This is a genomic window from Desulfurella multipotens (assembly GCF_900101285.1).
Taxonomy (GTDB): Bacteria; Campylobacterota_A; Desulfurellia; order Desulfurellales; family Desulfurellaceae; genus Desulfurella; species Desulfurella acetivorans.
The window spans coordinates 1-57,671 of sequence record NZ_FMYU01000005.1 but is presented as its reverse complement, the minus strand read 5'-3'; the positions used below and the strand labels follow the sequence as shown (position 1 = coordinate 57,671).

The window sequence follows — 57,671 nt, the reverse complement described above, 5'->3', positions numbered from 1 at the left end:
GTCTGCTTTGGCCACTTTACCTGGTTGTGTTATAACTACATTACCAATACATACAATCTTTGACACATCGCCAGTATTTTTGTCTTTATAAACATCCATCTTGTCTGCATAAAGCGTTGCATCTTTTCTTTTAGCTACAACATTGCCGATAAATGTATACAAACCAATATTTTCTTGAGCTATCAATTTATCAGCCGTTATGTTTATTGGTACCTTTTCTTTTTTAGCGTTGTCGATAGAATTTTGTGCAAACGATAAATTTGTTAAAATAAAAAAACCAATAACAAAAATTAATATCTTTTTCATTTTAAAATTTCCATAATCTTTTTTCTTATTTGTTCAAGTGCTTTTTTTCTATGAGAAATCTTATTTTTAATATCGCTTCCAAGTTCTGCTAATGTTTGATTAAATCCAGAAGGTATAAAAATTGGATCGTAGCCAAAACCATTTTCGCCTTTTGGTTCGAATGCAATAGTACCTTCAAGTATACCTTCTGCACTAATTATTTTTTTATTAACAATTGCTACCATACAGCAAACAAAGCGTGCTTTCCTGTTTGCATGATGTTTTAGCTCTTCAAGAAGTTTTTGATTGTTTTGATAATCATTTCCACCAGAGTAGCGTGCAGAGTATATGCCAGGCAAACCTAATAATGCCTGCACCTCAATACCAGAATCATCAGCTAGCACAATCTCACCTAAATGTTCAATACTTTTTGCTTTTATTAAAGCATTTTCACAAAATGTGTGTCCTGTTTCTTCTGGAGCTATATAATCTTTTGACATTCCAGCAACATTAAAATCGTTAAAAATTTCTTTTATTTCCTTTAATTTATGTTCATTTGATGTTGCAACGATTATTTTAGGTGCTAAAGGCATTTGCCCAATCCTTCATAAATTTTTTTATACCAACATCTGTCAAAGGATGTCCAAACATTAATTCAAGAACTTCTGGTGGGATGGTTGCAATATCTGCTCCAATTTCAGCTGCTTCAACTACATGTTTGGGACTTCGCACGCTTGCAACTATGATTTCAGTTTTAAAATTGTAATTATCAAAAATAGTTTTTATTTGCTCAATTAACTCAATGCCTTCAAAAGAGATATCATCAAGTCTTCCGATAAACGGACTTACATAACTTGCACCAGATTTGGCAGCAATTAGTGCTTGTGATGCACTAAAAATCAAAGTCATATTAACTTTAATGTTTTCTTTGCTTAAAATTTGTGTTGCTTTGATACCTTCTTTTGTAAATGGTATTTTGACAACTACATTTTTAGCTAACTTAGAAAACTCTCTTGCTTCTTTAATCATTTCAATAGAGCTGGAACCTATGGCTTCCACACTAACCGGACCACTTACAATTTTTAAAATTTCTTTAATTGTTGGTAAAAATTCTTTACCTTCTTTTGCAATCAAAGATGGGTTTGTGGTAACACCGTCTACTAATCCTAAACTTGTAAAATAAACAATTTTGTCTAAATTTGCTGTGTCCAAAAAAAATTTCATTTTTTACCTCCCTACCTTATCTTCATATTGTTTTTTACACTTTTTAGAGCAAAAAAACAAATTTTTGTAACGAATTGCTTTCTTTTTTGAAAAGTATATGCCACAATTCTCACATTTTACCAGTTCATCCAGTTGTGAACCAGCTGTATTTTGCTTTATTTTTCTTTTCTTTCTTATAACATAGTAAATATAAATACCAAATAAAATAAGCAAAAATAATTTAAGCATTTCTTATTAGCACCTTTTTAATATTCTTATTATCTCGAGATTTAACTTCAAAAACAAAGTTATTATGAATAATTTTTTCACCTTTCTGAGGAATGTAGCCAAATTTATAAAGCAAAAAACCACCTAATGTTTCATATTCGGGTATCTTTTCAATATTTATAGGCAAAATTTCATTTATTTTTTCAATTTCAATGTCTGCATCAACTAAAAATCCACCTTTTGTATTTATAATCTTGTGTTCTGCTATATCGTATTCATCTTCAATTTCTCCAAAAATTTCTTCCAGACAATCTTCAATGGTTATAATACCACTACAACTACCATACTCATCAACTATAACTACCATTCTCAAGCCATCTTTCTTCATTTTTAAAAATATGTTTTCAACTAATGTATGCTCGGGAAAATATACTGGCTCTTGTGCATATTTCTTTAGTGGCTCATCTAGTTTTGCATCAACTAAATCATACACATTTACAATACCAACAATATTATCAACTCTTTCTCTAAATATTGGTATTCGCGTATAGTCATTATCTTTGTTAGCTAAAGCCAAATCACTAATAGTTTGATTTTCTTCAAGCATGAAAACTTTTTTTAAAGGAATCATTATTTCTTGAGCTTTTTTTTCTTTAAATGCCACAATCTGATTAATCATTTGGGCTTCTAAATCGGAAATGTTGCGTTTAAAATACTTACTTTTTACAATCATTTTAATTTCATCACGTGTGGGTGTACTTTGCTTTGATTTATCAGAAAAACTTTTTTGCAAAACATTGGATAAATAAAACATCAAAGTAATGATGGGATAAAATATTAAATTAAAAATATACACTACAAGAATGGTTTTTCTTGTTAAAAAAATCGGGTAATTACGGTATAGTATCTTAGGTAAAATCTGACCAAAAATAACCGCTACAGGCCATAAAAAAATTATAGCAATAAATGAATTATTAAAAATTTTTTCACTTAAATAAGCTCCAATGTAAGAAGATAGTACTAAAGCAACATTTGTACCTACCAATGCCGCAGATAATAATTTTTGTGGATTTTTTGTGTAATTTAATATTATAGAAGAAATTTTTGATTTCGAATCTATATGTTCTGGGTTTAAAGATAAAATTCCGATCTCAGCTCCATCAAATATAGCTTCAAGTAAAGTAAGTGCAATAATGCTAATCAAAAGAATAGAAATCATTAGCTAATCAAACCGTTTACAATTATATTAACTGCTTCTTCCTCATCTAATCCTTTTGACATCAAAATATCAAGCTGGTCTTGCCTTATGCGTCCAACACTTGCTTCGTGCGTCAATTCAGATTTTTCATTTACCACTTTTAAAATAGGCACTGTTGATACAAGAACATTAGAGCCTTTTACAACCTCATTGCATTCAATGTGGCCTTTAGAATAAGCACCGTTGCCGTAGGCTTCATTTATTACATTTGCTTCAGTAGAATCCGTTGCAAATATGGATGATTTTGCAATACCTGATGAGTACTGTCCATTTAATCTTAAAATCTCCTGGATATCTATTTTATCATCTTTTTTGCCATAAATTTTGCTTTCTAAATCAGCTTTGGCATAATCATCCAAGTCGAAATCCATAACCACGTTAATCCTGCCAATGCGTGTTTTTGTAGCATAAAATTTGCTTTGAAAAAATGCATTTTTATCCAGCTTTGCATATGTTATAGTCTCTACAAATATTCCTCCATTTTCATCATGAAAATGCTCATCTTCGTATGTAACAAATGAGTTTTTGCCAATATACATTTGCGATATCATTTTATGGTGTAATTTTTCGATTTTAGTTAAAATACAGTGTGATTTAAACCTGACTTTAACATTGGCTCCAATATTATAATTAAACTGCAACAATTGTTCTCCCTTTTTTTCAAGAAAACCTGTGCATAGATGAACTGGTATTGGAATAACTGTATTATCCTGAATATCTACATCAATTATTACAACACCATCACCACGCGTTTTAGATTTTACATCTATTCCTTTAAGCGTATTTAAGCCAACAACTTTATTTCCACTAACAATTATAGATGCTACACCTTTGTTTTTTAAAGAATTATCGTTTGTATTTTTCTCATATAACTCAACTAACTGATTAAATTCATCTTCATATGCTTTTACTATATCAATCATATTAGGTTCTCCTTTGGTGCATTGACATTATCACATAGATCACATGTACTTCTATAATAATCAATAATATCACTACATACACCACTTTTTAGAACTTTGCCATCACAAATTAGATAAGAATAATCACTATGAGTTGCAATCTCTTCTCTGTGAGTTATAACTATAACACCTGTGCCATTATCTTTCAAATACTTCATAATATCAACTATCATATCAAGGCTCATTAAATCTATACCAGAATCTGGTTCGTCCATAATTAAAAACTTTGGTTTTAACAAAATACAGCTTGCAATTTCAACCCGTTTTCTCTCGCCCCCAGATAGCTTTTTATCTACATAACGACTCAGATAAACATCTGGATTCAATCTTACAAGGTTTAATGCATCTTTTATAACATCAAGTTTTATTTTTCCACCCAGGCTCAAATAATCTTTTACAGTTAAACCTTCAAATCTGGCAGGTTCCTGCCACAGCAAACTTATACCCAACCTGGCTCGCTCAGTAATACTGAAATTTGTTATATCTTTATCATCTAAATAAATTTTGCCATCATTTGGCTTATAATCCGACAAACCCATTATAATATAAGCAAGTGTAGATTTTCCTACACCGTTGCTTCCTATAATAGATGTAATCTTATTATCTTCAAAATTTATAGTAACACCCTTTATTATTTCTTTCGAATTGCGAGAATATTTGATATTTTCTAATCTAAGCATAATACCTCCTGGTTTTAATTGTATCCTAAACCAACTCCATGTCAAGTTTCTTTAATCTTTCAATCTCGTTTCTATACTCAATTGCCTTTTCGAATTCCATTTTCTGGGATGCTTCTTTCATCTGTCTATAAAGTTTGCTGATAATTTTTGGTATATCTTTCTTTTTTACATTGTCAATTTGAGGATTTTCTAAATAATCTAAATCACACATCTCTAAAACTTTGCTATTTTTATTTTTTATTATTGTGGTTGGAGTTATATTATTTTTAATATTATAGTCTTCTTGAATCTTTCTTCTTCTTAATGTTTCATTTATAGCTTCTTGCATAGATTTTGTTATATTGTTAGCATAAAAAATTACTTTGGATGTAGCGTTTCTGGCTGCTCTTCCTGCTGTTTGTATAAGACTTGTTTTGCTTCTTAAAAAACCTTCTTTATCTGCATCCAATATAGCTACTAAATTCACTTCTGGTATATCAAGGCCTTCCCTTAGCAAGTTAACACCTACCAAACAATCAAATTTATTGTTTCTTAAATCCCATATAATTTTAGCGCGCTCTATGGCATCGATTTCTGAATGCATATATTTTACCCTAAGACCTAAATTGTTGTAATACTCGCTTACATCTTCTGCCATTTTTTTTGTAAGTGTGGTAACCAGCACTTTGTAGCCTGCTTTTGTACTATTTTTAATTTCAGAAAATAAATCGTCTATGGCATTATCCATTGGCTTTACAATAATTTCTGGATCCATAAGACCAGTTGGGCGTATAATTTGCTCTATAATGTACGGCCTTGAAAGCTCAAGTTCAAAATCAGAAGGCGTAGCAGAAACAAATATTACCTGGTCTATCTTTTGCATAAATTCATCAAACTTAAGCGGTCTATTATCTAATGCACTAGGAAGTCTAAAACCATAATCAACAAGTGTTTTTTTTCTAGAATAATCGCCTTCATACATACCTTTTATCTGAGGTATTGTAACATGAGACTCATCTATTATGAGTAAAAAGTTTTTATTAAAATAATCAATTAATGATATAGGAGGCTCACCTGGTAGTCTATTTGAAAAATGGATAGAGTAATTTTCAATACCACTGCATGTACCTGTTTGTTCAATCATTTCAAGATCAAAATTAACCCTTTCTTCTATACGCTGAGCTTCCAAAAGTTTATTTTGAGATTTAAAGTACTGAATGCGCTCTCTTAGCTCTTCCCTGATTCTGTGAATGGCTATATCTCGTTTTTGCTTTGTTGATACATAATGGCTAGCTGGAAAAATCACAACAGAATCTTTTTTTTCAATTAGTTTAGCTGTTAAAGGGTCAAAAATTGATATTTTTTCAATTGTATCGTCAAAAAACTCAACTCTCAGCGCCATATTTTTAAAGTATGACAAGTAAACATCAACAATATCTCCTCTTACGCGAAAATTACCCCTTTCAAAATCAATATCGTTTCTTTTATACAAAAGTTCAACTAAAATTTCCAAAAATTTTCTTATGTTTAGTTTATCTCCTACATTAATTTTAAAACACATACCTTCATAGTCTTCTTTTTCGCCTATACCGTAAATACAAGAAACACTTGCAACAACAATAACATCTTTTCTTGTAAGTAAACTCATTGTAGCTTTTTGCCTTAGTCTATCTATTTCGTCGTTTATGGATGAGTCTTTGGCTATATATGTGTCTGTTCTTGGTACATATGCTTCTGGCTGATAATAATCGTAATAGCTGATAAAGTATTCAACTGCATTTTCTGGAAAAAAATTTGCAAATTCTGTATAAAGCTGACTTGCAAGAGTTTTATTGTGTGAAATAACAAGTACAGGTTTATCAATATTTTTAATCACATTTGCTATCGTAAAAGTTTTACCACTTCCCGTTACACCAATTAATGTTTGAAATTTAATGCCTTTTTTTATATTTTCGCTTAAATTTTTTATTGCATGTGGCTGATCGCCTGTGGGTTTATAGTCTGAGTGAAGCTTATATATCATTTTACAACCTCTTGATTAATTGGTTTGAAGATACAATTTTATCTAAAAACAATATACCATCTAAATGATCTACCTCATGTTGAATAACAACTGCTTCAAACCTTTTTGCTTCCAAAACCTGTCTTTTTCCGTTTAAATCTACATATTCCACAGTTATTTTCTTTGGCCTTGCAACATATCCCAAATAATCTGGCACGCTAAGACAACCTTCTTTTGTAACTATTTCATCTGTGCTTTTTTCTATAACAACAGGATTTATCATAATAAGTCTACCATGGTTTTTATTTTTTGTCTTTGATACATCAACAGCAACAATTCTTACCAAATGGCCAATTTGAACAGCAGCAATGCCAACACAATGATTGTAAAAATCAAGGACAAATGTGAGCTTATCTATAATAGAAAGCACTTCACTATTAATTGTATCTACATAAAGCGATTGTTTTTTTAAAAGTTTATCTGGAAACTTTACGATTTCTATCATTCATATATTGTAAGACTCAACAGGTCTGATTGAAAAGTCAACACCCATTTCTTTTACAATGTCATCTAAAATCTCGTTTACTTTGCCTATATTTACTTTTGGTGGCACTTCAACTTCCAAGATCATTATGTATATATCTTTTTTTGCTCCAGAAACCCTTGTTTTTAAATCAACAATATTTATATCTAAATCACTTAAAGCCTTTGTGGTTTTATAAACAATACCTTTTTTGTCACTACCATATATCGAAATCATATAATGTTTGGTTTGTGGCTTTTGTTCATCTAAAACTTCGATTTTTCGAACAGATATACTTAGTTGTAAGTCTTTTCTTGCTTTTGCAAAAGCTTTTTTAAGGTCAATTAAACCCACTTCTTTTTCTGTTGACACAATGAGTATCATAGAAAACTGATCCCTCAAAAGCGTTGACGAAGAATCCTCTATATTAAAATCCCACTCGTATAAAACCTTTGCCACACTGCTTACAATACCTGGTTTATCTTTACCAATAACGGTTAAAGCGTAATAATGCTTCATGTTAAATAATTATAAGTATTTTTTTGAAAAAAACAAATTAAACTTTTCCATACCTAAAGGATATAACTATAGCACTCATAATGAACAAAATGCCAATTGATTGCCACAAATCAATTGTTTGCTGAAAAAAAATATAGGCCAGCACCGTAGAGCCAATAATTTCACCTAAAGTTGTAATTGCTACAGCAGTGGCTTTTAAATACTTTAATGCCCAGTTAAATGCCGTATGTCCAATGAGCTGCGGCACAATAGCAAGTAAAAAAATAAAAGAAAAATCTCTGCTTGAGTAATGTATGATATCCTCATTTGCAAATATAGCCAATATAGTTATAAAAATTGCAGCAAAAGTATATACTAAAGTAACGTATCTGTTTGTATCCATATTTTTCCTTAGTTTGGAGCCAATAATAAAGTAAAAACTTACGCTAAAAGCACCAATAATTGCTAAAATATCTCCAAATAAAGATGTTTTGTCAATTTTTTCACTTAAAAGATTGCCATCGCTTGCTGTTATAATAACTGTACCAACAAAAGATGCGATTAATGCAATTACTACCTTTGGCGAAATTTTTTCTTTCATTAGAATTAAAGACAATACTACAACAAAAAATGGGTTTGTACTAACAAGCACAACAGAACTTGCAATAGATGTATATTTCAATGAAGCAATCCAAAAATAAAAATGCAAAGCCAAAAAAACACCGCTTGCAAAACCCAATAAAAGTTCTTTTCTAGATAAAGGAAATAATTTGTTCTTGTTTATAAAATTCATTAAAAGCAATATAAAAGCTGCAATATCAAGTCTGTACATTGATAAAACAATACTTGGGACATTTGCACATTCTTTTATAAAAATAGATGCAAAACTTACGCCTATTATACCAATTAAACTTGCTAAAACTATTTTATTCTTATTTAAAACTATGCTCTGTCCTTGCTATGATTTCATTTTGCAACTGTTCATTTAAATGGCAAAAATAATCACTGTATCCTGCTACCCTTACTATCAAATCAGAGTAATCTTGAGGTTTTTTTTGGGCTTGCCTTAGAGTATGCGCATCAACAACATTAAATTGCACATGATGACCATCTAGCTTAAAGTAAGCTCTAATTAAACTAACTAATGCATCTGTACCTTTTTTGTCTTTCAACAAATCTGGCGTAAATTTCATATTAAGCAGTGTTCCGCCAGTTTTTATGTGATCCATCTTTGATGCAGATTTTATAACAGCAGTTGGTCCTTTTCTATCTGCACCCTGCACTGGTGATATACCTTCAGAAATCGGTTCATATGCTAGTCTACCATCAGGTGTTGCAAGCATTTTTGATCCAAAATAAACATGTACAGTTGTGGGAAGCATATTTATTCTAAATGTCCCGCCTTTGTATGTTGCTTTACCATCAATATTATTAAAAAATTCTTCAAATACTTCTTGCATAATAGTATCTGCATAATCATCATCATTTCCATATTTTGGCACTTTATTGAGCATAATTTGCCTTTGAACTTCAAAACCTTCAAAATTGGATTTTAGCATTGAAAGTAAATCTTGTGGCTTTATTGTTTTTTTCTCAAATACAAGATACTTTATACTTGAAAGACTATCAGTAATTGTACCAATGCCTGTACCCTGTATATAACAGGTATTGTACCTTGCGCCGCCTGCATTAAAGTCTTTGCCATTTTTTACGCAATCATCAATTAAAATTGATAAAAACGGGGCAGGGCAGTATTTTGCATATATCTGCTCAATAACAAGGTTACCTTTAATTTTCACATCTATAAAGTATTTTAGTTGTTTTTTAAAAGCATCAAATAATTCATTGAATGTTTCAAAATCTTTAAAATCACCTGTTTTTAAACCTATTTGTTTGTTTGTTAAGGGATCTATACCATTATTTAATGTAATTTCCAAAACTTTTGGAAGACTAAAATAACCTGTTAAAGTATAACTTTCTTTTCCAAAAGCACCTGATTCCACACAACCGCTTGTACCACCAAGCCTTGCATCTTCTATAGATTTACCTTGCCTTAGCAATTCTTGAACAACAGCATCAGCATTAAAAATAGCAGGTTGTCCAAAACCGGTTTTTATTATATCTATGGCTCTTTTGATAAATTCATCTGGCGTTTTTTTACTTACATGGATTGATGGATTTGGTTGTACAAGTCGCATTTCTTCAATTACATCCAGTATTAAATAAGACAACTCATTAACGCTGGGGTTGCCTTTTTCATCTAATCCCCCTAAATTTATTTGAGCAAAATCAGTGTATGTTGCGCTTTCCTGTGCTGTTACTCCAACTTTTGCTACAGCCGGATGATTATAGAATTTTATCCATAAACACTCTAACAACTCTCTTGCTTTTTCTTTTGTTAGATTACCATTTTCTATATCTTTTTTATAAAATGGATACAAATGCATATCTAATTTACCAGGACTAAACGAATCCCAACCGTTAAGCTCAATTACAACACCCAGATGGACAAACCAGTAATATTGAAGGGCTTCATAAAAACTATCTGGTTTATAGGCTGGAACCTTATTACAAATTCTTGCAATTTCTAATAACTCTTCTTTTCTTTTTTGGTCATGCTCGGTTTTTGAAAGCTCCAAAGCTTGTTCAGCATACCTGCGGGCAAATTTGATTATTGCTTTTGCAGCAATTTTCATTGCTTGGAGTTCTTCAATTTTACTTAAGCTATCTGAATCGTTTTTTAAATCAACTATTGTCTGATCTATCTGATCAATTATATCCAGCATACCAAATTTATATATCCTATCACCTAAAACTGTGTGTCCAGGCGCTCTTTGTTCCATAAATTCTGTAAAAATACCAGCTTCAAATGTGTTCAACCATGCTTTATCCATGTTTGAAAATATTTTTTCTCTTATGGTTTTACCACTCCAATATGGAATTATTACATCTTTGTATAGCTCAAATACTTCTTTATCCACCTTATATGGTACTTTTTCTCTTTCATTTAAAATTTTTAAGTCTTCTAAAGAATGTAGATTTATTTCAGGGTAAGTTGGTGTTGCTTTTGGCAATTCACCTCTTTCCCCAACAATAAGTTCTCCTTCAAATATTGTTACTTTTTTATTTTCCAATATATAATCAAATGCAGCAGCTCGTTTTAAAGGTATACTATCAATATTATTATTTTTATAAAACTCTGTTAAAAGCATTGCCCTTTCTACAGATATTTTTTCTTGAGCCTGAATACTTTGTTTGTAGAGATTTTTTACACGCGTGGTGCAGCCTCTTAATGTTTTCGGTTTTTTAAAATCAACTATAGAACAATTTATTTGCATAATTAGCCTCCTACCTCAACTGTAAAATCTTGAGATCTAAAAAAATTTACTATTGAGTTAATTTCTTCATCTTTAGGCTTTTTGATGTGTTTTAGTTTAAAGTCCATGTTGAGTCTTTTGTATTTATCAACCATAAAATTATGATAGGCAAGTATATCTATTTTTGATATTTTTAGTTTTTTTAAAAAATTAGCTGTTTGTGAAAGATTATCAAGATTATCGTTAATTGTTGGGATTATTGGGAGCCTTATATTAATTTTGTCTCTTGCAATGTTTGATAGCTTTTCTAAATTTTCAAGTATGATTTCATTGGAAACACCAGTGTATTTTATGTGCAAAACTGGATCCATTATTTTTAAATCATATAAAAATTGATCAGCATAAACAGCCGCATTTTTTATATTTGAAAATTTTGTATAACCACATGTATCTATTGCAATATGTATATGGTTTTCTTTAAGTTTTTTAAGAAGAGCCATTAAAAAATTTATTTGCAGAAAAGGTTCTCCACCAGAAATTGTAACACCACCGTTTGTGTAAAATATTTTGTCTTTTAGTATCTCATCTAATATTTCATCTACACTGTAGAGCGTGCCAATTGAAGATAGTGCACCCGTAGGACAGCTCTTTGTACAATCAATACATAAATCGCAAGAAAAATTATCAATATATACTTTTTTGTCAATTACTTTAATAGCATGTTTTTTACAGACAATTTCACAGGTTTTACAATTAATGCATTTATCACTATAATGAATAATTTGAGTCTTAAAACTTTGACTTTCCGGATTATGGCACCACAAACAATTCAATGGGCAACCTTTAAAAAAAACAGTTGTTCTAATACCTTCACCATCGTGTATGGAATATTTTTTTATATCGAAAATTAAACCTTTCATTTAAAATAATACTCCATAATAAATTCTTTCTGAACATCAAATGACCAATGTACATCTTTGATAAATAATGCAGCTTTTAAACAATCATTTTGCAATAGATCTATAAATATATCATGTTCTTTTATAGACCTTTTTTCCCATTCTGGTAAATAATATTTTTTTCTTGGAAAATCGTAAAGCCTTTGGCGCAAGTTATCAATTATCTTAAGCGCGTGGTGATTTTTACTTAAACAAAGGTAAGTATTATGAAAATCTACATTGTTTTTATAGTAAAGGTCAAAATCTGAATCATCTATTGCTTTTTGCATTTTTGTGTTGAATTCTTTTAGTTTTTCAATTATATTGGTATCAATATGACTACATACCTTGTGTATTATAGAACATTCTAAAGCTCCAATAATTTCATAAAAATATTTAATTTCTTCCAGGCTCAGCTCATTTATCAATATGCCTTTTCTGGGTTTAATCGTAACAAAACCTTCCATTTCAAGCTGCAAAAGAGCATCTCTTAAAGGTGTTTTACTTATTTTGAGCTTGTTGGATAAAGCATTTATATCAATATAGTCACCACCTTTTAAGTTTTGTTTGTTTATTTGATCTTTTAAATATTCATATACCTGCTCTCGTAATGACTTTAAATTTATTTCCATCTGATATCTGATATATCACATTTTAAAAAACAAAAAAATAACAACCTTACAAATTCATACTAATTTAGTACTTATTCTCTTTTCCCCATTCCGAACAAATTTAAAAGCATTAAAAATAGGTTTATAAAATCAAGGTATAAAGCAAGTGCTCCAATTACAGATCCTTTTAATACACCAGAGCTATCTTCTACATCAATTGAATAACTCATTTGTTTTAATTTTTGATTATCATAGGCTGCAAGACCCGCAAACACAATTACACCGATTACACTTATAACAAAGTACATCATTGGACTTTTTAAGAATATATTAACGACACTTGCAATAATAACGCCAATCAAACCCATAAACAAAAAATGCCCAAATCCAGTTAAATCTTTCTTAGTGGTTAATCCAAATAAACTCATTATTAAAAACATTAAAGCGCTTGTTCCAAAAGCTGAAGCAATCACGGTTTGCGTATATGCTAAAAAAATAAAAGACAAAGTAACACCGTTTAGTAAACTATATAGAACAAATAAAAAAGCTGCCACCTGGGCATTGAGTTTATTTATCCCGGCACTAATTGTAAAAACTAAACCCAGCTCCCCAATTACTAATACCCAAAATAATATAGGATTTGCTGCAATAGCCATCGTAATTTGCTTGTTAATAGAAACTGCATAAGATACCAAAAAAGTTAAGCCAAGACCGAAAAACATCCATAAGTAAACTTTACTTATAAAGCTTGACGCGCTTATTGCTTGTTCTTGTGTTCTTAAAATACTGTTTGGCATTCCTTACCTCCTTTTATTTTCAAATTATAATCACTTTTGCAAATTAATCAAGAGCATGTGGTTTTATAGACACGATTATAATTGAGCTTGCAATAAACATTAACCCAATCACTGATGAAATAAATATCTTTTGACCCAAAAAGATATTTAAGTAAATCAAAGATAAAAATGGTGTTAAGTATATTGCATTTGATATAATATGCGTTTTTAGATGCTCAAGAGCTTTAAACCAAAATATAAAACTAATACCATTTATAAATGTACCATTTATAAATAACCAAATTAAGCTCTTTATGTCAGGAATTTTAAAAGAAGATAGTATAAATAATGTTGGTGTAATAAAAAATAAAACAAATAAAAAATAGAAAAAGACACTTGTAGTTTTTTCAAAATCTTTTTTCTTCCCTATAATAGAATATGTTGCGGCACTTAAAGCTGCAAGTATTGCAAAAAAATCCCCTTCAATATTCCCAAAGTTAATTTTAGCTATATTTCCTTTTGTTATAATAATAGTTATACCAAAAAAACTTATTAAAATAGCAAAAATTTTTCTTATTGTTAATTTTTCTTTAAATACAAATATTGAAAAAATAAACAAAAATACTGGCCATGTGTAGTTTAATATAAAAACTACAGCAGCATCTGCAATACTAAAAGCTTTATAAAGCATGAGATAATTAAAATAAATCCCAATAAATCCAATCAAAGCCATATAGAAATAATCTTCAAATTTATATGAAAATAAAAGCTTAATTTTTTTTTGAAAAATTACAAATAAAAAAAGAACAAATGTAGATATTACACTTGAGTAAAAAAGCATCTGAATATTATCCAGATTACTTAAAATTTCTTTTGATGCAATTGGTATAAGCGCCCAGGATGCAATACAAATTGCTAAGTATAAATAACCTTTTTTAGTGTTTTGCATCTAGAGAATTTTGCTAATAAAAGCTTTAGTGCGTTCTTGTTTTGGGTTTGTAAAAATTTCCTGTGGTGAACCTTCTTCCACAATCTGACCGTCGTCCATAAAAACAACTCGATCTCCAACTTCACGAGCAAATCCCATTTCGTGAGTTACAACAATCATTGTCATGCCTTCTTTGGCTAAATTTCTCATAACAGAAAGCACTTCTCCTACCATCTCAGGATCAAGAGCACTTGTGGGTTCATCAAACAACATTACAATGGGGTTCATTGCCAACGCCCTGGCAATTGCAACACGCTGTTGTTGACCACCAGACAACTCATCCGGGTAATTATTAGCTTTTTCTTCCAAACCAACTTTTTTTAGCAAATTCATGGCTATATTTTCGGCTTCTTCTTTAGACTTTCCAAGCACTTTAACCGGTCCAATTGTAATATTATCAAGCACAGATAGATGAGCAAATAAGTTAAAATGCTGAAAAACCATACCAACTTCTCTTCTTACTAAATTTAAGTTAGTTTTGTTGTGTGTAATCTCGACATTGTTAATATAAATTTCCCCGCTATCGACTTTTTCCAATCCATTCAAACATCTCAAAAAAGTACTTTTACCAGAACCAGATGCACCCATTATAACAACGACTTCTTTTGGCTTAACTGATAAAGACACACCTTTTAGTACCAAATTTTTTCCAAAACTTTTTTTAACATTCTTAGCGTTTATCAATTTTAAATCTCCTTTCTAAATACCCAGAAATTCCAGTTAATGTAAAAATCATTGCTAAATAAATCACAGCTACTGCAGTCCAGATTTGAAGTGATGCAAATGTCGTAGAAATAATAATTTGACCTTGTCTTGTTAGCTCTGATATAGAAATCACAGATAATAGGGAAGTATCTTTAATAGTTTGTATAAATTGATTAACTAAAGGAGGAATCATACGCTTAAAAGCTTGAGGCAGAATAATATATCTCATGGTTTGGTATTTTGTCATACCAATACTATAGGCTGCTTCTGTTTGACCCTTTCCTATAGATAAAATGCCTGCTCTTATAATTTCTGTAATATATGCACCTTCATTTAAAGAAAGTGCCAGTATACCTGCAATCGGTGTAAAATAAGGATGAAACCATTTGTGTAATGGTAATATCATTGGAAGTGCAAAGTAAATATAGAAAATTTCTACAAGTAAAGGCAAACCTCTAAAAATATGGACATATACTTCACCTGTTTTTTTAAATACAGGATTGTGTGAAATTTTAAATAATGCAAAGATAAGCCCTAGTATAGTTGCTACTATTATTACAACAACAGAAAAAAAAAGCGTTAGTTTTGCGCCATATAACAATTGCGGCAAATTTTACCAAATAACACTAAAAAAACCACCCATTAACTTATCCCTTCAAAAAATTAAAAGCCAGACAAATAGATGTCTGGCTTTTTTAATCTATTGTGTTATTAAACCTGCGTTATCATCTCCAAAGTATTTTCTATATAATTTTAAATAAACGCCATTTTTAATAATTTTTTCAAGTCCAGCATTAACCTTTTCAAGTAATTTTGGGTGTTGCTTGCTAACAGCTATACCGTAATCTTCACCTGTCAATAATTTTCCAACTGTATGTACATTTTTATGAGTTTTTGCATAGTTAATATTAACTGGGTTATCAAATACAACTGCCTGAGCACCACCGTTTTGCAATTGATTGTAAGCATCATCAATATTTGTAAAGCGCTCTACTTTAATATCTTTCATTTTTGATAGCATTATATCAGCTGTTGTACCCAGTTTTGTAGCTACAGTTTTACCTTTTAAATCAGCCAAATCTTTGATAGGGCTACCTTTTTTTACCAATATTGATTGTCCAGAATGATAATAAGGTTTTGAAAAATACACAACTTGCGCCCTCTGTGGAGTAATTGTCATACCAGCTACTGCCATCTGGATTGTGCCAGTTTGCAAAGCTGGAATTAAACCCTGAAAATCCATTGTGTGCCATTCTACTTTAAATCCTTCTGCTTTTGCAATGGCGTTCACTAAATCCACATCAAAACCAACAACCTTACCATGCTCTTCCATCTCAAATGGTGGGAAAGTAGTATCTACCCCAACCTTTACGACCTGCTCAGCTTGTGCCAGATTTGCCAAGCCAAAAGAAAAAACAAATGCAAAGGAAACTAGAAATAAAAACAACTTACGCAACATACAAACCCCCTATTAATTTTCTACTTAAATTTTAACAAATTATAATAAAAATGCCAATTATTAAATTAGAGGGGCTGAAATCCCCTCTAATGTTTAAGACTTGGGAGGTCTTAAGGCCAATGAGACTATGATACCTACGATTGCTATTATCATTACTATTGGAAAAACTGAATAGTATGATCCTGTTATATCTTTAATTTTACCAGATAAAAGCGTTCCCAATATTGCTGCTATACCATATGCTGTAAATATAACACCATAATTTTTACCATAGTATTTTGTTCCAAAAAATGTCTTGGTAGCAGTAGGTGCAATAGCAAGCCATCCGCCTAAAGTAAACCATAGCAGGGAGAATGCCACAAAGTACATTCCAATGCTTTTTGAAGTATATAATAATCCTGTAGCTAAAGCAATAACTATAAAAGATAAAACTGCAGCATTTTTTGGCTTTAGTTTGTCTGTAAGCCATCCAAATGTTGGTCTTCCAGCAAAATTAAATAATGCAAATACCTGTAGTGCTGTAGCTGCTAAACCTGTTGATAGTTTAAGCTCTTTTCCAACGGGTGCTGCAATGCCAATTGCCATAAGTCCAGCCATTGCGCCTATTATATATAAAAACCACAAAATCCAAAATGTTGGTTGTTTCATAGCTTCTGGTCTATCGTAATCTTTTGCTGCTGTTGCGGCTTGAGCTTGTGGTGTAGAAGCAGAGGCAACTTTAAAATCAGCAGGAGGAAATTTAAAAGGGAGTGACAGCAAAATATTGATTATTAAAAATACCACACCTAAATACATAAAAGTATTTAGTGGTCCCACCGAAGCTATTAGTGTTTTAATAATTGGAGCCATAACTAAAGCAGAAAGACCAAAACCGCCAACAGTCAATCCTATTGCCAAGCCACCTTTATCTGGAAACCACTTGGCTGCAACAGCAATTGGACAACCATAAACTAAACCTACACCAAATCCTCCAATAACACCATAAATTAAGGAAAGCATGCCAATACCTGTGGACAATCCTGCCAGTATCCAACCAATTCCTACAAGTATACTGCCTAAAATCATGGTGTTTCTTGGTCCCCATTTTTGCATTAGGTTACCACCAATAGGCATAGCTACAGCAAAAACTGCTAAAAACAACATAAATGGGTAACCGCTTTCAGTTGCTGAAATATGCCAAAGCTTTTCAAGAGGTACTCTAAACAAACTAAAAGAGTAAATAGCTCCTAGCATAATATTGACAATTAAACCAAGTATAACATAAAGCCATCTACCACCACCTACCTGTACAGAGTCTTGTGCCATACTAAGACCTCCTTACAAATAAATTAATTATTTGTAAGAAATATATCAAATAAAATTTAATTTGTCAAATAATTTTTACTTAAATATTTTAAAATAATAAGTGAGATAAAAAAATGTATTAATATGGACTCTATCATTTAATTAACAATTTACTTTATAGCAATAATTTTTATTGGTAAAAATTATTGACAATATATTGAAAATCTTGCAATTTTTGGTAACATAAGAGCAATGAAAACTATAGTAATTTTGGGTCAAACAGCAACTGGAAAGTCAGAGTTAGCATATAAACTTGCAAAAACTTTAGAAGGTGAAATAATTTCAGTTGATTCCATACAAATTTATAAGTACTTTGATATTGGTTCTGCAAAACCACCAAAGAATTATTTACAAGATATAAAACATCATTTAATAGATATTAAAGAACCAAATGAAGAATTTAGTGCACAAGAATTTGCTATTCAAACTAAACAGTTAATTAATGAAATAAAATCTCGTAAAAAAGTCCCAATTTTATGCGGAGGTACATTGTTTTACTTTGATGCTTTAATAAATTCACTGGATGTAATACCTCAAGTTGATGCAAAAATTAAAGATTTTTTTAATGATATAAGTCAAGAGAGTTTTATTAACCTGTATCAATGGCTAAAAATCATTGATCCAAAATGGGCACAAAAAATAAATAAAAACGATAAACAAAGAATAAATAGAGCTTTGAGTGTTTTTTTACAAACAAAAACAAATTTAACAAAATATTTTAATACAAGAAAAAAAGAAGACTTTTTTAAAGATTGTTTGATATTTTCATTACAGATACCAGATGTAGAACTAGAAGAAAGAATTATTAAAAGAACAATCAATATAGCAAATGATTTAATAATTGAAACACAAAATATTATTAGCATGGGCTTTTCTCAAACAAAACCCATGCAATCAATCGGTTATAGACAAGCATTACTTTATCTAAATGGTAAACTAAACAAAGATGAAATGATACAAAGCATAATTAAAGAAACAAAACAATACGCAAAACGACAAAAAACATTTTTTAATTCAAAGTTTAAAGATAAAAGTATACAGATTAACTATAAAAATGCTTTTGATACAATTTTATCTATTTTAACCCAAAGCCATTCTTCTTAATCTTTCAATTCTTTCTTCAATAGGTGGATGGGTTGAAAAAAGATTCATAATTCCTTTTACACTGAAGGGATTTACTATAAAAAGATTTTCTGTTACAGGATTTCCTTGTAGCGGAATGTGTTTTGAATAATTATCAAGTTTTTCTAACGCACTTGCAAGGTAAAGCGGGTTTCCACTGAATTCTGCACCAGCTCTGTCAGCTTCGTACTCTCTTGCCCTTGATATAGCAAGCTGAATCAAAGTAGCTGCTAAAGGTGCAAATATTGCAAGAGCAATCAAAACAAACGGGTTAGAGTCAGAATCTCTATCCCTTGATAGTCCTCCAAACATTGCAGCCCATCTAATCATATCTGCAATGATCATTATAGCACCAGCGATTGTAGCTGCAATCGATGATATAAGTATATCCCTGTGTTTTATATGTCCAAGCTCATGCCCTAATACACCCATAAGCTCATTCTCATTTAAAAGTTTGAGAGCACCAACTGTTACAGCAACTGCAGCATGCTTTGGATTCCTACCAGTTGCAAATGCGTTTGGTGCATCTTGAGGTATTATATATATACGTGGCATCGGAATATCAGCATTTTGAGCAAGTCTTCTTACTATCCTAAATAACTCAGGATATTCGCTTTCTGTAACTTCTTGAGCATTGTACATAGAAAGCGCAATCTTATCTGAAAAAAAATAACTGAAAAAATTCATCAAAATAGCCAGGCCAAAGGCTATCAAAGCACCACTTTTACCTCCAACTGCATTTCCAATTATCACAAAAAGTACAGTCAATAAGCCTAATAAAAGAGCTGTTTTGACTGTATTTATCATAATGTTTACCTCCATTTCATGATTTTTCAATAATGATTATAAAGCAATACCAAAAATTGTCAAGTATCCTTGAATATAGCACTTTGCTATAGTATAATAAAAAATTAGATAGGAGGTGTGTTATGGGCAGTGTTTTAATTACAGGCGCTTCAAGTGGTATTGGAAAGGCTTGTGCAGAAATTTTTGCAAAAGGTGGGTATAATTTAATATTAAACGCAAGAAGAATAAATAGACTAGAAGAATTAACAAAAAACCTTATAGAAAAAAATAAAGTTAAAGTGTATTACAAAAAAACTGACATGTCAAAGAAAGATGAGATTTTTGAGTTTGTTGATTCTATACCTGAGGATTTTTTTCCAATAGATGTCCTTGTAAATAATGCAGGTTTGTCCCGCGGTTTAGAGCCATTAGATCAAGGAAATATTGATGATTGGAATGAAATGATTGACACAAATATTAAAGGCGTTTTATATATAACAAAACTTATTATACCTATTATGAAAAAACAAGGGTTTGGTCACATAATAAATTTGGGTTCTATAGCAGGGCATGAGTCATACCCTGGCGGTAATGTATATTGCGCAACAAAAGCTGCTATAAAATCATTAACAAAAAGTTTAAGAATGGACCTTTTAAGGACAAATATAAGAGTTTCGAGCGTTGATCCTGGAATGGTAGAAACAGAATTCAGCGAAGTAAGGTTTAGAGACAAGGAAAAGGCAAAAAAAGTGTATGAAAATATTAAACCACTTTATGCACAAGATATAGCTGATGTTATATATTTTATTGCTACAAGACCTCAACATGTAAACATTGAAGATGTGATAATAATGCCAACCCAACAAGCAAGTGTATTGCTTAACGATAGAGACTATAAAAAATAGGAGGGGTATTTGTTTGAAATAATAAAGGAAATTAAAGAAAAAAAGCATCAAGAAATAAACGGTGAATTATTCATGGTGTTAGAAAAACATTTTCTTGATGCTAGAAATGGGGATAAATACATTGGATTAAAATTAAAGGATAAAAGTGGTATTATAGAAGCAAAGATTTGGAAAAATTTATACCATTTGCATGAAAACTTTAAAGAAGGTGACTTTGTAAAGTTAAAAGCAAAAACTAATTATTATAAAGATAACTGGCAACTTATAATAGAAGATATACAAAAGGTAGATATAGATGAAAAACTAAAAGATGAATTCCTACCAAAAACGAAAAAAGATATTGATATTTTAACAAAAGAACTATTTGCGATTATAAATGGTCTACAAAATCAAGCAATTAAAAAATTACTCCTCAGTATTTTTGGCGAAGATGAATTTTTTTCAAAATTTAAAAAGGCTCCAGCTGCCAAAAGTATGCATCATGCATATATTGGTGGTTTGATTGAGCATACAGTTTCAGTTGCCAAAATTGCAAAAGAAGTATCAAAGTTTTATATGCCAATCGATGTTGATATATTGGTGAGTGGGGCACTTTTACATGATATTGGAAAAGTTTATGAAATAGATGCATCTACATTTAACTATACAAACGAAGGCAGGCTTATTGGTCACATTGTAATTGGCTACAATTTAGTAAAAGAAAAATTAAAAACGATAAAGCTTCCATTTGAGCAGGAAGTTCAAATTTTGCACTGCATATTGGCTCATCATGGTGAATATGAGTATGGATCTCCTAAAATTCCAAAAACAAAAGAAGCACTATTGCTTCATTTAATTGATACAATGGATTCAAAAATGGAACCATTGCAAAACCTGCAACCAAATGAAACAAATTGGAGCGAATCAATAAAAATATTAGGTAGAAGCTTCTTTATTCCCAAAAATAGCAAAAACGAAGAATTAACACTATTTTAATATGAAATATATAGTATTTGAAGGCCTAGATGGAAGTGGTAAAACTACTGTATCTAAAATGTTTGTCCGATACCTATCTAGTAAAAATTACACCGTTTTTTATACAAGAGAACCTTATACCACAGAAATAGAAACATTAATAAGACAAAATCAAACAAACAAAACCTTACTTTTTTTATTTTTGGCTGATAGATCAATTCACATAGAAAAACTAAAAAATCAAAACGTTGACTTTATTGTAAGTGACAGATCATTTTATTCAACGGTTGCATATCAAGGTTACGGTGGTGGGATTGATATTGATTTTGTTATTAAACTTAACGAATTTGTCGTAGACAATTTTTTGCCCGATGTTGTATTTTATTTAGATTGTAGTCCAGATATAGCATTAAGTAGAAGCAAAAAACTTGACGCAATAGAAAATAAAAATTTAGATTTTTTTGAAAAAGTTAGACAAGGTTATTTGGATCTTGCAAAAAAATACAATTTTTTTACAATTAATGCTCAAGATAGCCTAGAAAATGTTTTTAAAAATGTTATAAAATGTTATGAAACAATATTTGTCTAAATTTACAACATTTGCTCTAATAAATGCAACTCTTGATGATGCAAGAGATTTTTGTCAGAGTTTAAATGTACCTACATGGTATGAATTTGAAGATTTAAAACTGCAGGATGTAAATCAAATTAAAATAAAATCATACGAAATTAGCGAAAAACCATATGCCTTTTTAATTGGAAAAGCAAATATTGAATCACAAAACGCTTTACTAAAACTTACAGAAGAACCGATTAATCTAAATTATTTTATTTTTTACCAAACAGAATACATAATTGATACTCTTATTTCAAGGTCTCAAATTATCAATTTTAATATAGAAGATCAAAATATTGATAAATTATTTGAGTTTTTTGAAAAAAAAGACAAAAGTAATTTTTTAAAAGAATTGTTAAATATTAAGAATTTAAGTAAACAAAATAAACCACTTTTTTTAAAATATATAAAAAGTTTTATAAAAAGATTATCTTATGATTTTCCAGAGAATTCAATTTTTCTAATTAGACAATATAAAGACTTAAGAACCTATAATTTGAATATTGATTTATTTTTAGCTAATATGTGTATTGAGCTTTGGAGGATAAAGAAATGAGTGTAGCTTATGTTGTATTTAAACATTCAAATAGTATAATTCCCTTTAAATATTCAAAATTTGATCTAAAAGTCGGTGATTTTGTAATTGCTGAATCGGAAAGAGGTTTAAACCTTGGTAGAGTTATCAAAATCTCTCATGAAAAAGACGATAAGTTAAAAAGCATAGTTAGAGTTGCAACGCAAGCTGACTACCAAAGGTATAATGAAAATCTTGTTTTAGCCCAAAAAGCCAAAAAATACTGTTCTCAAGAAGCGAAAAATCTTAATTTAGATATAAAACTAGTAGATGTTGAATATACAATAGATAATAGCAAAATTATATTTTACTTTACATCACCAACTAGGGTGGATTTCAGGCATTTGGTAAAAAAACTGGCTTCTTATTTTAAAACACGCATTGAAATGCGCCAAATTGGTGTAAGAGATGAAGCTAAACTTGTTGGCGGAATCGGCTTGTGTGGGCAAATAGTTTGTTGTAAGCGTTTTTTGCAAAACTTTGAGCCAGTATCCATAAAAATGGCTAAAGACCAGAACTTAAGCATAAGTGTTAAAAAAATCTCTGGTATATGCGGCAGACTGTTGTGTTGTTTGTATTATGAAGAGCATATTTATTCAGATTTTCTAAAAAATTTACCACCAAAAGGCTCAATTGTTAAAACAGAAGAGTGCGAAGGTGAACTTGTACTTGCAAATCCTTTAAAAAATACTGTAACAATCAAAGATCAAGAAAATAAAATGATAGAGGTAAAAGCAAATTCTATAAAAAGTATAATAAAGATTGCAGAAGAAAAAGGAGAAGAAGATGAAATTATTGAAGAAGAAGAATAGTTACTATGTAACTACACCAATCTATTATGTTAACGATGTGCCACATATTGGTCACTCATATACTACAATTGCAGCCGACACTATTGCTCGTTTTCACAGGTTAATGAAAGAAAATGTATTTTTTTTAACAGGTACAGACGAACATGGTAAAAAGATTGAAAATACAGCTAAAGCGCTAAATAAAACACCAAAACAATTAGCAGATGAAGTTGTGGTGAGATTTCAAAATTTATGGAAAAAACTTGACATAACAAATACAAAATTTATAAGAACAACAGACGACTACCATAAAACAGCCGTTGCTCAAATATTTGAAGAAGTTTATAAAAATGGAGATATCTACAAAGACGAATATGAAGGCTACTACTGTGTACCATGCGAAACATTTCACACACAACCAGGACCAAACAATACATGTCCAGATTGCAATAGGCCACTCGAATTAATCAAAGAAGAATCTTATTTTTTTAGATTATCAAAATATCAAGATAAGCTACTTAAGTTTTATGAAGAAAACCCGGATTTTGTTTTGCCAAAGTCTCGTTATAATGAAATTGTAAGTTTTGTTAAAAGCGGACTAAAAGACTTAAGTGTTACGCGTATAAATCTAGATTGGGGAATAAAAGTACCTTTTGATAGAAAACACACAATATATGTATGGTTTGATGCACTATTTAACTATTTAACTGCCATTGGATACCCAAATGAAAATTTTCTTGAAATCTGGCCTGCCGATGTTCATCTTGTGGGAAAAGACATACTTAAATTTCACGCTGTGTATTGGCCTGTGTTTTTAATGAGTCTTGATTTACCTTTGCCAAAACATATTGTAGCGCATGGGTGGTGGACAGTTGATGGCAAAAAGATGAGCAAATCCCTTGGCAATGTTGTAGATCCAAACGAAATGATAGAAAAATACCCACGTGATGCATACAGGTATTATCTGTTAAAAGCCGTTCCGTTTGGTATGGATGGTAATTTTAGCGAAAAAGAATTTATTGAAAAAATAAATAGTGATCTTGTAAATGACCTTGGAAATCTAATCAATAGGTCTCTTACAATGATAGAAAAATACAACAATGGTATTGTAAAAGAAGCAACTGTGGATAATACAATAAAAAATTTAGCCCAATCAACATTTGAAAACATAAAAACTGCTTTTGATATTTTCAGATTTGACGAAGCACTTGAGTCAATAATGAACTTTGTAAGATTTGTAAACAAATATATTACAGACAAACAGCCCTGGACAATTAAAGATAAAAACGAACTTGATATTGTTTTGTTTAATATATTTTGTGCAATAAAATTTATTAGTGGGGCAATTTTGCCTTTCATGCCAGATACAGCAAAAAAAATCTACAATCAATTGGGATTTAGCGGCGATATAAATACTAAAGATATGGACTTTTTCTTAAACTGGAAAACAGATACTGTAAAAATTGGAAAAAAGGAAATGCTTTTTAAAAGGTACGAATATGAGCAAAAACTTCAAGAAATCCAGGAGCGAATTAGCATAGATGAATTTAAAAAAATAGACCTGAGGGTTGCAAAAATCTTAGAAGCAAAACCCATTGAAAAATCAAATAAATTAATGAAACTTAAAATAGACATTGGCGAAGAAGAACCAAGAACTTTAGTTGCAGGCATAAAAGAATATTTTGAACCACAAGATTTAGTTGGAAAAACAATAATAGTGGTAGCAAACTTGCAAAAGGCAAAATTAATGAATGTAGAATCAAATGGCATGCTGCTTGCTGCAAAAGACGGAAAAACTTTAAAATTATTAACTGTTGACGGTGACATTAAGCCAGGAAGTAAAATTAGCTAGCACTTATATATTTTTTTAGGGGGTTTTTATGTTTAGCGTAGATAGCTTAAAAGTTACATGCTTATCTGAAACAAGCTGGTTTGATACAAATTTGCTTATGAGCGATATTAAAAAAGCGGGCGGGATGAATACAAACCAATATTTGATTAACTGGGATTATAAGAATGCAGGTGGCTACAGTGCTTTGATAGAATACACAAAAAACGAACAAAAAGGTTACGCGCTACTTGATGTTGGCTGGAGAGAAAAATATATGGACTGGGTGTTTGATAGGGAAGGTGTTCTTGAGCTTTTAAAAAAAGATAAATTAAACGATGTTTTTATAAGCCACGAACACATGGATCATTTTTGGGGTCTAAACAGTATAACTAAAATTAGAAATGATTTTAACTTGTATATACCTGTTGGTTTTAGCGCAAAAGGCTATGATATAATTGAAAAAAGCAATTTTAAAGGTAAACTAATAGAAGTTGATGATAGATTTCAAAACGATGAACTTTCTTCTTTTGTTTACAAAATGGATATAATCCTGGGTGTAAAAAATGAGCAAATTTTAGTATTCAATCTAAAAGACAAAGGATTTGTTACAATTACTGGCTGCTGTCATCCAGGCGTTAACGCAATGATGGAATATGTAAAAAACAATTATGGAAATAACCTTTATGGTTTATATGGCGGTTTACACATCTCGCTACTGGAAGATTGGAATGATCAAAAAGCTAAAGAAATAGAAAAACTTGGTAGCTGGGGTTTAAAAAAAGTTGCCGCAAATCACTGTACAGGTGTGGTTGCTGTCGAACATATGATAAAAAAAGGCATAAATGTAGTCGGAGGCAGTGCAAAATTTGGCAGTCAAAGCAAACTGTATGTAGGAAATTCTGACAGTATAGAATTTTAATCTAAAAATTTAAAGTAAATGATCGATATTATTTTAAATAGCACAACAAAAGATATAATAATGGATAATTTATCTGTGGGAATTTATTTTACAGATGAAAAAGGCAAAACACTGTACGTAAACAAAGCATTTGAAGAAATGTCTTTAATAAAAGCTAAAGAACTTATTGGGAAAACACTTGAAGAGTTAGTAAAACAAAAGTACTTTACAGCATCTGCAACACTACTAGTTATAAAAACAAAAAAACCTGCTGCGGTTTCTTATATTACAAAAACAAATAGAAAACTTTTAGCTAGAGGCAAACCTTTTTTTGACCAAAGTGGGAATTTGAAATACGTAGTAAATACAGTTTATGATTTAAGTGAAGTACACTATATGGGTGACATTGATTATGACAGCAAACAAAATAACAATAATCAGATTATTGCATTTAGTTCTCAGATGGTAAATATTGTAGACTTTGCACTAAGGGTTGCAAATGTTGATTCTACTGTGTTAATTACAGGTGAATCTGGTGTTGGAAAAGAGGTTATAGCAAAATTCATTCACGATGCAAGCCCACGCAAAAATTATCCTTTCGTAAAAGTAAATTGTGCAAGCATCCCAGAAAATCTAATTGAAACAGAACTTTTTGGGTATAAAGGTGGAGCCTTTACAGGCGCTAACCCTAAAGGCAAAAAGGCTTTTTTGAAGCAGCTCAAAAAGGAACAATATTTTTAGATGAAATTGGAGAATTGCCTTTAAATGTCCAGGCAAAACTACTGCAGGTTTTGCAGGATAGACAATTCACGCGAGTTGGCTCTCCTAGAATTGTTAATGTTGATGTAAGAATAATTGCTGCAACCAATAGGAACTTAAAAGATATGATATCAAATAAACTTTTTAGAGAGGATCTATACTATCGACTGAACGTTATACCAATACATATACCGCCACTTAGACAAAGAAAAGATGATATAGAGCCTCTTGTTAATTATGTAGTTTCCAGGATAAACAGTAAATACAACTTTAATAAGCAGCTCGATTCCGAGCTAATTGATTTATTTAAGTCACTTCCATGGAAAGGTAATGTAAGAGAAGTAGAAAATGTTATTGAAAAACTTCTTGTAACAACAACCAAAAACATAATAACCAGAACAGACTATACTTCAATAGAAGATATTCAACAATACGATGTAAACCCAAAATTTATACTAAAAAACTATGAAAAAGAGCTTTTGCTTAATCTTTTACCAACTTGCAAAAATACGCGTGAGCTTGCCAAAAAGTTTGGCGTATCGCAACCTACAATTGTAAGAAAACTAAAACAACATAATGTATCGATTCAAAAGTGAATCAAATTATACAAAAATAAATCAAAATTTATGCTATATAAAAAATAAAATTCTAAGTATTGATTCAAAATATTTAGAATATTGCCATTTTTTAAGTTTTAAATTATAAATTACTTTTTATAAAATATTAACAATATAATGAAAACATATAGTTAAATAATTAGGAACAGTTTTTGCTTTAGTTAATATCGGACAAAATTTTAAAGGGGGGTTTATATGTTAGGTAAAATTTCAAACTTTTTTGTAAAACTTATGCAAAAGTATATGCCAGATCCATTTTTATTTGTTATCGTTTTAACTTTATTGTCTTTTGTTATGGCATTGTTGCTTACGCCAACGCCATTTATAAAAATGGTTGAGGATTGGTACAAAGGTTTGTGGGCTATATTAACATTTGGTTTGCAAATGGTACTCATATTAGTAACTGGATATACCCTAGCTGAAACAAAAATTATTAAAAAATTTTTAACTTTTTTAGCTGGCATACCCAAAGATCAAGCAAATGCTGCAGTAATGATATTTTTGATTGCAGCAATAGCTTCTTTTATTAATTGGGGATTAGGGTTAATTGCAGGAGCAATATTAGCCAGAGAAATAGCCAAAAGAGTGGAAAAAGCAGATTTTGGGTACCTGGTTGCTAGTGCTTACATAGGTTTTATAGTATGGGCAGGAGGCTTATCAAGTTCAATTGCATTAGTTATTGCATCAAAAGGCAACCCGATGAATATAATTGAACAACATACACATGAAATCGTTGGTTTATCGCAAACTGTTTTTGCCTGGTATAACTTAATAGCTACTATAATTACGGTAATTATTCTTTCTTTTGTAATATACTTTACACAACCAAAAAAAGACCTCAAAATAATTGATAAATCAATACTTGAAGCACAAGATAAAGAGTTAGAACAAGCAAAAGAAGTTAAAAAAGATAACACTTTTGCCTCCAAACTTGAAAATGCCTGGATACTTAACGTTATAGTATTTTTAATTGGTTTGATCTATCTTTTTAAATTTGGGTTTAAATTAGATATAAATAAATTTATATTCATAATGTTTTTAGCTGGACTTATTCTCCACTGGAAACCCATTGTTTATGTAAAAACTTTTAATAATGCAGCCAAAGTTACTGGCCCATTAATCTTGCAATATCCTCTATATGGTGGCATTATGGGACTTATAACTGGCAGTGGTCTTGCAGCTGTTATGGCAGGATGGTTTGTAAGTTTTTCTACAGCTCACACTTTACCTTTCTGGTCATTTATTTCATCCATAATCATTAGTTTATTTATACCATCTGGTGGAGGACACTGGGTAGTACAAGCACCTATTATGGTGCCTGCTGCACAAACCCTTGGCTCTTCTCAAGCCTTAACAGCGATGGGAATAGCTTACGGCGAACAGGTAGCAAATATGATACAGCCATTTTGGGCATTACCTATACTAGCTATAGCCAGGCTTGGTGCAAAAGATATAATGGGCTATTGTACTTTAGCTTTATTTATTGGAACAATTATTTTTGGCTCTATATTACTAATAGCCGCTTAATTGGAAAGTAGTATGAATATCTGCATTATTTATACCTCTAATACAAAATTCGCTAAATTACAGGAAAGTATTTATGAGCTTATAATAAGCGCTGGTATAAACGCTATTGAAGATACACAAAGAAACGAGCCTATTGGGTTTAAAACTTGTGTTAAGTTTGAAAGTGAATGCGCAAAGTGGCTCTTACTACAAGCAACTTTGCAAGCAGTATTAAGAGAATATCGTAAAGAAGGTGCTGTATGTACGAGATTGATTTGAAAGGCAAATACGCTTTAGTAACTGGAGGCTATAGGGGCATTGGCTACACTGCAAGCATAGCTCTTGCAAAAGCAAAAGCAAATATAGCAATTGCTGCAAGGAACTATGAATTGTGTCTACAAAAAGCAAAAGAGTTAAGATCCATTTTTGGTATTAATTGTCTTGCAGTAAAGATGGATGTAAGCGATTTGGAAAGTGTAAAAAATGCTGTAAGCAAAGTAAAAGAAGAGTTTGGAAGAATCGATATACTTATCAATGCAGCGGGCATTTCTGGCGTTCAAAAACCTGTGATTGAGCTAAGCGAGTCTGAATTTGATGAAGTATTCAATATAGATTTCAAAGGAACATTTTTTGTATCCCAACAAGTCGCAAAAATAATGGTTGCCCAAAATAGTGGCAAAATTATTAACATTGCTTCGATCTTGGGAAAACTTGCAACACCATACATGAGTGGTTACTGCACAAGTAAAGCAGCTGTTATACACTTTAGTAAAGTCCTAGCATTAGAACTTGTAAAATACAATATCCAGGTCAATGTAGTTTGTCCCGGATATTTTTTAACAGACATAAATAAATCATTTTTTAATACACAAAAAGGAAAAGAATACATAAAAGAGCGCATACCAGTAAAAAGGGTTGGAAACTTAAGTGAACTTGAAAGTACATTTATTTATCTGGCAAGCGCTCCTGGCTTTTTAACAGGCGCAGAAATTATTATAGATGGCGCCCAAACAATTATCTAAAGGAGGCTTTAATGCTTAGAACAAAAGAACAATACTTTGAAAAATTATTTTCTATGAAACCCAATGTATACATAGGTGGCAAAAAGGTTACAAGGGATGACCCCAGGCTCAGACCTGGACTTAATGTACTTGGAGTGACATTTGATTTAGCTCAAGATGAAAAATGGAAAAATGTAGCAACGGCTCATTCAAATCTAATAAATAAAGAAGTACACCGCTGGGCTCATCTGCCTCAAAACCCATACGATTTGATGCAAAAACAAAAGCTAATAAGGCTTGCCGCAAGGAGAGTAGGTGGTTGTATTCAGCGCTGTATGGGGCATGATGCCATAAATGCTTTAGCTATTTGCACAAAAGAAATAGATGAAGCAAAAGGTACAAACTACCATGAAAGATTTATGAATTATTTAAAGGATTACCAGGAAAATGACCTTGTTGGTTGTTGTGCCCAAACGGACTCAAAAGGTGACAGATTAAAAAGACCCAACGAACAACAAAACAAAGACCATTATGTTCATATAGTAGAAGAAAAAAAAGATGGAATAATAGTTAGCGGTTTCAAAATGTCTGTTACACAAGCAGCTTACGCAGACGAGATAATAGTAATCCCCACACGTGCACTTAAAGCAGACGATAGGGATTTTGCCGTAGCTTTTGCCTTGCCTGGAGATTGGGATAATATGCATCTAATAACAAGACCCGTATGGCTTAGAGACAAAGATGATAAAAATGCACCACCTTTTTGTACATATGGTGTATCGGATTCTGTTATTGTATTTGACAATACATTCGTACCAAAAGAAAGAGTGTTTATGTGTGGTGAGTGGGAATTTGGCAGAAGGCTTGCGTTGCTTTTTGCCGATTCCCACAGGCATAGTTATTCTGGGTGTAAACCTGCAGTTTCCGACATCTTATGCGGCGCAGCTTCTTTGGCAGCACAAGCTAACAACATAGAAAAAGTACCTCATGTAAAAGAAAAACTAACAGAGTATGCAGGTGCGGCTGAGCTTGCATATGCAGCTGGAATTGCTGCTGCTGTATTTGGCGAAAAAACAAAATCCGGTGTATTTTTCCCAAACCCGATTTATGCAAATGTAGGCAGGAGACTAACAGGAGAACTTATCTATCATGAATATAATCTTTTAACGGAAATAGCAGGTGGTATAAGCGTTACCTTACCATTTAAAGAAGATTTTTTTGCTGAAGAAACAAAAGGATTTTTAGAACAATTCATAGTAAGAAATCCAAATCTAACTGCTGATTACTCATTAAAGTTATGGAAGTTTATAGAAGATGTTGGGGCATCACCTATGACAGCGTGGTATGAAATAGCTGGAGTTCATGGGGGTGGTTCGCCAATTATGGAAACAATAGCTTTAAGCATTGAATACGATTTTGAAACAAGAAAAAATTTAGCCCGCTATCTTGCAGGTATTGATGACTCATACGATGAATCAAAAGAGCTAAATTTAGAACCAAACGATATTAAATAGGAGGCAAATATGGAAAGCATTGGTGAGCTATTGGGATTTCATCATCCAGATGAAATGCGGGAGTTTTTTAGAAAAAAATCTAAAAAAATGACAAGTAAACTCACGGATTTAAAGCAAGCAGTTTCTCTTGTTAAAGAAGGCGACTATATATCTATAGGTGGCTTTGGTACTGTAAGAATACCTACAGCTTTTATACATGAGCTTTTAAGGGCAAAGAAAAAAAACCTAATAGCAGCATGTTTTACATCTAATGTAGATACAGATCTTTTAGCTGCAGGTAAAACATTTAATAAAGCTGATGCATCTTACATTATTTCATTTGAAGCGCTTGGAGCACCAAAGGTATTAAAAAAATACTTTGAAAGTGGATCAATTCAGCTAACAGAGTGGTCCAATGGTGTAATGGGATGGCGCTATAAAGCAGCTGCCATGGGTTTATCATACTTGCCCGTAAGGTCAATGCTTGGAACAGATACGCAAAAATACTCAGCAGCAAAAGAAGTCACGTGTCCATTTACCGGCATGAAGTATTTAGCTGTCCCTGCACTGTATCCTGATGTAGCAGTTATACATGTCCATGCAGCAGATATTTATGGGAATAGTTATATACGAGGTGTTCTTGTAGCTGATGTGGATATAGCAAAAGCTTCAAAAAAGGTAATTATTACCACAGAAAAAATTGTACCAACAGAATTCTTTAGAGATAACCCGCAAAACACCACTATACTATTTTACCAGGTAGATGCAGTAGTGGTTACACCATACGGGAGTTACCCATGCAATATGCCATATGAATATTTTATGGATGTAGATCATTTAAGAGAATTTCTAAAAGCTGCAGAAGACGAAAAAACCTTCCAGGAGTATTTAGATAAAAACATATACAACTGCAATGATTTTTATGAGTATCTGGATAACTGTGGTGGCATAAGAAGGCTTGAGTATCTAAAAGATTTAGAAAGTCAAATAATCATAGAAGGAGGCCTAAGATGAACACTTACAACGATATAGAATTAATGATATGCGTAGCCTCAAGGATATTTGAAGATGGAGCAAGCGTATCTGTAGGCACAGGTATACCGTGCGCTGCTGTTATGCTTGCCCAAAAACTATATGCACCAAATATACTGATAACATTTGAAGCAGGTGCCGTTGCTCCAGTACTTCCTGCTATGCCAATATCAGTTGGTGATTCAACAACAATGCACAAAGCTCTTCAAACTGGCTCTACATGTGATCAAATGGAAATGATTCAACGAGGCCTTATTGATTACTGTTTTTTGGGGGGTGCCCAAATAGATTCCTATGGCAATATTAACTCCACAGTCATCGGCGATTACAAAAAACCAAAGGTAAGGTTTCCAGGCTCAGGAGGAGCAAACGATTTTGCTTCTATGGCATGGAGAATTGTTATGGTAGTGCCTCACTCAATAAGAAGATTTACAAACAAAATAGACTTTATCACTACACCTGGCTATCTAACAGGACCAGGTGCTAGAGAGCAGGCAGGTTTGCCACCAAATACAGGTCCATACAAAATTATTACTAACTTAGCAGTTATGGGCTTTGATGAAGAAACTAAAAGAATGATGCTTGAATCCATTCATCCAGGTGTTAGTATTGATGATATTAAAAACAATACGGGTTTTGAATTAATAATCAAGCAAACACCTAAACAAACTGAACCACCCACACAAGAAGAATTAAGAATACTTCGTGAAGAAGTAGATCCATTTAAAGCTGTAATAGAAAGAAAAGCTGAATAATTTTATAAAAGGGGGTATTTTATGATAAAAGGTAAAGTAAAAGACGCAATATGGATATTGGAGGGTGCTTTGGCTATCGTCATTGCCATACTTTTTTTTGCTAAGTTACCGACTCTAACAGTATTTTTTAGTATTCTACTCTTAGCAAATTTTATGCTAATTGGAGCTGGCTCAAGGGTAGATAAAATGTTTTTGATTTATCCTTATGGAACATTTTTGGTAATTTTCTGGGGAGGTTTTTTAGGCTTATTCTACTATTGGAAGCTTTACTATAATGCAATACCAAAAACTCTATTTCTTGGAATGCACCCAGGAACAGCTATTTTATGGGTTGTTTTTCTTGTATTAGGTGGCTTTCTTACAACTATTCTCTCATACACAGTGCTTTTTGAGAAAAATGTAATTTCGCAAAAAGAATGGGATACGTTTATTTCTGATGTAGAGGATTTTAATAAAAAGCATGAACAAGAAGAAAAACCGGAAGAAGAAATTAAATAATCGGAGGACCTTTTATGAAAACAGCAGAGATAATTGTAACACTATTATATTCACTTATAGTTTTATGGTGGGCAATAAGTGCTAAAAAACAGGCTGATAAAAGTGGTGCTAAATTTTTTGCATCCAGTAAAACGTTCGGTGCTTTAGTAGCCGGTCTTGCCGCTGCAACGACTGGCATGAGTGGTTTTGGTTTTGTTGGTGGACCCGGTCTTAATTACAAATTTGGATCAGCAGTAATGTATATGGGTATATTTTTTACTGTAAGTTACGGTTTAATGATGTGGCTAAATGGTAAACCAATGAGAATGATGTCTGTAATTACTAATATCGAGACATTTGCAGATTTAGGAGATGTCAGATATGGAAGCAGAACTTTAAGGTTTTTGATAGCTGTTAATTTAATTATCTGTATATTTGCCTACCTTGGAGCTCAAATTTTAGCCGGCGGATACATTTTAAATTCTATTTTTGGAATTTCAGTAAAAGCTGGTGGTATAGCGCTATTAATATTTACTCTTATATACACTGTTTACGGTGGTATGGTTGGAAGCATAAAGGTTGATTTTTTACAAGGTATCTTAAAATTATTTAGCATAATAGGCATTATTATTGGATTTTACTATATCACAGGTGGGATGGGTCATGCAACCATAACAATTGCATCAAGTAAATTGTTTGGACCTCAGTTTATAGATCCAATAGGGCATCCGGATAATATTATGCTACCGCTTGCTATGTCGTGGGTTTTTGTTTTGGCAATTGGCGTTATAGGTCAACCACATGTAAATACAAAGCTATATTCTCTAAAAAGTTATAAAAGCCTGAAAACATTTGGACTGATAGGCGGAGTAGGTTATGGCATAATGAGTCTTTTATACATACTGCCTGGAACAGCAGTTTTATATTTAGTAGCTTCAGGTCAGGTTAAACCATTTAAAGTACCTGATGAAACCATATTTCATTTTTTTAATCATTTACCGCCTGTTTTGGCTATTATACTTTTTGCCGGGCTTCTTGCAGCTACTATGTCTACTTCAAGTTCATTCTTAGTAATAGGTTCTTCAATTATAACAAGAGATATTCCTAAATCCTTCAAAAAGACATTATCGCAAAAAGAAGAAGTAATTTGGGGTAGGTGGGCACTGATTATTTTAACTTTCGGAGCTGGTATTTTTGGATTATACGGTGGGTATATGGTTGCTCTTTTAGGTGTGCTTGGACTTGGAACATTTATCGGTGCATCTCTACCAGTTATTATTGGGTATCAATGGCAAAAAGCATCTACTCAAGCGGCTATCACCTCAGAAATAATTGTTCTGTTTATGAGCATTTTTGTATCCATAGTTTACGAACAAGTGTTAAAACAAAAGCTTCCAGGCGGAATTGCTGGATACTCTTACATGATTATGTTTGTTTTTATAATAATGATTTTTGTTTCTTTGTTTACAAAACAGTCTGCAGGAGACTATTTGCCAGAAAAAATGAAACTTTATTTTAAGCATATGGAATAAATAGGAGGTAAAAATGTTAAAAGACAAAGTTTGCATAGTAACAGGTGCAGCAAGCGGGATAGGTCTTTCTATAGCCCAAAGTTTTGCAAAAGAAGGTGCTAATGTTATAATGTCTGATATTAATCAAGCTTCACTAAGTCAGGAATCAGATAAAATAAAAGCCGATTATTTTGCGTCAGATTTAAGTACACAAAAAGGATGTAAAGACTTAGTGGATTATGTATTAAAAAAATACTCCAAAGTAGATATACTTGTAAATAATGCAGGTATTCAACATGTATCTCCAATTGAAAATTTCCCGGAAGATAAATGGAACTTTATAATCTCTTTGATGCTAACTGCACCTTTTTTACTTACAAAATACGTTTGGCCTTCAATGAAAGCTCAAAAATGGGGAAGAATAATAAACATAAATTCCGTGCATGGCATTAGGGCTTCAGAATTCAAAGTTGCCTATATTAGTGCAAAACACGGTCTTTCTGGTTTAACAAAAGTAGCAGCTTTGGAAGGTGCTCCATACGGTATTACTGTAAACTCTATTTGTCCATCATATGTTAGAACACCACTTGTTGATAACCAGATTGATGACCAGGCTAAAACACATGGTATACCAAGAGAAAAGGTTATAGAAGAAATAATGCTTAAAAAAGCAGCAATAAAAAAACTTATTGAGCCAGATGACATAGCAGAAGTAGCAAAATTTTTATGTACGCCTGCAGCCGACTACATAACTGGCTCGATGATGACAATTGATTGTGGATGGAGTGCTACTTAATTGATTTGATACCAATAAGGTTTATATTAAATATAATCTTATTGGTATTTTTTTTGGAGGTTTTTATGATTGATTTCACTTTTACACAAGAACAGGAAGATTTTAGAAAACAAGTTGCAGACTTTACAGCCAGCAAAATTGCACCTAAAGTAAAAGAAATGGAACAAAACAAAACTGCAGACAAAGAAGTGGTAGAAGCTATAAAGCAGGCAAAGCTTACAGGTGTATTTATACCAAAAGAGTATGGCGGCTTAGGTCTTGGTTATGTTGCAAGGCTTATTGCTCTAGAAGAAATAGCTAAAGTTTCACCTGGCGTTTCCATGATGCTTCAGATATTTGGCCTTGGCATTGAGCCTATTTTAAAATCTGGCAATGATGATCAAAAACAAAGGTACCTTCCAGGTCTTTCAAGTGGTGAAAAACTCGCTACGGTAGCAGTAACTGAAACTACAGGCGGATCAGATCCAACTGGCATAGAAACAACTTATACAAAAGAAGGCAATTATTACATACTAAACGGAAGAAAAATAATGCTAACAAATGCCCCTGTTGCCAATACATTTGTAGTACTTGCAAAAGACCCAAATAACCCAAAAGCTTTTTCTACATTCATTATTGAAGATAATTTTGAAGGTTTCAAAAGGGGAAAAGACTGGAATGAAATAGGGCTTCATGGGTGCAGTGTAGGTGAGATCTTACTCCAAAACTGTAAAGTGCCTCAAGAAAATCTACTTGGTGAAGAAGGTAAAGGTATGAGGGTAGCAATGAGCGCAATTGGCGAAGTAGGCAGAGGTGGTATGGTAGGCGTAGGTCTTGGCATAATTTCTACGCTTTTAGAGCAATCGGTTAATTTCTCAAAAAAACGCATATTGTATGGCAAGCCTATAAGCAACCTTCAAACAATACAAAATAAACTTGCACAGATGAAACTGGATCTTGAGATTTCAAGACTACTTGGCTATAGAGCAGCCAGTATGCAAGACAAAGGCCAAAGGTGTGATCTAGAGTTTGCAATGGCAAAATACTACACTACAGAAGCAGCTCAAAAGTGTGCAAAAATGGCTGTAGATATACATGGTGGCTATGGCGTAGTTGAAGAATCTATCGTCACTAGATTCTTAAGAGATTCTTTTGTACTTGGGCCATCTGCTGGAACATCCGATATTATGATGGTTATTATTGCAAGGGCTGCAATAGGGTGAAAATATATAAAAAGTAGTTATAATATTGACAAAATTAAAAAGTAATAGTAAAAAAACAAGGGAGGTTTTTTAAAAAAAAGAGGTTTAAAATGGAGTTAAAAGATATAGTATACAACATTACACCGATCAATGATGATGTATTAGAGAAAGCAAAAGAAAAAACTTCACGACTTATTATGCCATATAGAGCCCTTGGATATGTAAATGACATAGCCGAAAAACTCTGTGCGATTTACTCAACGCTTGAGCCAAAAATAGAAAATAAAGGCGTTTTTGTAATGGCAGCTGATCATGGCGTAGCCGAAGAAAATGTTAGTGCATATCCACAAGAGGTTACTTGTGAAATGATAAAAGCTTTTATTGAAGGTGTTGCTACAATCAATGCACTTGCAAGGCTAAACAATTGTTTTACCATAGTTGCAGATGTTGGAAGTTTATGCGATTGGAAAAATATTTCAAACTTACAAAAAAGCACTTTTATAGTAAATAAAGTTAAAAACGGTACAAATAATTTTACAAAACAGTATGCAATGACCAGAAAAGAGGCTATACAATCCATAATGATTGGCTTTGATATTGCAAATAAATATATACATTCTGAAAAATTAAATCTTATAGCAACAGGTGATATGGGTATCTCAAATACAACAGCAGCTAGTGCAATTGGAGCTTGTATAACAAAAAACGAAGTAGAGCTTATGACAGGACAAGGCACACTCATTACAGATGAAATGCTAAAAAATAAGGTTTTAATAATTAAAAAAGCCATAAATCTTCACAAACCAGATCCAGATGATGCCATAGATGTATTATCAAAAATAGGAGGCTTTGAAATTGGCGCAATAGCAGGCGTTATTTTGGCTGCTTGTTACAATAAAATACCTGTAGTTATTGATGGACTAATTTCTACATCTGCAGCGCTTTTGGCTTACAAATTAAATCCAGTAACAAAACAATATATGTTTGCTGGACATTTATCGAAAGAAAAAGGCCATAATTTAATGCTTTCTTATCTTGACTTAAAGCCAATATTACAGCTTGATATGAGGTTAGGCGAGGGCAGTGGTGCAGTGCTATCCATGCCAATTATTGAAGCAGCAGCTAAAATAATCACAGAAGTTGCTACGTTTGAGCAAGCCCAGGTAAGCAAAAGCAATTTGTAATTTACACTACTTAATAACTTTTTCTAATGCGTCACAAAAATCACTTGTATAAATAAAATTTGTCTGGGGCAATAAAAATATTGTTTTATCTTTTAAACCAAAAAAAACATGCTGTGCTAGATAATTACCAATAGCAGTTTCTATAATTTTATAATCAATACTATTATTTTCAAATATTCCAAGAATTTTAAATATTAAATCTTTACTTTTGTACTCAAATTTTTCAAGCTTTAGAGGAAAATCGAATGTTTTTAATGTGGTTTTTGGGCTGCAAAATGGTTTTTGAAGGCAAAGCCTGTAAAAAGTTCTGTTTAGGCGTTTCCATTTTTTTGCATAAAGCGTATCAAAATCATCGATTGTTTCAATAAAAAATTTACCTAAAGGCTTCAATGAAAAGAATTGTCCAATAATTGCACTATAAACGGCAAATGGATAATTATCTGTAACTATATGCAAAAAGCCGTTTTGTTTTAATTTGTCTCTAATTTTTTGAAATGTAATTTTATTGAAAATTGAGTGTTTGATTCGATAAAGCTTAAACCACGGTTCGGGGAAGTTCACATAAATATTATCAAAAGAATTGTTGTCAAATAAATCAATCACGTGGTTACAATCATAATTCAAAAGTTTTACGTTATTTAGCTTTTCATTGCAACAACGATTTAGCGCAAAAAGAAAATCTTTACCGTAAACTTCAATACCCAAAAAAGACTCTTCTGGCTTTTGTTTTGCAAGATTTATCAAAAACTCACCACGACCGAAACCAATTTCTAAATTATTAATTGATTCTTTGTTGTATGTAAGTATCTTTTGTGGGTAAACGCTTTCATAACAATCGCAAAATTCTATATTTGTATTTGTATGTTCAAGATTATGTGAAACTATTTCGCAATTTAAATTATCTGCGATTTTTTTTGCAGTATTTAAAATTGCATCCTTTAATTTATCTGTAATAATAGAGCGAGTAGCTTTGTTTAGCTTAATAATAAGCAAATCTTGTTTTTTGTAAACATCCAAAAAGCATCTAAATTCATCCAGAGGTAGTATCCCTTTATTTTTATACCTGAAGATATTAACACATTCTATATCATTTAAATTTTTATTGGTTTTTATTATTGCATGAGGCATATTAAATGTAGATAGGGGCACATTTTGCCCCTATAGCTTACTTTTGTGAATATTTTATGCTTGCCATTACTTTCAAAGGCAAACCCCAGATATTACAAAATCCCTCGCCATCTTTATGTTTAAAAGTATCAGATGCTTCATAGGTAGCAAGGTTTTTATTGTAAATAGAATATGGTGATTTTCTTGAAACTGCCGTTACAGAACCTTTATATAGCTTTATTGTAACTTCGCCTGTTAAATTTTCACACAATTTGTCAGCAAAAGCATCTAAAGCTTCTCTTAGCGGTGAAAACCACAAACCATAATATACAAGTTCTGAATACTTTATAGAAAGCTGATCTTTAAAGTGCATTGCTTCTCTATCTAAAATTAACTGTTCTAAAGCTCTTTTTGCTTCAAGTAAACTTACAGCAGCTGGCGCTTCGTAAACTTCTCTTGATTTTATCCCAACAAGCCTGTTTTCAATCATATCAATCCTGCCAATACCATGTGAGCCTGCAATGTGATTTAGTTGTGTTACCAGATCAACAATTGGCATTTTGTTGCCATCTATGCTTACCGGAATAGCTTTTTCAAAACCAATTGTTATGTATTGTGGCTTATCTGGCGCCTCAAGAGGATTTTTTGTTAGAGAAAAGATATCTTCTGGAGTTTCTTGTTCCGGGTCTTCTAAAATACCTGCTTCAATTGCCACACCCCAGATGTTTCTGTCAATTGAATAAGGTTTTTCTTTGGTAATTGGAATTTCAATATTGAATTTTTTAGCGTATTCAATTTCTTCTTCTCTGGATTTTAACTCCCAGTCTCTAACAGGTACAAGCACTTTAATATCCGGCTTAAGCGCAACAGCAGAAACATCAAATCTTACCTGATCATTGCCCTTGCCAGTTGAACCATGTGCTATAGCGTCAGCACCTTCTTTTATTGCAATCTCAACGAGTTTTTTTGTAATAAGTGGCCTGCCAAGTGCAGTAGCAAGCGGGTATTTATTTTCATACAGTGCATTCATTTTAAAAGCTTTCATTACATAGTCTTCTAAAAATTCTTTTCTTAAATCTTCTACATAAGCTTTACTTGCGCCGGTTTTGAGCGCTTTTGCTTTAATAGGTTCAAGCGGTTCATTTTGTCCCAAATCTGCAGTGTAGGCTATAACTTCACAATTATACTTATCCATTAACCATTTAATTATAACTGATGTGTCAAGCCCTCCAGAATAAGCTAAGACAACTTTTTTTACACTCATAGTGTTACTCCTTATTTATTAAATTAAAAATTATTGCCATTTGGGTATATAATCGATTTTCTGCCTGGTTAAATACCACAGAATGTTTGCCATCAATAATATCGGCTGTAACTTCTTCATTCCTATGAGCCGGCAGACAATGCATAAAAATAAAATTACTATCTGCAAATGAACATAGTTTTTGATCTATCTGAAATTTTTTTAATATTGAATGTTTTTTTTCTTTTTGGTCTTCCTGCCCCATAGAAGTCCAAACATCTGTGTAAACGACATTTGCACCGCTTAGAGCTTCTATTGGATCATCAGTTATAATTATATTTGAGTTTGTTTCTTTAGAAATCTCAATGGCTTCTTTTACAATTAAACCGCTTGGGCTATAGTCTTTTGGACAGGCAATTGATATATCAATACCAAGCATAGCGCAATGCAAAAGTAAAGAATTTGCCATATTATTTCCATCGCCAACATAAGCTAATTTTATATTATGAAAACTACCAAAATGCTCCTTTATAGTTAACATATCTGTCAGACTCTGGCAGGGATGCAACAGATCACTTAACCCATTTATTACAGGAGAGCTTGAGTTTAGTGAAAAATCAATTAACCTTTGATGCTCAAATGTGCGTATCATTATAATATCACAATAACTTGAAATTACTTTTGCTGTATCCTCTATTGTTTCGCCTCGACCAAGCTGTATATCTTTTGAAGACAAAAAGATTGTCTGTCCTCCAAGTTTTTTAAAGCCAGCCTCAAATGAAACTCTTGTTCTTGTGGAAGATTTTTCAAATATCATTGCCAGTATAAAATCTTTAAAAGGTTTAAATTCTTGTCTTTTTTTAATTTTTTCTTTTATTTGCAAACCAAAATCGATAACTTTAAGGGTTGTTTGTATATCAAAATCCGTTGGGCTTAAATAGTGGTGAATCATTAAACCTCCTTAAAAAAGCAAAGCCTCTTTAGATTAATCATACTTACAAAAGCACTTTGGGGGCCAAAAAAAATAACAAGCCTATTTGCATTATCCATTGACGATATTTCTAAAATATCATCTGCCCACGGCTTTGTAAGGCAATACCCATTACACAATACCAAAAAATTGTTTGCAATGCAATCAAAAATACGCTCTTGAAAAGCATTTTCTTGAAAATTTAAAAAATTTATTTTAAAACCATACTTATTTAGAATCTCAAAATTACTTTCAAGATTATCAATAAAACACATGCTTAAATTTGAGCCATAGCGCTTAAAAAACCTGTTTCCCATCTCATTAAAGCAAAACTGATTATTTTTGCAAAAAATTGTTGAAGGCTCTTTATTGTAAAAATTGACAAATGCATTCAAAAAACCTACAAATAGCTCTTTATTTTTATCGCTATCAAGATCTAAGCCCATTATTTGCTCAACACTTAAAGTTTCTTTTATATCGCCAAATGTTAAACCTTCGCTTTTTGCACCCAAAAAATCTGTATACAGGCAATTTTCTTTTGTTTCAAAAAAAACCATTTTGTCTAAAAAATCTTGAATTAATGGCAAAATTTTGTTTTTTGCTTGATTTAAGATCTGCATAAAACACACTCTTTTTTTGTATATTTTGAAATCAACCTTGTTCCTGCTGCAAGGCTGATTAGCGTTTTAATTTTGTCTTTATCGATAACACTTATCCCGCACAAATGTGTAGCTTTGGTATTTAAAAATACTTGATCAGACATTGTACATGTAGCACCTAAAATAATGTTATACCTTGCACTAGAAAAATTTAATATGCTATCAATTGTTTTATTTACAAGTGTTGTTGCAGAAATTATTGCAATATCGCAATTTTTCAACTCAAAATAACTTGCCCAGTCAGGAAGTGATTCAAACCTTGGATCCCTTTCTATAATTTTTAAACTTTTCGCTCTTTTTTTAATGCTTTCAATAATTGGTGCAAAATAGCCTACCATTACAACAGTGTGTTCTTTTTCAATGAGATTTAAAAAATCATAATAATTTTCTTGCGGCTTATTCAATATAGCATTTGCGCAGGCTATAGCAAGAGCACTATCAAGCAAGTTGTATGAAAAAATCCCATTTAATAGTTCTATAGCTTTTTTACCTATAATTTTTTCACCTATATCTAAAACATTGCAACTTGCATGGTTTAGTTCTTTTGCAAATGTATACGAAAGCCCACAAAAAGTCCTATTAAGCTCGACACAGGTATAACCAAGTCCAATTCTTATATCGCTTATTTCCAATTCAAGTGCTTTTTGTCTTGCTGTTTCATAAATTGCTTCATGTATATACATAATTTTGTACTCTTTCTATATAATCTAAAACATCATTTAATGAAAATACACCGCTAAAAACATTGATTTGTTTTTTTTTAAAATAAATGGCAATTGTTGGTGCACTGTAGATATTTGTTACAGATACGATTTGAGGTAAATTATCTATGTAAACTTCAAAAAAGTCATCTCTATCTTTTAGTTTAAATGATAGGGCTTTGCATGTTGAACAACTGTTTGAGCTAAAAAGTATACCAATTAAAGGTTTGCTATCAATTGCCTTATTAAAGCCATCCAATGAATCAATTACTTTCATAGGCTTGTAATATTAGCATAAATTTGTAGTTTTGTAAAATTAAAACTATTCTTTACTTAAAATTTTTTTGTAGTATAATACTTTTTGTGAAAGTAAAACCAGAGTGTTTTGTTTGCTTTGTTTCGCAAGCTATTAGAGCTACAGAAATCATCAGCAAAAAAGACGATGATGCCATAAGGGCATTAAAAAATGTAGCAAAAGTATTATCTGAAACTGAATATAATGTAGCACCACCTTTAATATCAGAGTTTGTGTATGGCTCTATAACAAAAACACTTGACCATGACGATCCATACAGTGAAATTAAAAAGAAATACAATAAAATAGCGCTTAACTACGTAGATGATCTAAAACGCTACATTGAAGATTCAGATGATAAGTTGCAAGCCGCAATAAATATTTCTGTTGCAGGAAATATAATTGATTTTGGCTCTCAAATAGAAAAATTCAACATAAAAGAAACACTTAACAAGGCAATTATTGAAGGTTTTTTGGTTAACGATATTGAAGATTTCAAATTAAAAATAACCAAAGCTAAAACATTGCTTTTTTTAGCAGATAATGCAGGAGAGATTGTTTTTGACAAACTGCTTTTACAAACCATAAAAAACCTTTATCCAAATTTAAATATCTACATTGCCTTACGAGGAAAACCAATAATAAATGATGTAACCAAAAATGACATTGAAGGTTTGGGTTTAGAAGAGATAGGAACACTAATTGAAAGTACAAAGCCAACACCTGGTTTCTGGCCTGATTACTGTGATAATCTATGCAAAAAAATCTATAAAAAAGCTGATGTTATTATATCAAAAGGGCAGGGCAACTTTGAAACACTTTCAGAGTTTGACGACGATAGGGTGTTTTTTTTGTTTATAATAAAATGTTCGGTTGTGGAAAAATACCTTAACAAACCTAAATACTCACATATATTTGCCAAAAAAAGTTCTCTATGCTAATAGCGGGCGTTGATGAAGCAGGAAGAGGTCCATGGGCTGGACCAATTGTCAGCGCTGTTTGCATTCTGCCAAAAAAGCTTAATCTAATAGTAAAAGACTCAAAAGTTTTAACGCAAAAAAAACGCGAAGAAATTTATAAAATACTTACCAGACACTCAATATATGGCATTGGAATTGCTACTTGCAAAGAAATAGATAGATTTGGCATTGTAAAAGCCTTTGAATTATCAATAAAAAGAGCACTCCTGTTCATGCCCAAAAAGCCAGATTTATTATTGATAGATGGGAAAGATCACTTAAATTTACCGGTCAAATTTAAAAGTATCATAGATGGGGACTCAAAAATAGCCTGCATATCAGCAGCATCTATTCTGGCAAAAGTAAGTCGAGACCACCACATGATACTTATGTCTCAAAAATATCCAAATTATGCATTTGATCAACACAAAGGATATGGCACAAAAAAGCATATCGAATTATTGGAAAAGTTTGGCATATGCGATATACACAGAAAAAGTTTTGAGCCTATAAAACAATTCATAAATGGTACATTTAAACCAAAATTACTGCTTCATGCCTGTTGTGCACCGTGTGCGACAAGTGTAATAGAGCGCTTAAAAGAAAAATTTAGACTTAGCATATATTTTTTTAACCCAAATATACAGCCCAAAAAAGAATATCAGCTAAGATTAAAAGAAATGATTGAGCTTTGCAAATACCACAATTTAGAGCTAATTGTCCCAGAATACGATCCCAAAGAATGGTTTAAAAAAGTAAAATTATATAAAAATTATCCAGAAGGTTCTAAAAGGTGCACAGTATGTTATGCTTACAGATTGTACAAAACTGCTGTTTTTGCCAAAAAACATAATTTTGAGTACTTTACAACCACATTATCTGTAAGTCCTTTGAAAAAATATAATACAATCCTACATATTGGCAAAACACTCGAAAGTCTAAATGTGCTTTTTTTTGAGGAAGATTTTAAAAAGAAAGACGGTTTTAAACGCTCATGCGAGCTTTCTAAAGAATTCAATTTCTATAGACAAAATTATTGCGGTTGTGTATATTCTTACCATGAATCAATTAATAGAAAACTTAAAAAACAAGCTCAAAGCAACGCTAATTGAAACGCACATATCGTATGTTTTAGTAAATGAGATTGTTTATAAAATAAAAAAAAGCGTAAATTTTGGTTTTCTAGATTTTACAAGCCTGCAAAAAAGAAAATACTATTGCGAAAAAGAAGTTGAATTAAATAGCAGATTTTCACCCGATTTATACTTAGGGGTTGTGTCAATTACAAAAAACGCAGATGAATTTTTTATATCAGGTCCTGGTGAAGTTGTAGAATACGCAGTTGCCATGAAAAAGCTTCCGCAAGATAAAATGATGGATGTATTGCTTGAAAAAGATAAAGTTACACTGGAAGATATAGACAAACTATCAAATATTATAGCAAACTTTCACAAAAATGCTCAAACAAATACACAAATAAGTGAATTTGGCAAAAAAGAAAACATAAAAATCAATACAGACGAAAATTTTAACCAAACAATCAAAGCACAAGGTACTTTTTTAACAAAACACCAGTTTGAATCAATTAAAAAATACACAAATGACTTTTTAGATACGTATGATTGGCAAAAACGCATTGTAGAACAAAAAATTAAAGATTGTCATGGTGATTTGTACTCCCACAATATTTGCCTTGCCGATAAAATTTACATATACGACTGTATAGAATTCAACGACCGCTTTAGATACTCTGATGTTGCAAGTGATGTAGCTTTTTTGCTTATGGATTTAGAATTTCACAACAAACAAAATTTATCTGATTTTTTTTTGCAAAAATACATTGAATATTCAAAAGATCATTCTATCAAAGAAGTGCTTGATTTTTACAAAACATACAGAGCCTATGTAAGAGGAAAAATTTATTACTTTGAAAATAAAAAAGAACTATCAAGCAAATATTTTGACCTATCTTATAAATATATTGATAAAAAGTACAAACCGATACTTATTGCGATGGTTGGCTTGACTGGCTGTGGCAAAAGCTATTTTAGCGAAAGGTTATCGCAAAAACTCAACGCAAAGGTTTTTTCATCTGATATTGTCAGAAAACAGTTATTTTCTGGAAATACAAACGGTTTTGAAAAAGGCATTTACAGTACCTATCACACACAGGTAGTATATGAAAAATTAAGCCAGCTAGCTTACGAAGCTTTAAAAGATGGTTTTAATGTTATACTTGATGCAACCTACATAAAACATTCACACAGACAAAGTTTGGTAAATACGATAGAAAAACTTGGAATAACGCCTAATTTTGTTTTTCTTGATCCAGATGAGCCAACAATATTCAAAAATCTTGAAAAAAGAAAACAGGAAAAAAGTATTTCAGATGGCACAGTTGATATATATTTTAAACAAAAAGAAATATTTGAAAAGCCAGAAAATGCCATAATTATACACTCAAACGAAGAAAATAGTCTAAATTATGTATTAAAAACCATTTTGGAGGCTAAAAAATGAGGCTTGGAATTAATATTGATCACATAGCAACACTAAGACAGGCAAGACTGGGTATAGAACCAGAGCCAATCTATGCAGCTTTAATTGCTCAAGAAGCCCTTGCTGATAATATTACAATGCATCTAAGGGAAGATAGACGCCATATCCAGGAAAATGATTGTATATTGGTTAAAAATACAATCAAAATTCCACTCAACCTGGAAATGAGCATAGAAGAGAAAATAGTAAATTTTGCTTTGAATCTTGTCCCATATCAATCAACACTTGTGCCTGAAAAAAGAAAAGAACTTACAACGGAAGGTGGTCTTGATGTAATATCTAACTTTGAAAAGTTAAAAGAAGTAATAGATAAATTGCATTCAAAAAATATACTTGTAAGTTTATTTATTGATCCAGATAAAAAACAAATTGAAGCAGCAAAAAAGCTTAATGCAGATTCAATCGAAATTCACACAGGTGAGTATGCAAATGCACCGCTATCTCAAAAACTTCAATTCGCAAATACAATTAAAGATGCAGCTATTTTTGCAAAAAGTCTTGGGCTTTGCGTCCATGCAGGGCATGGCCTGAATTATCAAAACGTTAGTCTGATTGCAAAAATCAAAGAAATTGAAGAATTAAATATAGGTCATTCTATTATCTCAAGAGCTGTTTTTTGTGGCTTGAAAGAAGCTATAATTCAAATGAAACAAATTATTGAAAAAGCCAGATGGTTGGCATAGATATAGAACAAACTAAAAGATTTGAGCTAATGCTTAAAAAATTTGATAAAAAAACGCTACATAGGATTTTTTCTCAAAAAGAATTAGATTATTGTTTTTCAAAAAAATTCCCACATATCCATTTGTGTGGCAAGTTTTGCGCAAAAGAAGCTTTTTTTAAAGCAACTAACTTAAAAATACCTCTAAATAAAATAGAGGTTTTAAACGATAAAAATGGTGCAGTGCAAATTTATGTTGAAGATAAAAAATTTAATGCAGATGTTAGCATATCACATACAAGTGAATATGCTGTGGCAATTGTTTTATGCAAAGCTACGTAAAACTCAAAAAAATTTTAGATAACCTACAACCATATTCTATTAAACTTGGTCTTGAGCGCATAAAAGCGTTGCTAAAAGCTCTATCTAACCCGCAAAATTCTTTTAAAAGTATATTGATTGGCGGCACAAACGGGAAAGGCAGTGTTGCGCAAATGTTAAATGACAGTTTTTTACAAAAAGGTTACAAAACTGGATTGTACACTTCGCCACATCTAATACTATTGAATGAACGCATTAAAGTAAACAACGCTTACGTTGATTTTGACTTGTTGCTTGATTTGGCTCTACAAATAGAACCTTTAGCCAGAGAATTTGATGTAACCTACTTTGAGTTTTTGACTGCTTTGAGTTTTTTGGCATTTAAGAAATTAAAGGTAGAATATGCAATTTTGGAAGTAGGCATGGGCGGTGAGTTTGATGCAACAAATGTTGTAGAGCCAATTTTAAGTGTTTTAACAAGCATATCTTTCGATCACACAGAACATTTAGGGAAAACAATCGAAGAAATAACAAAAACAAAAATGGCCATTATTAGAAAAATTGGGATAATTGGTAAAAATTCTCCTAATGTTATAAATTTGATCAAACAATCTTCCAATGCTGACCTTTATTTTGTTGATGAAATATATCTAAGCCGTGCAAAACAATTTGACTTGAATTTTCTAAAATGCGATTACGAAAAAGAAAACCTCGCATGTGCGTTTTTGGCCATTGACTGCTTAAACAAATATTATAATTTGGGATTGGACACACAAGCTATAAAAAACACATATTGGCCTGCACGTTTTGAAATTATAAAATCAGCTAACAAAACATTTATAATTGATGGTGCGCACAATGTAGATGGAGCAAATAGGTTTTTAGAATGTGCAAAAAAAATAAAAGGCTCAAAAATGCTAATTTACTCAAGCCTAAAGCAAAAAGAGTATCAAAAAATTTTAAATATGCTTTCTTTCTATTTTGATGAAATTATAATAACAAAAACAAACAATCGCAACTCGATTGACAAAGATGATATTAAATTTGAAAACAAAAATTATAAATTTTTAGAAGATGCAAATACCTCTTTACTATATGCGCAACAATCAAATTATGAAAACATTTTTATAGCGGGTTCTCTTTATTTGGCAGCTTTGGCAAAAGCCTGTATGTTGGAAGAAAACCTTCCTTAAATCTTAAACACTTCGAGCCTTATAGCATTCAGGCCTTTTTCTTGTACGTCTTTTTCAAGCGCCATGACAAGCGATTTTGGCTTTGTAGGACAAACTTCAACACATATACCGCAGCCTTTGCAATGATGATAATCTATGCCTGCCATTTTTTCATCTTTATCTAAAATTATAGAAGCATCTGGACAATACTGCCAGCAAAACAAACAATTTATGCATGTTTTTTCATTCCAAATAGGACGCTCAACACGCCATGAGCCTGTTTCAAAGTTTTCAATTTTTTCTTCTTTTGATTCAATTTCTATAATTTTACTTAAATCAACGATACTCATATACTCTCCTAATAAGGTATTCTATTTTGAAAAGCTTTTTGTAGTGTTAATCTATCAAGTGAATTAATATTATAGCCAACTGGTATACCAGAAGCTGGCTTTGTTATTTTGATATTACCATCTAGCATATCTATTATGTATTGAGCAGTAAGGTTTCCTTCTATAGAATCATCAAGCATAAGTATTATTTCTTTTGCTGATTGAGCATTTTCTTTAAGTTTATCTAGATCTAAATCTTTTGCATAAATTCCTTCCAAAGGTGAAATTAAACCCCACAAAACAAAATACACACCATTGTATATATGTTGAGATTCTAAATTAATCAATGTTTCAATTGTTTCTACAACACAGATTGTTGATTTATCACGTGAACTATCCAAGCATATATCGCAAACATCATCTTCACATAAATTGCGGCAAATTTTACATTTTTTCAGATTTACTGCTGTCTCTATATTTTTGGCAATCTCTTTTGCATCCTGTGAATTATTTATAAGCCACAAGGCGTACCTAAGGGCACTTTTTTCGCCAATTCCTGGTAGTTTTTTCATTGATCCAATTAAATTTTCAAGACTCTTTATCATAAACCTGGTATATTCAAACCGCCAGTTAGAGCAGACATCTTTTCTTTAACTTTTTCTTTTGCTTTTCTAATAGCTTCATTTACACCAGAAAGCAACAAATCTTCAAGCATCTCTACATCATCGCTAAGCAATTCTTTTGATATTTTTATTTCAACAATCTCTCCATCACCATTTGCACTAACACTCACCATACCACCACCTACGCTTACCTGTGTTATTTCTTTTGCTGCTTCCTGCTGAATGCGCTCAATTTCTTTTTGCATCTTTTTTGCCTGACTCATGAGAGTATTCATATCAAAACCGCCAAAACCTTTTGCCATAAAATCACCTCTTTGCTATTATTTCTGCATCAAATAAATCAATTACAAATTTTTCCAATCTATCTGCCTCATTTGTGTTATCTTGCAAAGAAACATTATTAGTTTCAATAGTATTTATATTATCCAATTTACCTTGAGTAATTTCTTCAACACTTTGAATGTGGGTTTGTATTTTTTTATCTAGATCTAAGCTGTATGTTAGTTTTATTATTTCTTCAATTTTTGTAAGGTTTTTTAAGCTTAGTGCTTTTTGAGTTGCTACTTTTAGTGTTACAGCATCATCAACTTTATATTTTATTTGTAAAAAAGCATCGTAGAAAATGTTTATAAAAGCCGCTTTTAATTCAAGATCTATACTAAGAGTAAGTAGTTTTTCAAGTAAAAGCTCTACAAATGTTTCTACTTTTAAATTTCTCTCAAAAAGGTAATTTAATTTTTCAAAAGTCAAATCAGCATTAAAGCTTACAAGCGAATCAACAAAATCATCAATCAAACCAAAATCAGCAACTCCAAGCACATCCGATACATCTTTTGCAGTGATATTGTCATTTTTATAAGCTACAACTCTATCTAAATAATTTTCTGCAACTCTAAAAGATCCTTGTGCTATTTGAGAAATTAGTTTTATGCCTTCATCTTGCATGTTTATGTTTTCTGTTTCTAAAATTTTTTTTAACTTTTCATAAATTTTTTGAGGAGAAATTTTGTTTAATTTAAAGATCTGACATCGTGATAGAATTGTTTGTGGAACTTTTTCTATATTTGTAGTTGCAAATATAAATTTAACATAATCTGGTGGCTCTTCAATTGTCTTTAAAAGCGCATTAAAAGCTTCTTCTGTTAACATATGCACTTCATCTATAATAAATATTTTGTATCTTGCGCTAAATGGTACATACTTTATACTTTCAATAATGTTTCTTGCATCATCAATGCGCCTGTTTGAAGCTCCATCAATTTCAATTACATCAACACTTTTACCTTCAGAAATCGCTCTGCAATGCTCACACTTTCCACATGGCTCTACTGTAGGGCCTTTTTCACAGTTTAATGATTTTGCAATAATTCTTGCAAGTGATGTTTTGCCAGTACCCATTGTGCCATAAAATAAAATAGAGTGGTAAAGCCTGTTTTGCTCTATAGCATTTTTTATAGTTTGAGTTACAATATCCTGCCCTATTACTTCATCTAATGTTTGAGGTCTATACTTTCTTGCAAAAACTAAATACATATTATCTTCCCTTAGCGATACCCACCAATAAAGGTTACCTGCTGGGGGCTAATTTGCTACCGTTGCTTCCTTCCGGACCTGGCGGGGTTCACAAACGCCCCTACAAGTATCTTCAAAGGTGGGTATCGCTAAAAGTGGCGCGCCCAAGAGGATTCGAACCTCTGACCTCAAGAACCGCAATCTTGCGCTCTATCCAACTGAGCTATGGGCGCTCAATACCCAACTTTTCATCTTTGATTATATATTTAGTATCTATAAAAATCAAGTTTAACGGTTCCAAATAGAAATGCTCTATATTGTAAAACTATTACTTTTTTTATATAATCAAGCTTTGTTGGAGGTGGATTTGAGCATTAGAAATATTTTAGGCAAAAGATTTTTAATACTTGATGGTGCAATGGGGACTTTGCTTCAAACATACAATTTAAAAGAATCTGACTGGGATTTTAAAGTTGGTTGCAATGAAATTTTAAATATTACAAGACCTGATATTATAAAAGGTATTCATTTAGACTATCTTAAAGCAGGTGCTGATATCACAAAAACAAACAGTTTTGGCGCACTTCCATGGGTACTTGAAGAGTACAATTTGCAAGACAAAACCTACGAAATAGCAAAAATGGCAGCAAAAAACGCTAAATCTGCCAAAGATGAAATTGAATCAGTTCATAAATGCCAAAAATATGTTGCAGGCTCACTTGGCCCTGGAACAAAACTTGCTTCGCTTAATCAAATTGATTTCGATACGATGTATGATGGCTATTTTTTGGCTGCATGTGGTTTGATAGATGGGGGCGTTGATTTAATTTTACTTGAAACATTCCAGGACCCTCTGCAAATTAAAGCTGCGCTAAATGGTTGTTTCGATGCAATAAAATACAAGCAAAAAGATATACCTATAATGATTTCAGCTACTATTGAATTAAATGGTTCTATGCTTATTGGTACCGATGTTGCTACACTTGCTGCAATACTAGAACCGTTTGATATACTAACCCTTGGTCTAAATTGTGGAAGTGGACCAATCCAGGTTGAAACACATTTAAGAAAACTATCTCAAAATTGGGGTGGCTATATTTCTATTCACTCAAATGCAGGATTGCCAGAAAATATTGCAGGTAAAGTATGCTACCCAATGGATCCGGAAAGTTTTGCAAAAGCTGAAGCTAAATTTTGTGATATTGATGGTGTAAGTATAATTGGCGGCTGTTGTGGCACAACACCAAATCATATAAAAGCGCTTCAAGAAAAAATTAAAGACTTAAAACCCAAACCTCCAAAAGGGGTTTCACCAAAAGCATTAGCAAGTTTATACCAGTATGAGCCACTTTTTCAGGAACCACCACCTTTTTTAATTGGAGAGCGTACCAATGCCACAGGTTCAAAGCAATTCAGAGACTTATTGTTAAAAGAAGATTATGATTCAATTTTATCCATAGCACAAGAACAAGCTTTAAGCGGTGCTAAAGCTTTGGATGTATCTGTAAATTTTGCTGGCCGTAATGAAGAAAAAGATATGATAGAGCTAATAAGCCGCTTTAACCAAAAAATCTCAATCCCTCTAATGATAGACTCCACTCAACCAAATACAATTTTAAAAGCTCTAAAGCTTATTGGTGGAAGGCCAATTATTAATTCTGCAAACTTAGAAGATGGTACAGAAAAATTTGACAAAATTTGCGAGCTTGCAAAGAAATTTGGAAGCGCACTTGTTTTGCTAGCTATTGATGAAAAAGGTATGGCAAAAACAAAAGAAAGAAAGCTTGAAGTAGCATACAGGATGCTTGATAGAGCACTAAAAAATGGCTTAAGAAAGAGCGATTTGGTATTTGACCTTTTGACTTTTACAGTAGCATCAGCAGAAGAAGAATACAGAAGCGCCGCAAAAGACACAATTGATGCAATAAGCGAGCTAAGAAACACCCATAAAGAAGTAGGAGCCATTTTGGGAATATCAAATGTATCTTTTGGCTTAAATGCCCAGGCGCGAAAATACTTAAATTCTGTATTCTTGTATCATGCAGTTAAAAACGGCTTATCAATGGCTATTGTTAACCCAAAATCCCTAATCCCGTATCCATTAATAAATCCAGAAGACAGGCAAATATGTGAAAGATTAATCTTTAACGATTGGCAAGAAGGTGACCCATTAATTAAATTTATTGAACATTTTTCTAATGATAAAAAAATTGAAGAAAAAGAAACTTTAGAAAACCTGCCACTTGATGAAAAAATAAAAAAGCTTCTAATTAGCGCCCAAACAAATGAGCTCATAAAGACTGCAGATAAAGCTTTAAAGGTTATGTCTGCAGATAAAATTATTGACTTACTGGTACAAGCTATGAAAACGGTTGGAGAATTATTTGGCGAAGGTAAAATGCAATTGCCGTTTGTATTAGCAAGTGCTGAAAGTATGAAAAGATGTGTCGATTATTTAAACCAATTTATGGACAAAAAACAAAAAGACAAACAACTTACAATTGTTTTGGGCACTGTAAAAGGCGATGTACACGATGTAGGTAAAAATTTAGTTGATATAATTTTAACAAATAACGGCTACAAAGTAATAAACCTAGGAACACGCGTGGAGGCTAAAAGCTTTCTTGAAGCAGCAAAAAAATACAATGCTGACTGTATTGGTATGAGTGGACTTTTAGTAAAATCAACAATAGAAATGAAAGCCAATATAGAAGAGTTTGAAAAAAACAACTTAAAAATACCAGTTTTACTTGGTGGAGCTGCGTTAAATAGTAAATTTGTTGAAGATTACTGCAAACCAATTTATAGTGGCAAAGTATTTTACTGCAAAGATGCCTTTGATGGTTTAAAAGCATTGTCAATTATAGAAAACAAAAAATTAATAGGTGAAAATAAAAAGAAAAAAATTGTATCAGATAAACTAATTATTAAAGAAATACCACAAAAAGAAATTATTTTGCCTCCAGTTGAAGATGTACCAAAAGCACCATTTTATGGTAGGAAAGTATTTGTTTCAAAAAATCAATCAAATTATGCTTATATTCAAAACCTTGCATTTAATTGGATAAATAAAAAAGCATTGTTTATACGTGCCTGGGGTTACAAAAAAGCAAACATGTCACAAGAAGCGTATAATAGGTTAATAAAAGAAGAAATCATGGTAAACTTCGAGAATTTAAAACAATTACTAATAGAACAAAACATTTTTGAACCATTTATTATTTATGGATACTTTGCATGTAGGTCTGATTCTATCTTTAGGTTAAAAAATAATTATACCAAAAAAGCTTCGCTATATATTTTTGATGAACAAACAAGTAAATTTACACAAAACTTATCGTTTGAAGAAGCAAAAAAACTTGCCAAACTTGTAATAGATTTTAATAGGGTTGATCATAAGCCATACCTTTGTTTAGCAGATTACTTCAGAAGCGATATAAACGATATTGTAGCTTTTTCTTTGGTATCTGCTGGTGAAAAATTTTCTGAGTTTGAAAAATCTTTATTTAAAAACGGTGAATATAAAAAGTATCATTTAGTACATGGGTTAGGCATAGAATTAACAGAAAGTTTAGCAGAAATTATACACAAACACATAAGAATAGAGCTGAATATTGCAAAAAATGAATCAAAAAATTTAGAAGATGTAAACTTTTCGATGAAGTCTTATCAAGGCGCAAGGTATTCACCAGGTTATCCATCATGTCCCGATCTTAGTCTAAATGACGCAATATTTAGTTTACTTAAACCCGAAGAATATAACATTAAACTAACAGAAAATCACTTGATTGTCCCAGAACAATCAACTGTAGCTATAATAGTGCACCACAGCAAAGCAATTTATTTTTAATAGGCAAGAGGCATAAACCTCTTGCCCTTTATAGATAAGGAGGGATAGACTAAATCGAAAAGTGATATTTATCTTTTAGTGTTTTGTATATTGTTTCACCAATGTAGCCAGGATTTTCTATGATATGAACACCTGCTTCTTTTAAAGCATTGTACTTTGATTCAACAGTGCCTTTCTTTCCCATTATAATTGCACCTGCATGTCCCATTCTTCTGCCTTTTGGAGCGCTTGCGCCTGCAACAAAAGCAAATACAGGTTTTGTAACATGAGCTTTGATGTATTCTGCAGCTTTTTCTTCTGCATCACCACCTATCTCACCTACTATCATTATGGCTTCTGTTTCAGGATCTTGTTCAAATCTTTCAAGCCAGAAGATATAGTCTGTGCCTACTATAGGGTCACCTCCTATACCAAGGCATGTAGATTGGCCAAGACCTACTTTTGATATTTGATCTGCTGTCTCATATAGCAGTGTACCGCTTCTTGAGATTATACCTATTGAGCCTCTTTTAAAGATATGACCTGGCATTATACCTATTTTTGAAGCATCCGGTGTTATAATACCTGGACAGTTTGGACCTATAAGTATTATGCCTTCTTTTTCAATTACCCTTTTTACCTTTACCATATCAAGCACAGGTATACCTTCTGTTATACATACAATAATCTTTATACCACTGCCTACTGCTTCTAGTATTGCATCTGCTGCAAATGGAGGTGGAACAAATATGAGGCTTACGTTTGGGTTTGTTTTTTGAACAGCTTCTTCTACAGTGTTAAATACAGGTATACCATCCACATCACTGCCGCCTTTGCCTGGTGTTACACCACCTACTACCTTTGTCCCGTAATCCCTGCAGGCTAGGGCATGGTATCTACCTTCTTTGCCTGTAATGCCTTGTACTATTACCCTGCTTGTTTTATATACAGCTATAGCCATATTTATTTCTCCTTCTTATTGGTTTCTTTTGTTGTTTGGTTTTCTTCTTTTTTTGGTTTTGTTATTTGAGTTATCATATGAGCAGCTTCTTTTATGTCCTGGGCTACAGAAAATGCAAGGCCACTGTTTTTTAGCATTTCCATACCTTCTTCTTTATTCATACCGGTAAGCCTTACTACTATTGGGACTTTTACTTCTACTGTCTTTAGGGCTTGCAATATGCCATTTGCCACTTTATCGCATCGCACAATACCGCCAAATATATTTATGAATATAGCTTTTACTTTTGGGTCTCTGGTTATTATCTCAAAGCCTTTTGCTATGGTATCTGGTGTAGCTTCACCACCTACATCAAGAAAGTTTGCCGGGTTTCCACCTGCAAATTTGATAACATCCATTGTAGCCATAGCAAGACCTGCACCGTTTACCATACAGCCTATATCACCATCAAGCTTGATAAAGTTTAAACCAGCAAAACGTGCTTCAAGCTCATCTGGGTCATATTCAGTTAAATCTCTCATCTTTGCTATTTCTTTTCTTCTAAAGATTGCATTGTCATCTATTTCTATCTTTGCATCAAGGGCTACCAAGTGGTTTGTATCTGTTACTACAAGCGGGTTCATCTCTAAAAGCGAGCAGTCTTTATCCATAAACAGTTTGTACAGGTTACTTACGATTCTTGATATTTCTTTTTCCTGTTCAACAAGGTCAAGATCGTACTTTAATCTTCTTATCTGGTATGGCAAAAAGCCTACCGCTGGATCTATCGGTATTTTTATGATGTCTTCCGGGTAGAGCTCACTTACCTCTTCTATACTCATACCACCCCTTTTTGAAGCAATAACCACTGGTTTTCCTATGGTTCTATCTATAGTAATAGAAAAGTAGAGTTCCCTTTTAATGCTTGATACTTTCTCTACAAGTAGTTTTCTAACCTTTACACCCTGAGGTCCAGTCTGTGCTGTTACAAGCGTTTTGCCAAATAATTCCTGAGCAATGTCTCTGGCTTCATCTGCAGTTTTAGCAATCTTTACACCACCTGCTTTGCCCCTGCCACCGGTTAGAACCTGTGCTTTTAATACAACAGGAAAACCCAGCTCCATTGCAACCATCCATGCATCGTAGGGAAAATATGCTACCCTGCCTTCTGGTATTGGTACTTCGTATTGACTCATAAGCTCTTTTGCCTGGTACTCGTGAAGCTTCATTTAAACCTCCAAAAAAA

General features: G+C 32.0%; 61 protein-coding genes, 1 tRNA gene and 1 other RNA gene (1 of these 63 running past the window's edge). 28 read left to right on the top strand and 35 right to left on the bottom strand.

Features of this window, described 5'->3' with window-relative positions; translation table 11 throughout:
• From lptA to BLQ93_RS03925, 20 genes are all read right to left on the bottom strand, one after another.
• Positions 1 to 306 carry the 5' portion of a lipopolysaccharide transport periplasmic protein LptA gene (gene lptA / locus BLQ93_RS04020; protein ID WP_092128336.1) on the bottom strand. It extends 210 nt beyond the left edge of the window, so the window shows 306 of its 516 coding nt (coding positions 1-306); it begins with the start codon at positions 304 to 306; its stop codon lies off the left edge, out of view.
• Positions 303 to 878: an RdgB/HAM1 family non-canonical purine NTP pyrophosphatase gene (rdgB, locus tag BLQ93_RS04015; protein WP_092128334.1), complete on the bottom strand. Its 576-nt coding sequence runs from the start codon at positions 876 to 878 to the stop codon at positions 303 to 305. Before rdgB ends, lptA begins: the two co-directional genes overlap by 4 nt.
• On the bottom strand, positions 862 to 1,509 hold the full coding sequence (gene fsa / locus BLQ93_RS04010) for a fructose-6-phosphate aldolase (protein ID WP_092128333.1): 648 nt from the start codon (positions 1,507 to 1,509) through the stop codon (positions 862 to 864). The genes rdgB and fsa overlap by 17 nt, the downstream gene beginning before the upstream one ends.
• 3 nt (positions 1,510 to 1,512) lie before the next feature.
• Positions 1,513 to 1,737, bottom strand: coding sequence for a PP0621 family protein (locus BLQ93_RS09860; protein ID WP_025391882.1), 225 nt, complete (start codon positions 1,735 to 1,737; stop codon positions 1,513 to 1,515).
• Positions 1,730 to 2,935: a hemolysin family protein gene (locus BLQ93_RS04000; protein ID WP_025391881.1), complete on the bottom strand. Its 1,206-nt coding sequence runs from the start codon at positions 2,933 to 2,935 to the stop codon at positions 1,730 to 1,732. The genes BLQ93_RS09860 and BLQ93_RS04000 overlap by 8 nt, the downstream gene beginning before the upstream one ends.
• A complete protein-coding gene (locus tag BLQ93_RS03995) occupies positions 2,935 to 3,897 on the bottom strand; it encodes a SufB/SufD family protein (RefSeq protein ID WP_245670442.1) in 963 nt (320 codons plus the stop codon). The genes BLQ93_RS04000 and BLQ93_RS03995 overlap by 1 nt, the downstream gene beginning before the upstream one ends.
• Positions 3,894 to 4,616, bottom strand: coding sequence for an ATP-binding cassette domain-containing protein (locus tag BLQ93_RS03990; protein WP_092128331.1), 723 nt, complete (start codon positions 4,614 to 4,616; stop codon positions 3,894 to 3,896). The genes BLQ93_RS03995 and BLQ93_RS03990 overlap by 4 nt, the downstream gene beginning before the upstream one ends.
• A 25-nt stretch (positions 4,617 to 4,641) precedes the next feature.
• Positions 4,642 to 6,618 (bottom strand): excinuclease ABC subunit UvrB, encoded by a 1,977-nt coding sequence (gene uvrB, locus BLQ93_RS03985; RefSeq protein WP_092128329.1) that lies wholly within the window; start codon positions 6,616 to 6,618, stop codon positions 4,642 to 4,644.
• Position 6,619: 1 nt separating this feature from the next.
• The gene (gene def / locus BLQ93_RS03980) at positions 6,620 to 7,102 is read right to left on the bottom strand and encodes a peptide deformylase (protein ID WP_092128327.1); all 483 of its coding nucleotides are present in this window, start codon (positions 7,100 to 7,102) and stop codon (positions 6,620 to 6,622) included.
• Positions 7,103 to 7,639 (bottom strand): glycine cleavage system transcriptional repressor, encoded by a 537-nt coding sequence (locus BLQ93_RS03975; protein WP_092128325.1) that lies wholly within the window; start codon positions 7,637 to 7,639, stop codon positions 7,103 to 7,105.
• A 37-nt stretch (positions 7,640 to 7,676) separates the two neighbouring features.
• A complete protein-coding gene (locus tag BLQ93_RS03970; protein ID WP_281182322.1) occupies positions 7,677 to 8,543 on the bottom strand; it encodes a DMT family transporter in 867 nt (288 codons plus the stop codon).
• 7 nt (positions 8,544 to 8,550) lie between these two features.
• Positions 8,551 to 10,956 (bottom strand): trans-4-hydroxy-L-proline dehydratase, encoded by a 2,406-nt coding sequence (hypD, locus tag BLQ93_RS03965; RefSeq protein ID WP_092128321.1) that lies wholly within the window; start codon positions 10,954 to 10,956, stop codon positions 8,551 to 8,553.
• A gap of 2 nt (positions 10,957 to 10,958) precedes the next feature.
• Entirely contained in the window at positions 10,959 to 11,855 is an 897-nt protein-coding gene (locus tag BLQ93_RS03960) for a glycyl-radical enzyme activating protein (protein WP_092128319.1), read from the bottom strand.
• Complete coding sequence (locus tag BLQ93_RS03955; protein WP_025391872.1) at positions 11,852 to 12,505, bottom strand: GntR family transcriptional regulator; 654 nt, start codon at positions 12,503 to 12,505, stop codon at positions 11,852 to 11,854. The genes BLQ93_RS03960 and BLQ93_RS03955 overlap by 4 nt, the downstream gene beginning before the upstream one ends.
• A gap of 71 nt (positions 12,506 to 12,576) precedes the next feature.
• Positions 12,577 to 13,281: a Bax inhibitor-1/YccA family protein gene (locus BLQ93_RS03950; protein WP_092128317.1), complete on the bottom strand. Its 705-nt coding sequence runs from the start codon at positions 13,279 to 13,281 to the stop codon at positions 12,577 to 12,579.
• Positions 13,282 to 13,324: 43 nt separating this feature from the next.
• Positions 13,325 to 14,209 (bottom strand): DMT family transporter, encoded by an 885-nt coding sequence (locus BLQ93_RS03945; protein WP_092128315.1) that lies wholly within the window; start codon positions 14,207 to 14,209, stop codon positions 13,325 to 13,327.
• Entirely contained in the window at positions 14,210 to 14,932 is a 723-nt protein-coding gene (locus BLQ93_RS03940) for an amino acid ABC transporter ATP-binding protein (RefSeq protein ID WP_092128313.1), read from the bottom strand. It lies immediately after the preceding gene.
• On the bottom strand, positions 14,919 to 15,563 hold the full coding sequence (locus tag BLQ93_RS03935) for an amino acid ABC transporter permease (RefSeq protein WP_216818735.1): 645 nt from the start codon (positions 15,561 to 15,563) through the stop codon (positions 14,919 to 14,921). The genes BLQ93_RS03940 and BLQ93_RS03935 overlap by 14 nt, the downstream gene beginning before the upstream one ends.
• A gap of 90 nt (positions 15,564 to 15,653) precedes the next feature.
• Complete coding sequence (locus BLQ93_RS03930) at positions 15,654 to 16,412, bottom strand: basic amino acid ABC transporter substrate-binding protein (protein ID WP_092128311.1); 759 nt, start codon at positions 16,410 to 16,412, stop codon at positions 15,654 to 15,656.
• Positions 16,413 to 16,505: 93 nt separating this feature from the next.
• Positions 16,506 to 17,717 (bottom strand): L-lactate MFS transporter, encoded by a 1,212-nt coding sequence (locus BLQ93_RS03925; protein ID WP_092128309.1) that lies wholly within the window; start codon positions 17,715 to 17,717, stop codon positions 16,506 to 16,508.
• 231 nt (positions 17,718 to 17,948) lie between these two features.
• Between BLQ93_RS03925 and miaA the strand changes: the two genes are divergently transcribed.
• Positions 17,949 to 18,860: a tRNA (adenosine(37)-N6)-dimethylallyltransferase MiaA gene (miaA, locus tag BLQ93_RS03920; RefSeq protein WP_025391866.1), complete on the top strand. Its 912-nt coding sequence runs from the start codon at positions 17,949 to 17,951 to the stop codon at positions 18,858 to 18,860.
• Here the strand turns inward: miaA and htpX are convergent.
• Positions 18,837 to 19,685 carry a zinc metalloprotease HtpX gene (htpX, locus tag BLQ93_RS03915; protein WP_025391865.1) on the bottom strand — a complete coding sequence of 283 codons (849 nt, stop codon included), beginning with the start codon at positions 19,683 to 19,685 and terminating at the stop codon, positions 18,837 to 18,839. The two genes, miaA and htpX, sit on opposite strands and share 24 nt — an antisense overlap.
• Positions 19,686 to 19,807: 122 nt before the next feature.
• On the opposite strand from htpX, the gene BLQ93_RS03910 reads away from it, so the two are divergent.
• The 20 genes from BLQ93_RS03910 (at position 19,808) to cobT (ending at position 38,545) form a co-directional block, all read left to right on the top strand.
• Complete coding sequence (locus BLQ93_RS03910; RefSeq protein ID WP_025391864.1) at positions 19,808 to 20,569, top strand: SDR family NAD(P)-dependent oxidoreductase; 762 nt, start codon at positions 19,808 to 19,810, stop codon at positions 20,567 to 20,569.
• Positions 20,570 to 20,578: 9 nt separating this feature from the next.
• Positions 20,579 to 21,544, top strand: a complete 966-nt coding sequence (locus tag BLQ93_RS03905) for a 3'-5' exoribonuclease YhaM family protein (RefSeq protein ID WP_092128307.1) — start codon at positions 20,579 to 20,581, stop codon at positions 21,542 to 21,544.
• Between the two features lies 1 nt (position 21,545).
• Positions 21,546 to 22,112 carry a dTMP kinase gene (gene tmk, locus BLQ93_RS03900; RefSeq protein ID WP_025391862.1) on the top strand — a complete coding sequence of 189 codons (567 nt, stop codon included), beginning with the start codon at positions 21,546 to 21,548 and terminating at the stop codon, positions 22,110 to 22,112.
• A complete protein-coding gene (locus BLQ93_RS03895; protein WP_092128305.1) occupies positions 22,093 to 22,695 on the top strand; it encodes a hypothetical protein in 603 nt (200 codons plus the stop codon). Before tmk ends, BLQ93_RS03895 begins: the two co-directional genes overlap by 20 nt.
• The gene (locus tag BLQ93_RS03890; protein WP_092128303.1) at positions 22,692 to 23,525 is read left to right on the top strand and encodes a PSP1 domain-containing protein; all 834 of its coding nucleotides are present in this window, start codon (positions 22,692 to 22,694) and stop codon (positions 23,523 to 23,525) included. Before BLQ93_RS03895 ends, BLQ93_RS03890 begins: the two co-directional genes overlap by 4 nt.
• Positions 23,500 to 25,356: a methionine--tRNA ligase gene (gene metG, locus BLQ93_RS03885; RefSeq protein WP_092128301.1), complete on the top strand. Its 1,857-nt coding sequence runs from the start codon at positions 23,500 to 23,502 to the stop codon at positions 25,354 to 25,356. The genes BLQ93_RS03890 and metG overlap by 26 nt, the downstream gene beginning before the upstream one ends.
• Positions 25,357 to 25,384: 28 nt before the next feature.
• A complete protein-coding gene (locus BLQ93_RS03880) occupies positions 25,385 to 26,254 on the top strand; it encodes an MBL fold metallo-hydrolase (protein WP_092128299.1) in 870 nt (289 codons plus the stop codon).
• Positions 26,255 to 26,272: 18 nt separating this feature from the next.
• Complete coding sequence (locus BLQ93_RS03875; RefSeq protein WP_092128297.1) at positions 26,273 to 26,974, top strand: sigma 54-interacting transcriptional regulator; 702 nt, start codon at positions 26,273 to 26,275, stop codon at positions 26,972 to 26,974.
• Positions 26,975 to 26,988: 14 nt separating this feature from the next.
• Positions 26,989 to 27,588, top strand: coding sequence for a sigma 54-interacting transcriptional regulator (locus BLQ93_RS03870; protein ID WP_159427483.1), 600 nt, complete (start codon positions 26,989 to 26,991; stop codon positions 27,586 to 27,588).
• Between the two features lie 216 nt (positions 27,589 to 27,804).
• Positions 27,805 to 29,136, top strand: a complete 1,332-nt coding sequence (locus tag BLQ93_RS03865) for a short-chain fatty acid transporter (protein ID WP_092128293.1) — start codon at positions 27,805 to 27,807, stop codon at positions 29,134 to 29,136.
• 12 nt (positions 29,137 to 29,148) lie between these two features.
• Positions 29,149 to 29,394, top strand: coding sequence for a hypothetical protein (locus BLQ93_RS03860; RefSeq protein ID WP_143338677.1), 246 nt, complete (start codon positions 29,149 to 29,151; stop codon positions 29,392 to 29,394).
• Positions 29,376 to 30,137 (top strand): SDR family NAD(P)-dependent oxidoreductase, encoded by a 762-nt coding sequence (locus BLQ93_RS03855; RefSeq protein WP_092128289.1) that lies wholly within the window; start codon positions 29,376 to 29,378, stop codon positions 30,135 to 30,137. The genes BLQ93_RS03860 and BLQ93_RS03855 overlap by 19 nt, the downstream gene beginning before the upstream one ends.
• Positions 30,138 to 30,148: 11 nt before the next feature.
• A complete protein-coding gene (locus BLQ93_RS03850) occupies positions 30,149 to 31,630 on the top strand; it encodes a 4-hydroxyphenylacetate 3-hydroxylase N-terminal domain-containing protein (protein ID WP_092128287.1) in 1,482 nt (493 codons plus the stop codon).
• Positions 31,631 to 31,639: 9 nt separating this feature from the next.
• A complete protein-coding gene (locus tag BLQ93_RS03845; RefSeq protein WP_092128285.1) occupies positions 31,640 to 32,623 on the top strand; it encodes a CoA transferase subunit A in 984 nt (327 codons plus the stop codon).
• Positions 32,620 to 33,396, top strand: a complete 777-nt coding sequence (locus BLQ93_RS03840; protein WP_092128283.1) for a CoA-transferase subunit beta — start codon at positions 32,620 to 32,622, stop codon at positions 33,394 to 33,396. The genes BLQ93_RS03845 and BLQ93_RS03840 overlap by 4 nt, the downstream gene beginning before the upstream one ends.
• Positions 33,397 to 33,417: 21 nt before the next feature.
• Positions 33,418 to 33,894: a hypothetical protein gene (locus tag BLQ93_RS03835; RefSeq protein ID WP_025391854.1), complete on the top strand. Its 477-nt coding sequence runs from the start codon at positions 33,418 to 33,420 to the stop codon at positions 33,892 to 33,894.
• Positions 33,895 to 33,908: 14 nt separating this feature from the next.
• Positions 33,909 to 35,405: a sodium:solute symporter family protein gene (locus BLQ93_RS03830; protein WP_092128281.1), complete on the top strand. Its 1,497-nt coding sequence runs from the start codon at positions 33,909 to 33,911 to the stop codon at positions 35,403 to 35,405.
• 13 nt (positions 35,406 to 35,418) lie between these two features.
• The gene (locus BLQ93_RS03825) at positions 35,419 to 36,180 is read left to right on the top strand and encodes a 3-hydroxybutyrate dehydrogenase (protein WP_025391851.1); all 762 of its coding nucleotides are present in this window, start codon (positions 35,419 to 35,421) and stop codon (positions 36,178 to 36,180) included.
• A 65-nt stretch (positions 36,181 to 36,245) separates the two neighbouring features.
• Positions 36,246 to 37,382: an acyl-CoA dehydrogenase family protein gene (locus tag BLQ93_RS03820; RefSeq protein WP_159427482.1), complete on the top strand. Its 1,137-nt coding sequence runs from the start codon at positions 36,246 to 36,248 to the stop codon at positions 37,380 to 37,382.
• An 89-nt stretch (positions 37,383 to 37,471) separates the two neighbouring features.
• Complete coding sequence (cobT, locus tag BLQ93_RS03815) at positions 37,472 to 38,545, top strand: nicotinate-nucleotide--dimethylbenzimidazole phosphoribosyltransferase (protein WP_092128277.1); 1,074 nt, start codon at positions 37,472 to 37,474, stop codon at positions 38,543 to 38,545.
• A 6-nt stretch (positions 38,546 to 38,551) separates the two neighbouring features.
• On the opposite strand, the gene BLQ93_RS03810 is transcribed toward cobT, so the two are convergent.
• From BLQ93_RS03810 to BLQ93_RS03785, 6 genes are read right to left on the bottom strand one after another with little or no spacing between them, the layout of a single operon-like run.
• Entirely contained in the window at positions 38,552 to 39,694 is a 1,143-nt protein-coding gene (locus BLQ93_RS03810) for a hypothetical protein (RefSeq protein WP_092128275.1), read from the bottom strand.
• 16 nt (positions 39,695 to 39,710) lie between these two features.
• Positions 39,711 to 40,916: an argininosuccinate synthase gene (locus tag BLQ93_RS03805; RefSeq protein ID WP_092128273.1), complete on the bottom strand. Its 1,206-nt coding sequence runs from the start codon at positions 40,914 to 40,916 to the stop codon at positions 39,711 to 39,713.
• Positions 40,917 to 40,920: 4 nt separating this feature from the next.
• A complete protein-coding gene (gene argF, locus BLQ93_RS03800) occupies positions 40,921 to 41,847 on the bottom strand; it encodes an ornithine carbamoyltransferase (RefSeq protein WP_025391846.1) in 927 nt (308 codons plus the stop codon).
• Entirely contained in the window at positions 41,847 to 42,485 is a 639-nt protein-coding gene (locus BLQ93_RS03795) for a hypothetical protein (protein WP_092128271.1), read from the bottom strand. Before BLQ93_RS03795 ends, argF begins: the two co-directional genes overlap by 1 nt.
• Positions 42,473 to 43,207, bottom strand: a complete 735-nt coding sequence (locus BLQ93_RS03790; protein WP_092128269.1) for a DUF364 domain-containing protein — start codon at positions 43,205 to 43,207, stop codon at positions 42,473 to 42,475. Before BLQ93_RS03790 ends, BLQ93_RS03795 begins: the two co-directional genes overlap by 13 nt.
• Positions 43,194 to 43,502 carry a thioredoxin family protein gene (locus tag BLQ93_RS03785; protein WP_092128267.1) on the bottom strand — a complete coding sequence of 103 codons (309 nt, stop codon included), beginning with the start codon at positions 43,500 to 43,502 and terminating at the stop codon, positions 43,194 to 43,196. The genes BLQ93_RS03790 and BLQ93_RS03785 overlap by 14 nt, the downstream gene beginning before the upstream one ends.
• Positions 43,503 to 43,588: 86 nt before the next feature.
• Between BLQ93_RS03785 and BLQ93_RS03780 the strand changes: the two genes are divergently transcribed.
• From BLQ93_RS03780 to BLQ93_RS03755, 6 genes are read left to right on the top strand one after another with little or no spacing between them, the layout of a single operon-like run.
• The gene (locus BLQ93_RS03780) at positions 43,589 to 44,461 is read left to right on the top strand and encodes a damage-control phosphatase ARMT1 family protein (RefSeq protein ID WP_159427481.1); all 873 of its coding nucleotides are present in this window, start codon (positions 43,589 to 43,591) and stop codon (positions 44,459 to 44,461) included.
• Positions 44,455 to 45,591 carry a ribonuclease HII gene (locus BLQ93_RS03775; RefSeq protein WP_092128263.1) on the top strand — a complete coding sequence of 379 codons (1,137 nt, stop codon included), beginning with the start codon at positions 44,455 to 44,457 and terminating at the stop codon, positions 45,589 to 45,591. The genes BLQ93_RS03780 and BLQ93_RS03775 overlap by 7 nt, the downstream gene beginning before the upstream one ends.
• Entirely contained in the window at positions 45,539 to 46,999 is a 1,461-nt protein-coding gene (locus BLQ93_RS03770) for a bifunctional aminoglycoside phosphotransferase/ATP-binding protein (RefSeq protein ID WP_092128261.1), read from the top strand. The genes BLQ93_RS03775 and BLQ93_RS03770 overlap by 53 nt, the downstream gene beginning before the upstream one ends.
• The gene (locus BLQ93_RS03765) at positions 46,996 to 47,721 is read left to right on the top strand and encodes a pyridoxine 5'-phosphate synthase (RefSeq protein WP_092128259.1); all 726 of its coding nucleotides are present in this window, start codon (positions 46,996 to 46,998) and stop codon (positions 47,719 to 47,721) included. Before BLQ93_RS03770 ends, BLQ93_RS03765 begins: the two co-directional genes overlap by 4 nt.
• Positions 47,709 to 48,041, top strand: coding sequence for a holo-ACP synthase (acpS, locus tag BLQ93_RS03760; RefSeq protein ID WP_092128257.1), 333 nt, complete (start codon positions 47,709 to 47,711; stop codon positions 48,039 to 48,041). Before BLQ93_RS03765 ends, acpS begins: the two co-directional genes overlap by 13 nt.
• The gene (locus tag BLQ93_RS03755; protein ID WP_092128254.1) at positions 48,026 to 49,213 is read left to right on the top strand and encodes a bifunctional folylpolyglutamate synthase/dihydrofolate synthase; all 1,188 of its coding nucleotides are present in this window, start codon (positions 48,026 to 48,028) and stop codon (positions 49,211 to 49,213) included. The genes acpS and BLQ93_RS03755 overlap by 16 nt, the downstream gene beginning before the upstream one ends.
• Here the strand turns inward: BLQ93_RS03755 and BLQ93_RS03750 are convergent.
• From BLQ93_RS03750 to BLQ93_RS03725, 6 genes are all read right to left on the bottom strand, one after another.
• On the bottom strand, positions 49,210 to 49,542 hold the full coding sequence (locus tag BLQ93_RS03750; protein WP_092128252.1) for a 4Fe-4S dicluster-binding protein: 333 nt from the start codon (positions 49,540 to 49,542) through the stop codon (positions 49,210 to 49,212). The genes BLQ93_RS03755 and BLQ93_RS03750 overlap by 4 nt on opposite strands.
• A gap of 8 nt (positions 49,543 to 49,550) precedes the next feature.
• Positions 49,551 to 50,126 carry a recombination mediator RecR gene (gene recR / locus BLQ93_RS03745; protein WP_092128250.1) on the bottom strand — a complete coding sequence of 192 codons (576 nt, stop codon included), beginning with the start codon at positions 50,124 to 50,126 and terminating at the stop codon, positions 49,551 to 49,553.
• Positions 50,123 to 50,446: a YbaB/EbfC family nucleoid-associated protein gene (locus tag BLQ93_RS03740; protein ID WP_025391834.1), complete on the bottom strand. Its 324-nt coding sequence runs from the start codon at positions 50,444 to 50,446 to the stop codon at positions 50,123 to 50,125. Before BLQ93_RS03740 ends, recR begins: the two co-directional genes overlap by 4 nt.
• 4 nt (positions 50,447 to 50,450) lie before the next feature.
• The gene (gene dnaX, locus BLQ93_RS03735; protein WP_092128458.1) at positions 50,451 to 51,677 is read right to left on the bottom strand and encodes a DNA polymerase III subunit gamma/tau; all 1,227 of its coding nucleotides are present in this window, start codon (positions 51,675 to 51,677) and stop codon (positions 50,451 to 50,453) included.
• Between the two features lie 23 nt (positions 51,678 to 51,700).
• An RNA gene (gene ffs / locus BLQ93_RS03730) (signal recognition particle sRNA small type) lies at positions 51,701 to 51,794 on the bottom strand.
• An 18-nt stretch (positions 51,795 to 51,812) separates the two neighbouring features.
• A tRNA-Arg gene (locus BLQ93_RS03725) sits at positions 51,813 to 51,889 on the bottom strand.
• Between the two features lie 128 nt (positions 51,890 to 52,017).
• Between BLQ93_RS03725 and metH the strand changes: the two genes are divergently transcribed.
• Positions 52,018 to 55,506 (top strand): methionine synthase, encoded by a 3,489-nt coding sequence (gene metH / locus BLQ93_RS03720; RefSeq protein WP_092128456.1) that lies wholly within the window; start codon positions 52,018 to 52,020, stop codon positions 55,504 to 55,506.
• Positions 55,507 to 55,555: 49 nt separating this feature from the next.
• On the opposite strand, the gene sucD is transcribed toward metH, so the two are convergent.
• The gene (gene sucD, locus BLQ93_RS03715; protein ID WP_092128248.1) at positions 55,556 to 56,446 is read right to left on the bottom strand and encodes a succinate--CoA ligase subunit alpha; all 891 of its coding nucleotides are present in this window, start codon (positions 56,444 to 56,446) and stop codon (positions 55,556 to 55,558) included.
• 2 nt (positions 56,447 to 56,448) lie between these two features.
• The gene (gene sucC / locus BLQ93_RS03710; RefSeq protein WP_025391830.1) at positions 56,449 to 57,654 is read right to left on the bottom strand and encodes an ADP-forming succinate--CoA ligase subunit beta; all 1,206 of its coding nucleotides are present in this window, start codon (positions 57,652 to 57,654) and stop codon (positions 56,449 to 56,451) included.
• Between the last annotated feature and the right edge of the window lie 17 nt (positions 57,655 to 57,671).

What these genes read in the sequence shown, in the direction of transcription:
- rdgB (WP_092128334.1), bottom strand. Translation starts at nt 878, where the DNA reads ATGCCTTTAGCACCTAAAATAATCGTTGCAACATCAAATGAACATAAA.
- fsa (WP_092128333.1), bottom strand. Translation starts at nt 1,509, where the DNA reads ATGAAATTTTTTTTGGACACAGCAAATTTAGACAAAATTGTTTATTTT.
- BLQ93_RS09860 (WP_025391882.1), bottom strand. Translation starts at nt 1,737, where the DNA reads ATGCTTAAATTATTTTTGCTTATTTTATTTGGTATTTATATTTACTAT.
- BLQ93_RS04000 (WP_025391881.1), bottom strand. Translation starts at nt 2,935, where the DNA reads ATGATTTCTATTCTTTTGATTAGCATTATTGCACTTACTTTACTTGAA.
- BLQ93_RS03995 (WP_245670442.1), bottom strand. Translation starts at nt 3,897, where the DNA reads ATGATTGATATAGTAAAAGCATATGAAGATGAATTTAATCAGTTAGTT.
- BLQ93_RS03990 (WP_092128331.1), bottom strand. Translation starts at nt 4,616, where the DNA reads ATGCTTAGATTAGAAAATATCAAATATTCTCGCAATTCGAAAGAAATA.
- uvrB (WP_092128329.1), bottom strand. Translation starts at nt 6,618, where the DNA reads ATGATATATAAGCTTCACTCAGACTATAAACCCACAGGCGATCAGCCA.
- def (WP_092128327.1), bottom strand. Translation starts at nt 7,102, where the DNA reads ATGATAGAAATCGTAAAGTTTCCAGATAAACTTTTAAAAAAACAATCG.
- BLQ93_RS03975 (WP_092128325.1), bottom strand. Translation starts at nt 7,639, where the DNA reads ATGAAGCATTATTACGCTTTAACCGTTATTGGTAAAGATAAACCAGGT.
- hypD (WP_092128321.1), bottom strand. Translation starts at nt 10,956, where the DNA reads ATGCAAATAAATTGTTCTATAGTTGATTTTAAAAAACCGAAAACATTA.
- BLQ93_RS03960 (WP_092128319.1), bottom strand. Translation starts at nt 11,855, where the DNA reads ATGAAAGGTTTAATTTTCGATATAAAAAAATATTCCATACACGATGGT.
- BLQ93_RS03955 (WP_025391872.1), bottom strand. Translation starts at nt 12,505, where the DNA reads ATGGAAATAAATTTAAAGTCATTACGAGAGCAGGTATATGAATATTTA.
- BLQ93_RS03950 (WP_092128317.1), bottom strand. Translation starts at nt 13,281, where the DNA reads ATGCCAAACAGTATTTTAAGAACACAAGAACAAGCAATAAGCGCGTCA.
- BLQ93_RS03945 (WP_092128315.1), bottom strand. Translation starts at nt 14,209, where the DNA reads ATGCAAAACACTAAAAAAGGTTATTTATACTTAGCAATTTGTATTGCA.
- BLQ93_RS03930 (WP_092128311.1), bottom strand. Translation starts at nt 16,412, where the DNA reads ATGTTGCGTAAGTTGTTTTTATTTCTAGTTTCCTTTGCATTTGTTTTT.
- BLQ93_RS03925 (WP_092128309.1), bottom strand. Translation starts at nt 17,717, where the DNA reads ATGGCACAAGACTCTGTACAGGTAGGTGGTGGTAGATGGCTTTATGTT.
- miaA (WP_025391866.1), top strand. Translation starts at nt 17,949, where the DNA reads ATGAAAACTATAGTAATTTTGGGTCAAACAGCAACTGGAAAGTCAGAG.
- htpX (WP_025391865.1), bottom strand. Translation starts at nt 19,685, where the DNA reads ATGATAAATACAGTCAAAACAGCTCTTTTATTAGGCTTATTGACTGTA.
- BLQ93_RS03910 (WP_025391864.1), top strand. Translation starts at nt 19,808, where the DNA reads ATGGGCAGTGTTTTAATTACAGGCGCTTCAAGTGGTATTGGAAAGGCT.
- tmk (WP_025391862.1), top strand. Translation starts at nt 21,546, where the DNA reads ATGAAATATATAGTATTTGAAGGCCTAGATGGAAGTGGTAAAACTACT.
- BLQ93_RS03895 (WP_092128305.1), top strand. Translation starts at nt 22,093, where the DNA reads ATGAAACAATATTTGTCTAAATTTACAACATTTGCTCTAATAAATGCA.
- BLQ93_RS03890 (WP_092128303.1), top strand. Translation starts at nt 22,692, where the DNA reads ATGAGTGTAGCTTATGTTGTATTTAAACATTCAAATAGTATAATTCCC.
- metG (WP_092128301.1), top strand. Translation starts at nt 23,500, where the DNA reads ATGAAATTATTGAAGAAGAAGAATAGTTACTATGTAACTACACCAATC.
- BLQ93_RS03880 (WP_092128299.1), top strand. Translation starts at nt 25,385, where the DNA reads ATGTTTAGCGTAGATAGCTTAAAAGTTACATGCTTATCTGAAACAAGC.
- BLQ93_RS03875 (WP_092128297.1), top strand. Translation starts at nt 26,273, where the DNA reads ATGATCGATATTATTTTAAATAGCACAACAAAAGATATAATAATGGAT.
- BLQ93_RS03865 (WP_092128293.1), top strand. Translation starts at nt 27,805, where the DNA reads ATGTTAGGTAAAATTTCAAACTTTTTTGTAAAACTTATGCAAAAGTAT.
- BLQ93_RS03860 (WP_143338677.1), top strand. Translation starts at nt 29,149, where the DNA reads ATGAATATCTGCATTATTTATACCTCTAATACAAAATTCGCTAAATTA.
- BLQ93_RS03855 (WP_092128289.1), top strand. Translation starts at nt 29,376, where the DNA reads ATGTACGAGATTGATTTGAAAGGCAAATACGCTTTAGTAACTGGAGGC.
- BLQ93_RS03850 (WP_092128287.1), top strand. Translation starts at nt 30,149, where the DNA reads ATGCTTAGAACAAAAGAACAATACTTTGAAAAATTATTTTCTATGAAA.
- BLQ93_RS03845 (WP_092128285.1), top strand. Translation starts at nt 31,640, where the DNA reads ATGGAAAGCATTGGTGAGCTATTGGGATTTCATCATCCAGATGAAATG.
- BLQ93_RS03840 (WP_092128283.1), top strand. Translation starts at nt 32,620, where the DNA reads ATGAACACTTACAACGATATAGAATTAATGATATGCGTAGCCTCAAGG.
- BLQ93_RS03835 (WP_025391854.1), top strand. Translation starts at nt 33,418, where the DNA reads ATGATAAAAGGTAAAGTAAAAGACGCAATATGGATATTGGAGGGTGCT.
- BLQ93_RS03830 (WP_092128281.1), top strand. Translation starts at nt 33,909, where the DNA reads ATGAAAACAGCAGAGATAATTGTAACACTATTATATTCACTTATAGTT.
- BLQ93_RS03825 (WP_025391851.1), top strand. Translation starts at nt 35,419, where the DNA reads ATGTTAAAAGACAAAGTTTGCATAGTAACAGGTGCAGCAAGCGGGATA.
- BLQ93_RS03820 (WP_159427482.1), top strand. Translation starts at nt 36,246, where the DNA reads ATGATTGATTTCACTTTTACACAAGAACAGGAAGATTTTAGAAAACAA.
- cobT (WP_092128277.1), top strand. Translation starts at nt 37,472, where the DNA reads ATGGAGTTAAAAGATATAGTATACAACATTACACCGATCAATGATGAT.
- BLQ93_RS03805 (WP_092128273.1), bottom strand. Translation starts at nt 40,916, where the DNA reads ATGAGTGTAAAAAAAGTTGTCTTAGCTTATTCTGGAGGGCTTGACACA.
- argF (WP_025391846.1), bottom strand. Translation starts at nt 41,847, where the DNA reads ATGATTCACCACTATTTAAGCCCAACGGATTTTGATATACAAACAACC.
- BLQ93_RS03795 (WP_092128271.1), bottom strand. Translation starts at nt 42,485, where the DNA reads ATGCAGATCTTAAATCAAGCAAAAAACAAAATTTTGCCATTAATTCAA.
- BLQ93_RS03790 (WP_092128269.1), bottom strand. Translation starts at nt 43,207, where the DNA reads ATGTATATACATGAAGCAATTTATGAAACAGCAAGACAAAAAGCACTT.
- BLQ93_RS03785 (WP_092128267.1), bottom strand. Translation starts at nt 43,502, where the DNA reads ATGAAAGTAATTGATTCATTGGATGGCTTTAATAAGGCAATTGATAGC.
- BLQ93_RS03775 (WP_092128263.1), top strand. Translation starts at nt 44,455, where the DNA reads ATGCTAATAGCGGGCGTTGATGAAGCAGGAAGAGGTCCATGGGCTGGA.
- BLQ93_RS03770 (WP_092128261.1), top strand. Translation starts at nt 45,539, where the DNA reads ATGAATCAATTAATAGAAAACTTAAAAAACAAGCTCAAAGCAACGCTA.
- BLQ93_RS03765 (WP_092128259.1), top strand. Translation starts at nt 46,996, where the DNA reads ATGAGGCTTGGAATTAATATTGATCACATAGCAACACTAAGACAGGCA.
- acpS (WP_092128257.1), top strand. Translation starts at nt 47,709, where the DNA reads ATGGTTGGCATAGATATAGAACAAACTAAAAGATTTGAGCTAATGCTT.
- BLQ93_RS03755 (WP_092128254.1), top strand. Translation starts at nt 48,026, where the DNA reads ATGCAAAGCTACGTAAAACTCAAAAAAATTTTAGATAACCTACAACCA.
- BLQ93_RS03750 (WP_092128252.1), bottom strand. Translation starts at nt 49,542, where the DNA reads ATGAGTATCGTTGATTTAAGTAAAATTATAGAAATTGAATCAAAAGAA.
- recR (WP_092128250.1), bottom strand. Translation starts at nt 50,126, where the DNA reads ATGATAAAGAGTCTTGAAAATTTAATTGGATCAATGAAAAAACTACCA.
- BLQ93_RS03740 (WP_025391834.1), bottom strand. Translation starts at nt 50,446, where the DNA reads ATGGCAAAAGGTTTTGGCGGTTTTGATATGAATACTCTCATGAGTCAG.
- dnaX (WP_092128458.1), bottom strand. Translation starts at nt 51,677, where the DNA reads ATGTATTTAGTTTTTGCAAGAAAGTATAGACCTCAAACATTAGATGAA.
- sucD (WP_092128248.1), bottom strand. Translation starts at nt 56,446, where the DNA reads ATGGCTATAGCTGTATATAAAACAAGCAGGGTAATAGTACAAGGCATT.
- sucC (WP_025391830.1), bottom strand. Translation starts at nt 57,654, where the DNA reads ATGAAGCTTCACGAGTACCAGGCAAAAGAGCTTATGAGTCAATACGAA.